Origin of the sequence: Bradyrhizobium sp. U87765 SZCCT0048 (genome assembly GCF_018131225.1) — a bacterium.
GTDB lineage: Bacteria > Pseudomonadota > Alphaproteobacteria > Rhizobiales > Xanthobacteraceae > Bradyrhizobium_A.
Window position 1 is genome coordinate 170,653 of the sequence record NZ_JAFCMM010000005.1, and the last position, 57,671, is coordinate 228,323.

The following is a 57,671-nucleotide window of genomic DNA, read 5'->3' on the forward strand; positions in this document are numbered from 1 at the left end:
TTCGGCCGGCCGGACAGGATCATGCAACTGCCGAGTTCGGCATGTGCCAGCGCAAGGCTGGGGTTGAGGTCGATCGCACGTCGCAGCATGTCCTCGGCGGTGTCGGAGCGGCGCAGCCACATCTCCGCCATGCCAGCCAGCATGTGGCCGCGACCGTCGTTGCAGTCGGCGAGGATGGCGCGCTGGGCCAGCCGCCGCATCTCCTGGATCTTGCTGGCGGACTGCCGTCCGGTCCAAATCGTCCAGGACAGATAGAAGGTGTTCTGGATCAGCGCCTCGGATGATTCCGGATCCAGCACCAGCGCCTCGGCGAACAGCCGCCGCGCCTTTTCGGCGTCGTCGCGGGAGAAGCGGTTGAGATGCCAGCGGCCGCGCCAGATCAGGTCGTTGACGTCGAGGTTGTCGCGCCGGCCATTGCGGGCGCGCATCTGCTCGGCGTAGTCGATGCGGTTGTCGAGCGCGGCGACCAGTTCGGCGACCACCAGCTCGATGTGTTCGAAGCCGCATGGCGAGGGCAGGCCGAGCCGCTGCGACCACAGGGTGAGGTTGCTGGTGGTGTCGGTCAGGCTGATGTGCAGCATGAACTTGTCGCCGAAGCGCCGCAGCCGGCCATCGAGCAGGTAGCGGGCGTCGAGCTGGCGGCTGATGCCCTTGCGGTCGTCCTGTCCGGCGAAGCTGAAGCTCGAGCCGCGGGCGATCACCGGCAGCCAGCGCAGGCACGACAGACGGTCGATCAGGTCCTCGCTGATGCCTTCGGAGATGTAGTCGTTGGCGGCATCGCCGGTGAGATTCTCGAACGACAGCACGGCGAGAGCGGGTCGGTCCTTGAAGCTGCGCAGCGGATCGGCCGGCGCCGCGCCGGGATTGGCGCCGTTCCTGGCGGCGGGAGCCGAGGGCGGCGGCGCCTTGGGCGGGGCCTTGAGCGCCGAGAGGCTTTCGCGCGGCGCAGCGCTCGCGCGGACGCGGGACAGTCGGCGCCGGATCACGTCGGCGCGGTCGTGGCGCTGTTCGCGCAGCCACTCCTCGAAGCCGGCCTCGCCGGAAATGTCCAGCCCTTCCAGGAAATCGCCGTCCGCGCTGTCACGGCGCGGGGAGCGGATGTCGATGTCGATCCGCTCGACGTCCAGGCGGATGACGTCGCGCTCGCAGATCAGCACGACGTCGTCGGCCTGGTTGAGCAGCTTTCGCAGGTTGAGCAGCTCGCGCCGCAGGCTGCCCTGGGCCTCATGGGTCTGCCGGCTGCCCCACAGCCTGTCCTGCAGCCAGGCCCGGGTGCGTTCGCCGTCGCGAGCGGTTGCCAGCATGGCCACCAGCGCCATGCCTTTCTTGCTGGAAACGTGAACCCGCTCGCCGCCGGGAGCGGAAAGCCGGAACGGCCCCAACAGGCTCAGCTGGTACTGCGAACGCGACATACCCCTTAGGTCCCCAGAGCCTTGCCGAGGTTAACATTTTTCACGATTTTATCACGCTTTTTCAACCGGCCAGCCGCCGCCGCCTCACGATCCGCGCACGCGATTGCGGTAGAACATTCCCGCTGAGGTAAGGCACTCGCCGGACGAATAACGGCGGGATGTCCGAAGGAGGCGGGGTTCTGGGGGAGTTGATCTGACAGGACCGTGGCATCCCTCCGGACGGTGCCAATGAGGGGCGGCCGGATCGCGACGGCCCAAATCGATTTCATCACCAAACAATTTTTAAAACCGCGGGCGTCCCGGTGTACCGGGGCGCCCGTCGGTTTTGTGATGCAGGCGTCGCGTCGGGCCCGCAGTCCCGCGCGCGCGATACCGGATTCGTCCGACACAGCCCGTCCCCCGCCGATCGATCGCGCTACGGATACCGTAGCTCGACGGGGTGGTCCAGAGCCGCACACGCGGTCGTGTCCGCATCGCGTCGTCAGCAGAAATGCGCCCCCTGGGTTTCGACATGGACGGCGTAGAGCGACTGGCTGGCCGCCATGAACAGGCGATTGCGCTTGGGGCCGCCGAAACAGACATTGGCGCAGATTTCCGGCAGGCGGATCTGGCCGATGCGCGATCCGTCCGGCGCAAAGACGTGGACGCCGTCATAGCCGTCGCCGACCCAGCCCATCCCGGCCCAGACATTGCCGTCGACATCTACTCGAATACCGTCGGCGAAGCCTGATTTACCGTCGAGCGTGGTGTCGGCGAACACGCGCGGGTTGGACAGCTTGGCGTCGTCGAGATCGTACTGCCAGATGATGTTCCTGGCATTGGGGTAGTGGGATGTGCCGGTGTCGCAGACATAGACTTTCCGGTAGTCATGGCTGAAGGCGAGGCCGTTGGGCTTGAACGGCTCGTCCGCGACCTTGGCGACCTCGCCGGATTGCGCGTCGATGCGGTATACAGCCTCCTTCTGATAGGGCTGCGGCGAACCGGTGGTCGCCATCTGCCCCTCGTAGCGGCCGAGCGCGCCGTAACCGGGATCGGTGAACCAGATCGACCTGTCGTTGGGATGCACGATCACGTCGTTCGGCCCGTTCAGCTGCTTGCCGTTCGCCTGCTCGGCGAGCACCGTCGGCGAACCATCGTGCTCGAAGCGCACGAGACGGGTGCGTTCGCAGGTCAGCTGCCGTCCTTCGGTGTCGAAGGTGTTGCCGTTGCTTTCGTTGGACGGCAGGCGGAAACGATCGGACACATGACGGTCGTCATCGAGATAACGAAGCTGCCGGTTGTTGGGAATGTCGCTCCACACGAGATAACGTCCCTGCGCGTGCCAGGCGGGGCCTTCCGCCCATAGACAGCCGGTGTACAGCCGCTGAATCGCGGCATTGCCGACCTTCGCCTTGAAGCGCTTGGCGTCGATCACCACGATGTCCGGATCGGGATAGCGTTGCGGCTCGCCGAGGCGGCCATAGTCGCGGGCGTGTGCGGCCGAGGCGACGATGGATGCGGTGGCGAGGGCGCCGATGCCGCGCAGCATGGTGCGGCGGTCGGGGCCACGCGGCGAATCGTCGTTCGCAGTTCGGGGCGGTGTCGAGGGAGCAGGCCGTGGCAACATGGGTGCGTCCTCCATTGCTCTGGCGGTGGGTTGGGGCCGTCCAGATTGTTTTGCCGGCGAGCCTTGTCCGCGATCGTGATGTTTTGTTGACGGCGCCGGCACCGTCCTGCGGTGAGATGGATCCGCATGAGATTTTTTCGGGGGCCCGCCGCGCTTTTGGCAGTTGCGTTCCCCGCATGGATGGAACAGGGTCCCGCCGCGTGCGCAGCGTGGCGCGCGCCCGCAAGCCGGTCGCCATGCCGCGCGCCCCGGGCAGTTTCATTTCCGGAACATCGTGACGTCTGATCCCCTCCCGGCAACGCCGCGCGCGACGCGCTGGCGCCGAGCCCTCGAAACGCTCGCACCGGCGCTGCCCGGCGCGACGCTGCGCGACCGGCTGATCGCCTGCGCCGGCGCGCTGCTGGCGGTGGGTCTCACCGGCGCGATCTGCACGTTCGGCTTCGGCCATGGCGGCGGCGCGCCGCTGCTCGTCGCCTCGGTCGGTGCGTCGGCCGTGCTGTTGTTCGCGGTGCCGGCGAGTCCGCTGGCGCAGCCGTGGGCGATCATTGGCGGCAACACGTTGTCGGCTTTTGTCGGCATCGTGGTGGCGCGGCTGATCGGCGATCCGCTGCTGGCGGCGGCGGTCGCCGCCGCGTTCGCCATCGCGGCGATGTCGCTGGCGCGCTGCCTGCATCCGCCGGGCGGTGCCGTGGCGCTCACGGCGGTGTTCGGCGGCCCGGCGGTGGCGAGCGCCGGGTGGCTGTTTCCGCTGGTGCCGGTCGCACTCAATTGTGCGGTGCTGGTCGCGCTGGGCTGGCTGTTCCATCGCTTCACCCGCCACGCCTATCCGCATCGCGCGTCCGCCGTCGTGCATCTCCATGGCATCGCCGACAGGCCGACGACGCTTCGCAGCGGCTTTCGCTCCGAGGACATCGATGGCGCGCTCAACGACTTCGGCGAGGCCTTCGATATCGATCGCGCCGATCTCGACCGTCTGCTGCGCCGGGTCGAGCAGCGCGCGCTGGAACGACGCCATGGTGCGCTGGTGTGCGCCGACATCATGTCGCGCGACGTCGTTGTCGTCGGCGAGAGCGCCGGGCCGGCCGCGGCGCGCGCCCTGCTGATCGATCACGGCATGCGATCGCTGCCGGTGCTCGATCGCGACGAACGGGTGGTCGGCATCGTCGGCCTGCGCGAGCTGTCCCGTCCCGGTGCCCGCATCAGCGACCTGATGGCGCCGGCACGGACCACGCAGCCCCAAACGCCGGCGTTGCGTTTGCTCGCGCCGCTGACCGATGGCCGCACCCATGCGGTGATTGTCGTCGACGAGGAGCGGCGGGCGATCGGCGTCGTCACCCAGACCGATCTTCTCGCTGCCATGGCACGCGCCGGCCTCCAGGCCGCGGTGGCGTAGCGCCCTAGTCTTCGACCGGCAGCTGTCCGCTGTTCTTGTAGGTCTTGATGGCGAAGTTGGAGCGCACGTCCTTGACGTGCGGCACCTTGAGCAGCTTCTCGAACAGGAAGCGCTGATAGGCCTCCTGGTCGGCGACCACGACCTCGAGGAGAAAGTCCATGTCGCCGGACACCAGCTGGCAGGACAGCACTTCCGGCCACGCGCCGATCGAGGCGACGAAGGCGCTGCCCTCGATGTCCTGCGGCCGGTCGTACTTGACGCCGACGAACACGGTGGTGCCGAGATCGAGCGCCTTGCGGTCGAGCTCGACCCGCCAGCCGCGGATCACGCCCTCGTCCTCCAGCCGCTTGACCCGGCGCAGGCACGGCGGCGGGGACAGCCCGATCTTCTCGGCCAGTGCGACGTTGGTGATGCGGGCGTCCTTCTGCAACTCGGCGATGATCCGGCGATCGAACTGGTCGAGAACGATTTTGGCCATGGCTCTCCCGGACGCCGACGCAAAGGGAAGGGTAAGCGATTAAAGGGTGTTTCCGGCGTTGTAAATCGCGCCGCTCGTTGCCGCCGTGGCCGTTGCGGGCGTCGCTGGCGCCCGCCGGAGAGGCGAGGCTGCCGCCCCGGAGCCGTTTCGGTCAGCCTTTGTTAGCCATGACATGGAACTCGGGCGCTGCGGTGCGCCATGGCGGCGCCGGCCCGGCGCGGGCAGCCGGCCGGTTCATGTTTCCTCAAAGAATACCGGCGACGGTACGGGTGCCGGTGGGAGGCTCGGGAGAACCGGCGCTCGGGGTGACAATGCGAACGCCATCACGCGTGGACGTTTCGAAGCTGCTTGCCGGTGATCTCGCCGCCTTCGGCGGACCGCAGGCCGACGAGGACGCCGCCGGCGCCATTCGCGCCGAACAGGTTGCGCTGGTGCTGCGCCATGCGCCCGGCATCATGCTGGCCAATGCCGGCAACGCGCTGGTACTGGTGCTGGCGCTGTGGACCACGCCGCTGCGCTGGCCGGCGGCGCTGTGGAGCTCGGCGGTGATCGGCACCGTGCTGCTGACCCTGCTCAAGGGCCGCGGCAGCTGGCGCATCACCAAGCCGACGTCGGTGTCGCGCCGCACCATTCATCGCCTGGTGCGCAACGCTTTCATTCTCGGCTGCGTCTGGGCGCTGCTGCCGCTGTATTTCTTCGCCGGCGCCGGTCAGGGCGGCCAGCTCGTCATCACCTGCCTGTGCGCCGGCATGCTCGCCGGCGGCGCGCTCGCCTTCGCCACCATTCCGGTCGCCGCGGTCGGCTTCATCGGCCCGATCTTTCTTGGCGCCGTCGTCAGCCTGGGGCGGATCGGTGACTTCATCTCTCTGCTGATGGTCGCGCTGATCCTGCTCTATGTCGGGGTGCTGCTGCGCGGCGTGTTCGCCTACGCGTTCGAATTTTCCGCCAGCCTCGTCCGCCAGATCGAGACGGCGAAGGCGGTGCGCCAGGATCCGTTGACGCGGCTGCCCAATCGGTTCGCCTTCAACGAGCGGCTCGATGCCTGCCTTGCGCGGTTGCTGCCGGGCGGCGCTGAGTTCGCGATCCTTCTTCTCGACCTCGACCGCTTCAAGCAGATCAATGACCAGTACGGCCATCCGGTCGGCGACGGCTTCCTCGTCGAGGTGGCGGCGCGGCTGCGGCGCTGCACCGGCGAGGGCGATTTCGCCGCGCGCATCGGCGGCGACGAGTTCGCGCTGATCGCGACCGGCCTGACCAAGCCGGAAGATGCGCTCGCCATCGCCGAGCGCATCGTCGCCGCCTTCGCCGATCCCTTCCGCATCGACGAGCGCGAGATCGCCGGCGCCACCAGCATCGGCATCGTACTGGCGCCGCGCGACGGCACGACCGCCAACGATCTGTTCAAGCATGTCGACATGGCGCTGTACCGCGCCAAGCGCGCCGGCAGCGGCACCATCGAGTTCTTCGCGCCGGGCGACGACATCGCCGCCCGCGAGCGCCGCGCGCTGGTGCGCGATCTCGAGCAGGCGGTGGCGCGGGGCGAGCTGGCGCTGGTCTATCAGCCTTTCCTCGATCTGCGAACCGGGCGCATCGCCGGTGTCGAGGCGCTGGCGCGCTGGCATCATCCCGTGCGCGGCCTCGTCTCGCCGGCGGAGTTCATTCCGATCGCCGAGGAGACCGGCCTCATCCACGGCATCGGCGACTGGGTGATCCGCGAGGCGTGCACGACGCTGGCGCGTTGGCCGCAGGACATCCGCGTTGCCGTCAATGTCTCGGCGGTGCAGCTGCAGAACACCGGCATCCTGCAGACTGCGGTGCGTGCGCTGGCGGATGCCGGCGTGGCGCCGCATCGCCTCGAGATCGAGATGACGGAATCGATGCTGCTGTCGAAGTCGGGCGCGGCGCCCTCGGTGCTCGATGCGCTGCTCGCCCTCGGCGTTACGCTGGCGCTCGACGATTTCGGCACCGGCTTCTCCTCGCTGACCTACCTGCGCAAGCTGCCGTTCAGCCGCATCAAGATCGATCAGTCGTTCATTCGCGACATGCTGACCCGGCCGGATTGCGCCGCCATCGTCCGTTCGGTGATTGGTCTTGCGCAGGATCTGCGCATCGGCGTGGTCGCCGAGGGCGTCGAGACCACGCCGCAGCTCGACGCGCTGCGCGACGCCGGATGCGACGAGGTGCAGGGCTACCTGATCGGCCGGCCGATGCCGGCGGCCGAGGTGTCGGCGCTGCTCACCGCCGATCGGCCGAAGACCGGGCACGCCGCCTGAAGCATTGAAATTCCTGCACGCGCCTCTCGCAGCGTGCACCGGGCTGCCTATATTTCCTTTATAAGTGACGTCTGGGAGCTGCGGCTGATTCGGCCTCCCGATCGGCTGCTCCAAACGACCGCTCCCGGCAAAGGAGGTGCGTCGTGCGTGATCTCGCCAGCCTCGAGGCGCGGTTCGGCGCCACGAACTATGCCCCGCTGCCGGTCACCCTCGTGCGGGGTGACGGCGTCTATCTCTTCGATGCGCAGGGCCGTCGCTATCTCGACATGATGGGCGCCTATTCGGCGGTGTCGTTCGGCCATTGCCATCCCCGCCTGATCGCGGCGCTGACGGCGCAGGCCAGTCGCCTCGACACCATCTCGCGCGCCTATTTCAGCGATCGCCTCGGTCCGTTCCTGGCGCGCGCCTGCGAACTGACTGGCATGGATGCGGCGCTGCCGATGAACAGCGGCGCGGAGGCGGTCGAGACCGCGCTCAAGGCGGCGCGCAAGTGGGCCTACAAGGTCAAGGGCGTGCCGGCCGATCGCGCCGAGATCATCGTCGCCGACGGCAATTTCCACGGCCGCACCATTGCCATTGTCGGCTTCTCCACCGTGCCGCAGTACCGCGACGGCTTCGGTCCGTTCCCGGCCGGCTTCCGCCATGTGCCGTTCGGCGACGCCGCCGCGCTTGCCGCGGCGATCACGCCGGAGACCGCGGCGTTCCTGGTCGAGCCGGTGCAGGGCGAGGGCGGCATCAACGTGCCGCCGGACGGCTACCTCGCCGAAGTCGCCGCAATCTGCCGCGCCGGCAATGTCTTGCTGATCTGCGACGAGGTGCAGAGCGGCCTCGGCCGCACCGGGCGGTTGCTCGCCTGCCAGCACGACGGCGTCACGCCGGACGGCCTGATCCTCGGCAAGGCGCTCGGCGGCGGCCTGCTGCCGGTGTCGCTGTTCCTCGGCCGCGGCGCGGTGATGGACGTGTTCAGGCCGGGCGATCACGGCAGCACCTTCGGCGGCAACCCGATCGCCGCCGCGGTCGGCCTCGCCGCGCTCGATCTGCTGGTCGAGGAGCGGCTGGTGGAGCGCTCGGCGGAGAGAGGCGCGCATCTGATGCGACGGCTGCAGGCGATCAACAATCCGCTGATCGTCGAGGTGCGCGGCCGCGGCCTGTTCGTCGGCGTCGAACTGCGCCGCGACGTCGCCGCCGCCGATGTCGTGCATGGTCTCCTCGACGCCGGCGTGCTGACCAAGGACACCCACCGCAACACCATCCGCCTCGCGCCGCCGCTGATCATCGACGAACGACAGATCGACTGGGCGGTTGACCGTCTCGCCGAGGTGCTCGACGCCGCGGTGCCGCTGGCTGCGGACACCTCACGCGAGGCGGCGCCGGCGAAGTGATGGCAGGCTTGGTGCAGTGATGATGGTCGGCGTCAGGCTTCAATCCGTCATCCTGAGATGCGAGCCAACGGGTCCGCGCAAAGCGCGGCCCGATGACAGGCTCTGCGAGCCTCGAAGGATGCACGGCCGCTGAGCTGCCGCTCGGGCCGTCGCCCTTCGAGGGCCATGCTTTGCATGGCCACCTCAGGGTGACGGATTTGTGCTTCGATCCAAGCCCATCCACACCCCCGAGCCAATCCGCCTTCAATGCATCAGGCGTCCACCCGCGATGTCGAGGGTCGAGCCGGTGATCCATGCGGCGCTGCTCGAGGCGAGGAACAGCGCCGCGCCGGCGACGTCGGCGGGTGTGCCCAGCCGATTCAGCGGATGCAGCGCGGCGATGGTGGCGCGCTGCTCCGCCGGCATGTGGCGCGCGGTGCGTTCGGTGAGGATCGCCGACGGCGACACGCAGTTCACCCGGACGTCGAACGGGCCGACCTCCTGCGCCAGATGGCGCGTCAGCATGATCACGCCGGCTTTCGCCGACGCATAAGCCGAGGACGCCGCCGACGCGGCGCGGCCGGCGGTCGACGCCATGGTGACGATCGCGCCGGAGCGCCGCTCGCGCATCGCCGGCAGGAAGGTCTTCAGTGTCAGGAAGGTCGCGGTGAGATTGTGGTCGAGGGCCGAGCGCCAGTCGTCCTCGCGCGTCTCGTGCACCGGCGCGGGCCGGGCGGTGCCGCCGCCTGCGAATGCCATGAGGACGTCGACTGCGCCGAAGCGCGCCGTGATCGTGGCGCGGGCGTGGTCGAGCGCGGCGGCATCGGTGCAGTCGGCCGCGACCGCCATCACCTCCGCGCCGCCTTTCGCCATGTCGTCGGTGATGCGCGCCAGCGCCGCAGTGTCACGGCCGCCGACCGCCACACGCGCACCGTTCGCGGCGAGCCAGCGGCAGGTCTCGGCGCCGATGCCGCCGGAACCTCCGGTGACGAACGCCACCTTGCCGGCGAGATCGGGATAGATCGGGAACCGCAGCATCTGAACACTCCACGCAACTGACATTGAACCTGCATAAAATTAGATATACATATCGTATAGTCAATTTGAGGAGTCAATCGCCTGGCATCGCGGACCTATCGCAGCCCGCAACGCACCGAGGCCGCGGCGCGGACTCGTGCGCGCCTCGTCGACGCCGCGACCGCTCTGCTCGCGGCGGCGGACAGCGGCCCGGTGTCGCTCGATGCCGTGGCGAAAGCCGCCGGCGTGACGCGGCTCACCGTCTACAATCAGTTCGGCTCGCGTCGGGCGCTGCTGGAAGCGGTGTTCGACGATCTCGCGCAACGCGGCGGGCTGGGGCAGTTGGCGGAAGCGATGGCGGACGGCAATCCGCGCGCCGGGCTCGACCGGCTGATTACGATTTTCTGTGCGTTCTGGGATTTTCGCCGTGCGGCGATGGCGCGGCTGGAAGCGGAGGCGATCGCCGATCCCGAACTCGCGGACAGCCTCGCGGCGCGCAACGCGCGGCGGCGGCAGGCGCTCGCCGTGCTGGTCGGCCGCATCGCCGGCCGCAGCGGCGCCCGCGCGGCGCGCGATCTCGTCGACGTGCTGTTTGCCCTCACCGGGCATGCCTTCTTCGCCGCGTTGACCGCGGACGGCCGTTCGACGGCGGCGGCATGCGCGCTGATCCAGTCGCTGGCGAGCGACGCGGTGGCGCGCGTCGCGCCGCCGCAGCGCTGACGCCGCGCCTCAGCCGATGTCGAAGGTGACGCCCTGGGCGAGCGGCAGGTCGCGGCCGTAGTTCACCGTGCTGGTCTGGCGGCGCATGTACGCCTTCCAGGCGTCGGAACCGGCCTCGCGACCGCCGCCGGTGTCCTTTTCGCCGCCGAATGCGCCGCCGATTTCCGCGCCCGACGGGCCGATGTTGACATTGGCGATGCCGCAGTCCGACCCCGCGGCGGCGACGAAGGCTTCGGCCTCGCGCAGGTCGCTGGTGAAGATCGACGACGACAGGCCCTGGCGCACCGCGTTGTGCAGCCGCACGGCTTCGCCGAGATCGTCGTAGGGCATGACATAGAGGATCGGCGCGAAGGTCTCGTCGAGCACGGGGCCGGTCTGCTGCGGCATCTCGACGAGGGCCGGCGTCACGTAATAGGCTTCCGCGCCGAGGTCACCGGCGACGCGCGCACCGCCGGTCACCGTGCCGCCACTCTGGCGTGCGCGCGCCAGCGCGCCCTGCATGCGGCTGAAGGCGTCGCCATCGATCAGCGGACCGATCAGCACCCGTGCATTGTCGAGCGGATTGCCGATCGGCAGGCCGGCATAGACGCGCTTCAGCTTGTCGAGCAGTGCGGTGTGGACGCCGCGATGCACGAACAGCCGCCGCAACGTGGTGCAGCGCTGCCCTGCGGTGCCGACAGCGGCGAAGGTGATGGCGCGCAGCGCGAGGTCGAGATCCGCCGACGGGCAGACGATCGCCGCGTTGTTGCCGCCGAGCTCGAGGATGGCGCGGCCGAAGCGCTGCGCGAGGCGCGGGCCGACGACACGGCCCATCGCCGTCGAGCCGGTCGCCGACACCAGCGGCACGCGGGCATCGTCGACAAGGCGCTCGCCGACCTCGCGGCCGCCGGTCAGCACCGCCGACAGTCCCTTCGGCGCGTCGCCGAATTGCTTCAGCGCGCGATCGACCAGCGCCTGCACCGCGAGCGCGGTCAGCGGCGTCTTCTCCGATGGCTTCCAGATCACGGGGTCGCCGCACACCAGCGCCAGCGCCGCGTTCCACGCCCACACCGCGACAGGAAAGTTGAAGGCGGTGATGATGCCGACCGGGCCGAGCGGGTGCCACTGCTCCATCATGCGATGGTTGGGCCGCTCGCTGGCGATGGTGAGGCCGTGGAGCTGGCGCGACAGCCCGACGGCGAAGTCGCAGATGTCGATCATCTCCTGCACTTCGCCCTGGCCCTCGGAGGCGATCTTGCCCGCCTCGATGGTGACGAGTGCACCGAGATCGCTCTTGGCCGCGCGCAGCTCCGCGCCGATCAGGCGCACCAGCTCGCCGCGCCGCGGCGCCGGCACCTCGCGCCAGGCGTGGAACGCCTGTTCCGCGGCGGCGATGGCGACGTCGACTTCGGTCGCGGTGGCGTCGGCGACATGGCCGATCACCGCGCCGGTCAGCGGCGAGTGCACGGCGCGGCCGGCGCCGCTGATGCGGTCGGCGGGAACGCCGAAATTCTGCAGGATGGACGTGACACGCGCGGCAAGGGTCATGGCGAAGCCCGGCAATGGGGGACGTGATCGGCGCAGTCTATCACGATGCGGCGCTCGCCGCTGCAAAGGCTTGCCGGCCACGGCGCGGCAATGGGATAAAGCGGGCTGGAGAGGAAACAGGACAGATTCATGACAAAGATGTTTGATCTTTCGGGCCGCGTCGCCGTGGTCACCGGCGGCAACGGCGGTATCGGGCTCGGCATCGCCGAGGCGCTGGTGGCCCATGGCTGTGCGGTGTCGATCTGGGGCCGCAACGCCGAGAAGAACACAGCTGCGCTGGCGCGGCTGCGCAAGCTCGGCGACAAGGTGCAGGCGCAGGTCTGCGACGTGTCGGATCGCGATGCCGCGATCGCCGCCACCGACGCGACCCTCAATGCGTTCGGCCGCATCGATGGCTGTTTCGCCAACGCCGGCATCGGCGGCGGTGGCCGCACCGCGTTCGCCGATCGCACCGCCGACGACTGGCGGCGGATGTTCGCGGTCAATCTCGACGGCGTGTTCCACGCTTTCCAGCCGGTGGTGCGCCACATGATCGCGCGCGCGGGGCAGGGCGATGGGTTCGGCCGCCTGGTCGCGACCTCCAGCATGGCGTCGCTGTTCGGCACCGCGCGCAACGAGCACTACGCCGCCTCCAAGGCGGCGATCAATTCGCTGATCCAGGCGCTCGCCGTCGAGCACGCGCGCTTCGGCATCACCGCCAACGCCATCCTGCCGGGCTGGATCGACACCGAAATGACGGGTGGCCTGCAGGCCAACGACAGGTTCATGGCCAACGTCATGCCGCGGATTCCGGTGCGCCGCTTCGGCACGCCGGAGGATTTCGCAGGGATCGCCGTCTACCTGATGAGCCGCGCGTCGGCCTATCACACCGCGGATACGATCGTGATCGACGGCGGCTACAGCGTGTTCTGATCGCGGTATCGGCGTGTTGTCGTCTGCACGGCGCCGTCTCGCAGGAGACGGCGCCGTTTGTCTTTCCGCCGCTGCGCTCCCTTGACGGGTATGAAAAATCGGCGCATCAATCCGCCCCTGAAAAATGGCGCCGCCATTCCGAGGACCACATGAGCACGCTTCGCTCGCAGAAAAACGCACGGATCCAACGTCGCCGGCTCGCGCCGGTCGGCGCGCCGTCATGCGCGTATCGGGCGAAAGCGCTGACTGCATCCGGAACGCGCTCCCTCGTGTACTCCGGCATATCACCTCGAAAATAGCGGGCAGGCGGGCATAGCTCTCTGCCATTCGGCGGAGGGGCTCATGGCCCGCAATCGTTTCACCCGGCCATCCGGTTTTTCAATATCCAGCACCGTCGCGTCGTCGTCAGGCGACGTTGGATCGCGTGTGCGCAGCGATATGCGCCGCAACCCCCTTTCATCTGTCCCGGTTCGCGCGGCGCGCTGGCTCGTGGCCGGAGGATTTTCCCATTCGTATTTTGCAGGAGGAGATTGTCATGCGTCCTGATCCCCATATGGAGCGAGCGCGCGAACTGTGCATCGCCGCCGGCGTCGATCCCGACTCGCGGGTCGGCGAGGGCCGTGGCATGCCGGCGTGGTGCCTGTACCGTGATGCGGCGCAGAAGGAGAAGATGGCGCGCGAACTCGACGCGATCGCCGAAGGCATTGCGACCCATCGGCCGCAGGATGCCCGGTTCCAGAGCGCGCCGCTCAAGGTGTTCGGAACGCACGATGCCGCCACGCTCGCGCAGATGCGCAACTGCATGGCGATCGGCAACGTGGTTGGCGGCGTGGTGTGCGCCGATGGTCATCTCGGCTACGCCCAGCCCGTCGGCGGCGTCATCGCCTACGAGAAGCAGATCAGCATCTCCGGCGTCGGCTTCGATATCGGCTGCGGCAATATGGCCGTGCGCCTCGACACGACGTTCGCGGCGATCGAGGACCGCATCGGGGAGATCGTGCACGACATCGCGCGGGTCATCTCGTTCGGCATCGGCCGCTCCAACAGCGAGCGCGTCGAGCACGACCTGTTCGACGACGGCGACGCGTGGAAGGCATCCGACATGGAGGCCTACCGGTCGAAGGCGCTGACGCAGCTCGGCACCGTCGGATCGGGCAACCATTATGTCGACCTCATGCGCGACGAGGCCGGCCATGTCTGGATCGGCGTGCACTTCGGCAGCCGTGGCCTTGGCCACACCAGCGCGACGCATTACCTCAAGGCGGCCGGCGGCAAGGACGGCATGAACGTGCGGCCCGCGGTGATCGACGAAGACAGCGAGCTTGGCCGGCGCTACATCGCCGCGATGGAGCTCGCGGGCCGCTATTCGTATGCCGGCCGCGAGTGGGTGGTGGAGCGCGTCCGCCGGATCATCGGCGGCGCGGTCACCGACATGGTGCACAACCACCATAACTATGCGTGGCGCGAGACCCATGGCGGCGTCGACCTCTGGGTGGTGCGCAAGGGCGCGACGCCGGCCTTTCCCGGCCAGCGCGGCTTCGTCGGTGGCTCGATGGGCGACGACGCCGTCATCATCGAGGGTGTCGACAGCGCGGACGCGCGGGCGTCGTTCTACTCGACGGTGCACGGCGCCGGCCGGTTGTTCGGCCGCAAGGAGGCCAAGCGGCGCTTCACCCGCGAGGCCATGGACGGTTGGTTGCGCGAGCGCGGCGTCACGCTGATCGGCGCCGATCTCGACGAAAGCCCGATGGCGTACCGCCGCCTGCCGGAGGTGATCGCCGAGCATGCCGGCACCGTGCGCGTGCTGCACACGCTGCGGCCGTTCGCGGTGGTGATGGCCGGCGAGGGCGAGTTCGATCCGTTCAAGGATTGAACAGGGAATGCGCGCTGTTTCGGGTTTGGAGCGGCGCGCGTTCTTCAGCCTCGCTCTTCATCGTGAGGAGCCTGCGCAGCAGGCGTCTCGAAGGATGAGGCCCGCTGCACGCGTGCGCTTCACGGCCTCATGGTTCGAGACGCGCGGCTGCGCCGCGCTCCTCACCATGAGGAGGACGTTCGTGCCAATGAGGGAAGAGGAGCTACTGCCAGCGTGCGCCGAGGCCTTCGGTCAGGGCGCGGCACGTCGCCTGAAGCTTGCCGAGGATCGCGGCGTCGTCGTCGCGGTTGAAGGCCGGCGTCGCCATCACCGTGACCACCAGCGCGGCGCGGCCCTGGATGTCGAGGATTGGCACCGCGGTGGCGCGCAGGCCGGGGATGAGCAGTTCGTCCACCGACGCCGACATGGTGCGGCGGACGTTGTCGCGGACCGCGGCGACGTCGATGTCGGGCGCGCGGGGATCGTCGGCCTTCGCTTGTGCCACCGCTCCGATGCGTTCTTCCTCGCCCATGAAGGCGAGGAAGGCGTGGCCGGTGGCGGAGCCGAGCAGCGGCAGCACCGAGCCGACCGCGAGCGAGGTGATCACCGGCGTGCGCCCGGCGTGCCAGCGCACGATGGTCGGGCCAAGCGGGCCGCGCGCCGCCACCAGCGTCGAGCGGCCGGTCTCGCGGGTGAACTCGGCGATGGCGGGATCGGCCTGCGCGAACACATCCGTGCGCGCCAGCGCCGCAAGGCCGATCTGGATCGCCTGGGCGCCGAGATCGTAGCGGCCGGATGCTTCATCCTGGCGCGCCATGCCGGATGCGATGAGGCTGGCGAGATAGCGATGCGCCTGCGAGGCGGAGAGATCGGCGCGCTTGGCTACGGCGCCGAGCGTCGCGGCCTGCGGTTCGGCGGCGAGCGCCGCGAGCACGCGCAGGCCGATCTCGACCGACTGGATGCCGCGCCGCGCCGCCGGCGCGTCGTCGCCTTCGGCTCCCGCGGTGTCGTCGGCAGCGGTTTCGGCGAGGTCTTTCGTCTTCGGTGGGCGCATGGTCGGGCTTTCGGAAACAGGCTGAGTTCTGACTTGCTTCCTTGTCATTCCGGACGCCGCGCAGCGGCGATCCGGAATCTCGAGGTTGCGGCAAGGCTCTTCGTCGAGATTCCAGGTTCGTCGCTGCGCGACGCCCCGGAATGACGGTACGACACCTTCTCTAGCTTTCCTTTGGCGTGCCGTCTTCCGCCGTCAGCATTGCCCAGAACTGCGGATCGACCGCCGCACCCTTGAGGCCGCCCTCGGCGTCGATCAGCGCCCAGGCGCGCACCTCGTGGCCGGTGCCGACGAGGCGGCCGCCGGTGCTGAAGCGGTAGTCCACCTTGAACCGCCGCTCGCGCTCCAGCGCCACCGTGACCTCGATATCGAGCACATCGTCGTAGCGCGCCGGCGACTTGAAGTCGGCATGGGCCTGCACGATCGGCGTCACCGCGCCGAAGCGCTTGCGCACCTCGCGCTGGCTCAGGCCGCGCGCCCGCAACAGCCGCTGGAAGCTGCTGTCCAGCCAATAGAAGTAGTTGGGGTAGAAGACGATTCCGGCTTCGTCGCAGTCGCCCCATTCGATCGTCAGGCTGGTCTTGAACATCGGCTTGCCTCGTGGTGTATTTTTGTATATTGAGGAATGAATTTCACAATGTCAAAAATTTGGGGAGGCGCACATGCGCATGGCGGTGCTGGGCGGAGGGCCGGGAGGCCTCTATGCCGCCTATCTCTGGAAGAGCCGGCACCCCGGCGACGAGGTCGTGCTGTTCGAGCAGAACCCGACCGGGGTCACCTGGGGCTTCGGCGTCGTGTTCTCCGACCAGGCGCTCGATTTCCTGCGCGCCGACGATCCCGAAACGGTCGACGCCATCGCCCCTCGCATGGAGCGCTGGTCCAACATCACCCTGACGCTGCGCGGCGAGAGCCTTCAGATCGACGGCGTTGGCTTTTCCGCCATCGGCCGGCTGGAACTGCTCACGCTGCTGCAGCAGCGCGCGGCAGCAGCCGGCGTCATGATGCGTCACCAGCACACGGTGCAGTCGCTCGACGAACTCGCAGGCTTCGATCTCATCGTCGCCGCTGATGGCCTCAACTCGCTGGTGCGCCGCGGCTTCGAAGGCGATTTCGGCACGTCGCTGTCTTACTCGGCCAACAAGTTCGCCTGGTACGGCACCACGAAACGGTTCGAGACGCTGTCGCAGACTTTCATTGCCACGGATCGCGGCCATTTCAACGCCCATCACTACCGCTACTCGCCGACCATGAGCACGTTCCTGGTGGAATGCGACCGCGCCACCTGGGACGCTTACGGATTCGCCGACAAGACTGTGGAGGAATCGCAGGCGATTTGCGAGCAGGTCTTTGCGACCGTGCTCGACGGCCAGCCGCTGGTGTCGAACCGCTCGATCTGGCGCAATTTTCCATGGATCTGGAACGAGCGTTGGTCGTTCCGCAACATCGTGCTGATCGGCGACGCGCTGCACTCGGCGCATTTCTCGATCGGTTCGGGCACGCGCCTTGCGATCGAGGACGCCATTGCGCTGATGAAGGCGCTGGAGGCGGCGGACGGCGATCTGCCGGCGGGCCTGTCGCAATATCAGGCCGCGCGCAAGCCGATCGTGCACAAGCTGGTCACCGCCGCGCGCGCCAGCGCCGACTGGTACGACCGCTTCCCCGAGCACATGGCGCTGCCGCTGGCGGATTTCGGCCACAGCTACATCACGCGCTCCGGCCGCATCGACGATGCGCGGCTGCGGGCGATGGCACCGCAGTTCATGGCGCGTTACGACGCCGCGCATGGTGCGGCGCGCCAGGCAGGAGACAATCGATGACCAGTTCGCCCACGCTCATCGCCGACCAGGTGCCGGCGGACAGCGCCGGTGTCCGTGAGATCGGTTTCGAGATGCCGGAGCGCTACAACGCCAGCCGCATCATCTTTGACAATCTCGCCGCCGGCCGCGGCGACGCGCTGGCGCTGACTGGCCCTGCCGGCACGCGCACCTACGCCGAATTGTGCGCGGACGCAGCGCGCTGGGGCCATGGCTTTGCGTCGCTTGGGCTCGCCCGCGGCGACCGCATCCTGATGTTCCTCGACGATACCCCGGCTTATCCCGCGGCGTTCTTCGGCGCGGTGCGCGCCGGCTTCGTGCCGCTGCTCATCAACACGCTGACGCCGCCGGACCTGCTGCAGTTCTATCTCGCCGATTCCGGCGCCCGTGTCGCCGTGGCGGATGCCGAGTTCACCGCGCGCTTCGATGCCGTCGCCTGTGCCGACACGCAGCTCGCGACACTCGTCGTCGTCAACGGCGCGCCGGCCGGCCATGCGGTCGGCCGCACCCTGCACGCCGACGGCTGGCTTCAGGGCTTTGCGACCGAGCTTGCGGAAGCCGACACCCATCGCAACGAGATGGCGTTCTGGATGTACTCGTCCGGCTCGACCGGGCGGCCGAAGGGCATCGTCCATCTCCAGCACGACATGGCCTACACCGATGCGGCGTTCGGGCGGCCGGTGCTTGAGTTGAAGCCCGGCGACATCTGCTTCTCGGTGCCGAAGATGTTCTTCGCCTATGGCTTCGGCAACTCCGTTACGTTTCCGTTTGCCGCCGGCGCGGCGACGCTGCTGCTGCCGGGCCAGCCGAAACCCGAAGCGATCTTTGCCGCGCTCGGTCGCTTCCGCCCGACCGTGTTCTTCGGCCTGCCGACGCTCTACACCGCACTGACCAAGGCGGATGGCGCGCGCGACGCGGACTTCTCGTCGCTGCGGCTTGCGCTGTCGGCCGCGGAGGTGCTCTCCGCCGAGGTATTCAATGCCTGGAAGGCGCTGAGCGGGCTGGAGATCGTCGAGGGGCTGGGATCGACCGAGGTGCTGCACATCTATCTGTCCAACCGCGTCACCGCGAAGAAGCTGGGTTCGGCCGGTTTGCGCGTGCCCGGCTACGAGGTGATGCTGCGCGACAAGTATGGCCGCGAGGTCAGTGATGGCGAAGAAGGCATCTTGTGGGTGCGCGGCGATTCCAACACGCCGCTGTACTGGAACCGGCCGGACAAGACCGCCGAGACCATCCGCGATGGCGGTTGGATCTACACCGGCGACCGCTTCGTGCGCGATGCCGAGGGCTTTCATTTCTTTCGCGGTCGCGCCGACGATCTCATCAAGATCTCGGGACAGTGGGTCTATCCGCTGGAGGTCGAGCTGTGCCTCGCCGAGCATCCGGCGGTGCGCGAATGCGCGGTGCTGGCGCTGGAATTGCCTGACCGTCGCATGACGCTCAAGGCCATCGTCGTGCTCAACGACCGCGACGCCGAGCCGGAGGCGGCAACGCGCCTGCTGCAGGACTACGTCAAGGACAAGCTCTTGCCCTACAAGTACCCGCGGCAGGTGGTCTTCGTCGACGAGCTGCCGAAGACCGGCACGGGCAAGATCGACCGGCAGCGGCTGTTGACGCTGTAGCGGCGCTCAAGACGTACGACAGCACAGCCGCATATCTCCGGGTCATTCCGGGCCGTCGCGCAGCGACGGACCCGCAAGCTCGGCCGCCAATCTTGCTGAACCGTCGAGATTCCGGATCGCTGCTTTGCGGCGTCCGGAATGACGTTGTGGGGAGCGTTTCCTGATATTCTGCGTCATCACCGGGCCGGCGCGGAGCGCCGCGACCCGGTGATCCAGCTTCACGAGGCTCGTGCGGGATAGAGAGAAGCTGGATTGCCGGGTCAAGCCCGGCAATGACGCGATGGGTGTGGTGGGCTTTGCGAAAGCGCGCAACCTTTCTCCTCATCCTGAGGAGCCCGCGCAGCGGGCGTCTCGAAGGATGAGGCCCGCGCGGTCATGGCAACGTTCGCGCCGCCTCCGCCTCATGGTTCGAGACGCGGCTCTGCGGGCCGCTCCTCACCATGAGGGAAGAGGAGGATCGTGGAGGGGGCGGGAGAACGAAGGCATGTCCCCGGCGCAACCGCGTCGCCGATCCGGCTATGGTTTCATCCGGCGCGAGCGACTAGGTTGGGCACGATCGTTCGCTCTCCGATGGTGATGTGCCGCATGTCCTCCGATCTGAAATCCTCCAATTCCGTGTCCGCGAACCCGAAACAGTGGCAGGTCGGTCTGGTCGGCTACGGCGAGGTCGGCCGTATTCTTGCTGAGGATCTCCACAAGGAAGGCATTGCCGTCAGCGCCTACGATATCAAGCTCGAGGGCGTGGCCGGCGATCCGCTGCGCGCCCATGCGCGCGAGCATGGCGTGCGGCTCGCGGGCTCGCATGAAGAACTGGCGGCGGGATCGGATCTCGTGATCTCGGCGGTGACCGCGAGCCAGACCGGGCGGGTCGCGGACGCCTGTGCCGGGGCGATCCGGGCTGGCGCCTGGTTCCTCGACTTCAATTCCGCCTCGCCCGGCGCCAAGCAGCGCGCTGCGGCACGGATAGACGGCGCCGGCGGCCGCTATGTTGAGGGTGCGGTGATGACCTCGGTGCCGCCCTATCGCATCCGCGTGCCGCTGCTGCTCGGTGGTCCCGGCGCGGCGGAGCTGGCGCCGCTGCTGGTTGCGCTCGGCTTCGATGCCAGGGTGTCCAGCGACACGCTCGGCGTGGCGTCGGCGGTGAAGATGTGCCGCAGCGTCATGATCAAGGGGCTGGAGGCGATGGTGATCGAGAGCTTCACCACGGCGCGTGCCTATGGCGTCGAGGATGCGGTGCTGGCCTCGCTCAAGGAAACGTTTCCCGGCATCGACTGGGAGAAGCAGGGCGCCTATTTCTTCCAGCGCGTCATCGAGCATGGCCGCCGCCGCAGCGAAGAGGTGCGCGAGGTCGCCGAGACCGTGCGTGAAGCCGGTCTTAACCCGTGGTCGGCGGCGGGCACCGCCGAGCGCCAGGGCTGGGTCGCCGATCTCGCCGACGCCGGCGTGTTCGGCACGCGCGGGGAGACAGGTTTTGCTCGCAGCGCCGACTGGCGCACCGAGGCGGATCGGATTCTCGCGACGCTGAAGAAGGGGTGAGAGGCGGAGGCGCAGCACGTCATATTCCGCGTCATCACCGGGCTTGACCCGGTGATCCAACTTCGGGGGCTTGGCCGTGTTGTGAGAAAGCTGGATTGCCGGGTCGAGCCGGCAATGACGCAGTGGGTGGGATCCGTGGCCCGGGTCAGCGAAGCGACACCCGGGACCGGCGCTGCGAAAGGTGGCGCCCCGGATATCGCCGCGCTCATCCCCGCGACAGCCGCGCTCGCTGCAGTTCGGGATACGGCGATCGCGCGCGCTACCCCATCACCTCGATGCCGAACGCCCGCAGCACGGTGTCCTGCTGGTCCCGGCTGATGCACAGGCCGGCGTAGGAGCGCGGCGCGCCGAAATCGAAGGCGTCGAAGGTGGCGCGCGACAGCACGGCGCGGTCGAGAGACGCCTCGGTAAAATCGATGTTGTTGATCGCCGAGCCGACGAACGAGCATGCCGTGAGGTTGGAGCGCGCGAAGCTGGCGTCGCGCAGGTCGCAGTTTTCGAACTTGCTCTCCGACAGGTCCTTGCCGGCGAAGACGGCATATTGCAGGCGGCAGTCGAGGAAGGCGACGCCGCCCATGATCAGGCGGTTGCTGACCTTGCGGTGGACGTCGGCATCGAAGGCTAGGCCCATGGCGGCGCAGGCCTTGAACGTCGCCATGTAGGCGACGGATCGCGTGACCTTGTTGAGGCCGAGGCTGCAGCTCTCGAACACGGCCTCCGACAGGTTGCACAGCTCCCAGGCGCAGGCGCCGGATTCGGAGCTGTCGCTGAAGCGGCAGTCGATGAAGCGCGTTTCCTTGAAACTGCATTTGGCGAACCGGCAACTGGCGAAGCGACTGCCGCGGAGGGTGGATTCGTCGAACACGCAGTCGATGAATTCGCAGTGTTCGAACTGCAATTCATGGAGTGTGAAGGCAACGATATCCGCCTTTTCGAATCGCAGGCCGACGATCGGATCGGTGCGCTGGAAGTAGCTTTCCAGCGGCTGCGGGGCGATCTCGATATCGGGAATGTCGCGTGCCATCGATTGTTGCCTCTGGAGCCGGAGGCGGCATGTTCTGGATCGAGCCGGCCAAGTCAAGATGGCCAAGTCAAGGTGCATCAAGTCAAGACAGATCTAGTCGAGACAGGCCAGGACGGATCAATGGCACCAACTTACCGCTTCGCCGGATCGATCGCCTCGATGCGCGCGATGTGGGCGGCGAGGTCTTCTGGGGTGTAGCGCACCCGCACGCGCTTGTCGGAGGCGGGCTGCTTGTCGAGGCAGACGCCCGGCCGCCATTCGTGCGAGGGACGGATCGGACGGGGGGCGAAACCGCCGCCGCAGTTCGGGCAGACGTTGTGCAGCTTGTCGCGGGCACAGTCGGCGCAGAAGGTGCACTCGTAGGAGCAGATCACGGCCTGTGCCGAATGCGGCGGCAGGTCCTTGTCGCAGAGTTCGCAGTTCGGTCGCAGCTGCAGGGCCATGCGCCAGCTCCGTCTGATCGGTCCGGGCGGACTGTCGCAGACCGGCGGTGCGTCGCCAAGGGGCGAAAAGGGCGAAATTCCCTCGTTTGGCGCCATCGTTGGCGAGGCGCTGGCGCGGGCGGCGTGACAGAGGCCGCCGCCCGCGCCGTGGCCGGACTTACTCGGCGAGGCGGACGACCGCTGGCGCACCGCGGGACTCGCGCGCCAGCACCATCAGCAGCACCAGGAACGCGGCCTCGATCGCCGCGAACACCACGAACGCCTCCTTGAAGGCGCCGCTCGACGCGGCGATGACCGCGCCCATCAGCCAGGGCGAGACGAAGCTGGAGAGGATGCCGAACACCTCGGCATAGCCGATCGCGGCCGGCGCCAGCGCGTCCGAGTACTTCTCGCTCATCAGCGCGAAGATCGCGCCGCCGCCGAGCACCGCGGTGCCGCTCAGCGCCGCGCACAGCACCAGCGTCGAGAACGCCAGCGGCGTCACCACGCTCCACAGGAACAGGATGGCGGTGCCGAGCGCAAGAAGCGCACTGAGCTTGATCATGAACAGCTTGCCGAGGCGGTCGGCCATGTAGCCGCCGATCACCAGGAACACGACCTGCGACAGCCCCATCACCGTGCCGATGATGGCGCCGGCGTCGGGCGGCATGTGCTGCACGGCGATGTAGGCCGGCACCACCCAGGTCGCGGTGCCGGCGATGGCGAAGGTGCAGGCGGCGATGCCGAGGCCGCCGACCGCGATCCACTTGGAGCGGAAGATCTCGCCGAGCGGCAGCGCCGCCGGCGGCGGTGTGCTGTCCCAGCGGAAGCCGGCGACGCCGATCTCCTCGGGGCCGTTGCGCACCACGAGGGCGTCGAGCGCGGCGACGATCAGCGTGCCGACCGCCAGCACCGCGAAGAACACCCGCCAGCTCGTCGCCAGCGTCAGCGGGATGCCGAGCGCGAAGTCGAGGGTGATGGCGAGGCTGTAGGCGGCGAGGATCATGCCGACCACGGCGCCGCGCCGGCTCTGCGGAAACCAGCCGAAGATCAGCTTCATGTTGCCGATGAAGATGCCGGCGTCGAAGACGCCGATGACAAGGCGCAGCAGCACCAGCTCGACATAGCCCTGCACGAACACCTGCAGCACCATGCCGATGCCGGTGCCGGCGAGGCCGATCAGCAGCATGCGGCGCGCCGACATGGTGCGGCTGACCGGCGACCACACCACCATGCCGATGCCGTAGGTCAGGGCGAAGATGCCCTGGGCGAGGCCGGCCTGCGCCGGGTCGAGGTTCAGCGTCTGCGAGATGAACGGCAGCACCGCCGCGAAAGCGTACCAGTCGGCGGCGAGGAAGATCTCGCAGAGGATCGCGAGCACCAGCATCCAGCGCTGCCAGGTGATGATGCGGCGGCGGTCGGCGTCGGCAACGGTCGTCCAGGTGGCGTGCGGCGCGGTGGCCGCGGTGGCGGTGATGGTCATGCGCGTCCTCGTCGATGTCGGGGTGGGCTTCGCGGCGGGCGACGGTGGCGTCAGGCCGGCGGCGGCAGGAAGTTCACGTCATGCTCGGCGGCGATGCGGACCACCTCGACCGGATCCGGCACGTTGTGGATGCGTTCGAACAGGCCCTTGAGCGAGCGCGTCGGCGCCACCCAGAACAGGCTGGTCGCGGTCGCGCCCGACTTGTTGAAGATGCCGTGCGCCAGTCCCTTGGGCATGCGCACGAGGTCGCCGGTGTTGGCCACGAAATTCCTGCCGTCGAGCCACAGGTCGTAGCGGCCGCTCAGCACGTAGATGAACTCGTCCTGGGTGGGATGAATGTGCGGCGGCACGAAGGTGCCGTCGGGAAACACCGCGTGCCAGGCCATCGAGTCCTCGGACTCCTGCTTGAGCGTGTAGGTCTGGCCGAGAATGTTCCAGACGATGTCGCCGAAGCCGGCGTCGGCCGGCGTGACGCCTGCGGGCATGGTGATCATGAGCGTATCCTGTTGTGGTGTGAGGGAAGGGGAAAGGTCAGGTCGCGAGAAAGTCGGTGACGCGGCCGGCGGCGGCGGGCGTTTCCTCGAACACGAGGTGGCCCGTGTTCGGCACCAGCGCGAGTTCGCCGCGCGGCAGGCCGGCGATCCAGGCCTTGCCCTGCGCGGTCGGGCGCAGGCGGTCGTTCGCGCCCCACAGCACCAGCGTCGGCATGGTCAGGCGGTGCAGCCAGTACGTGAGCTTCGGGTTGCCCTGCGGGTTGTCGCGGACGAGTTTGGCATAGCCCATCACCTCGCGGCCGAGGCGGGCGTCGAAGGCCTCGTCCGGCGCCTTGGGGAAGTAGTGCAGCGCCGCCGCGGGATCGTGCGCGAGATAGCCCGGCAGCTCCGGCGGCGTGATGTCGAGCAGGCCCGGCGCCGGCGCTTCGTCGACGACGAGGCCGGCGGGCGCGACGAGAGCGAGGCGGCGCACGCGCTGTGGCTGGCGGATCGCGATCTCCGCGGCGAGCCAGCCGCCGAGCGAGAAGCCGGCGAGATCGAACGTGCCGAGGGCGAGCTGGTCGAACAGGTCGAGATAATGCAGCACGTAGTCGTCGATGGTCGTGAGCGCGGGCGCGTCGTCGGAATCGCCGAAGCCGGGATGATAGGGAATGATCACCGTGTGGCGCGCCGCCCAGGCGCGCGCCATTTCGAAGCCGGTGAAGGTGCCGGTGCCGTGCAGGAACACGATCACCGGTCCGCTGCCGATGCTGTGCACCACGGTGGTGACGCCGTTGATGTCGTGGTTGGAGCGGGTGAAGCCGGTCATGTCCGGACCGGACGGCGCGCGTTTGGGCTGCATGGTGGTGAATCCCCCTTGTGTCGTTGGATGCGAGACGGAAATGCGCGCGGACGCCTCAGGCGGCGTCCGCGCAGTCGCGGTTGAGATGGGCGGCGAACTGGTCGACGGCGTCGGCGAGGCGCGCGGCGATCATCGGCGGCAGCGTGCCGTCGGCGATCTCGGCTGAGCCGGCATAGACCGCCGTCGACACCGTGCAGGCCTCGAAGAAGCCGAACAGCGGCCGCAACTGATGCTCGACCACCAGCGAGTGGCGCAGGCCGCCGCCGACCGCGGTCAGCAGCACCGGGCGGTTCTTGAGCGCGCCCGGCCCGATCAGGTCGAACACGTGCTTGAACAGCCCGGGGTAGGAGCCCTGGAACACCGGGCATCCGATCACGAGGCCATCGGCCGCTTCGATCGCCTCGATCACGCCGCGCGCGGCGTGGTCGAGGCCGTCGCGGGTGAAGGCGGCAAGGCCAGCGCCGGCGTCGACGAGGTCGAGGACGCGGACGGGCAGACCATGGCGGGCGGCGAGCTCGTGGCTTGCGGCCTCGACCAGCGCCCGTGCTTTCGCCGGGCGCCAGCTCGTGCCGCAGAAGCCGACGAGGCGGGGCGTTGGCATGGCGTGCTCCTGCTGTGCGGCCGACGGTCGCGTCAGCCGTTGATGCCGAACACGGTCCATTGCGCGTCCTTGGCGGGGAGGCCGAGCAGCGCGCGGCCGCACTCCTCGACGATCTGGTCGGCCATCAGGATGTGCTGGGTGCCGGCATGGATGTCGCGGTACGTGCGCTGCATCGCGGTGTTGTGCAGCGAGGCGCCGCGCGAGGCGCGATGCGCGAACGTGCCGACCTCGGAGATGACGTCGTGGATGTGGCGCAGCGCCAGCTTGATCACAGTCACCTGGTCGAGCGTGGGCTGCTCGCCGCGCGCACAGCTCGCCGAGACGTCGCGCCAGGTCTCGTAGACCAGCGCCCGCGCCGCGCGGAAGCGCGCTTCGGCCTGGGCGAACTGGAACTTGAAGCTGGCGCTGTCGCGGGAGAAGCCGAACGGATCGCGGCGCTGCACGATGACCTTGACGAGCTCGTCGAGCATCCGCCGGCCGACGCCGATCGCCCAGCTCGAATGCGCCCAGGCGCTGTAGCCGGCGAGGCCGAGCGCACCCTGCGGGCCGCCGCGGCGCGGCGCGCCGATGTCGAAGTCGTAGGTCATCGCGGTCGGCACGAACAGCTCTTCGCCGTCGGCGATGGTGTAGTCGAAGCTGCCGGTGGCGCGCAGGCCGAGCACGTCCCAGTTGCCGAGCAGCTTGATGGTCGACCGCGGATGGTGGGTGACGATGATCTTGGGCTGGCCGTTCGGGCCCATCACCATGTCCTTGCCGCCGGCGTCGGTGAGGAAGCAGCCGGAGTGGATCCACTCGGCATGCTGGATGCCGCTGCCATAGGCCCAGTTGCCGCGGATCATGTAGCCGCCCTCGACCGGGCGGGCGAAGCCGCGCGGCACGCCGTTGCCGGCGATGGTGATGTCGGGGCCGTTGGCGAACACCTGGCGCACGCCCTCGTCGGCGATGTAGATCGCCATGGTGGTGCCTTCCATGTTGCCGCCGATGACGCACCAGCCGGCGGAGGCGTGGGCGTAGGACAGCCGCTCGATCACCGTCATGGCGTCGAACGGCGACAGCTCGGCGCCACCGACGTCCCTGGGGAACAGCATGGTGTAGAGGCCGGCCTTGCGCATCGCCGCGACCGCGTCGTCGGTGAGATGGCCGAGCGCTTCGGCCTCCGCTGCCTTCGCCTCGATCAGCGGCAGCAGCGCGTCGAGCCGGGCATGATACTCAGCTGCGGTCGGCGTCGCCGCGTCGCGCTCGCCCGTCCGCGGGGCGCGTTGTACGGATGCGTTCATGGTCGGTCTCCCTTGTGTTGATCGGCGCTGCACCAGCGATGCGGTGCGGCGGCCGCGAGGCGCGATCCGGTCGGGGCGATTGCCGTCGGCGCGTGCGGAGGCCGTCACGCGCCCATGACAGGACGCGCGGCGCGCGAGCCGCTTCGTGTTTCGACGGACTGTCCCCCGCGATGGCGCAAGCGATCCCTGCGACGGGATCGCGCTGGCGCGACCATCGTTCGTTTCAAGCCTTTCCCGAGCATGAGGCTAGGAGCGCGGGCGCCCCGCCAGCAATCCCCCACCATGGGGGGTATCGGGTGCGGTTGCGCGTGCACTGCCGCAAAGCTGGGCCGTTCGCGCGGTGCGATGCTGCTTCTTTTCGCTTGACCAATGCGCAGGCAGCGGAGAGCTTGGGCGCCACGAGAGCGAAGGCGGCGCCGCCGCACTTCGCCGCATTCGGGAGCGAAATGAGAACGTTGCGGGGGACGTGTGCCAGGCATCCATTTGCATGACTTGCCGGAGCGGCGGCTGGCCGACCGGCTGATGTCGATCGCCGAGAGCCGCAGCGTCGCCAGTCTCGGCGAGGCCTGCTGCGCGGCGGTCGGCGAACTCACGGGATCGCCGACGGTCGGGCTCTATCTGCTCGAGGGCGACGAGCCGGAGCTCGCCTACAGCCGCCATGTCGCCGACGACTTCCTCGACAACTACAAGGCCGGTTTCTGGAAGACCGATCCGGTGCTCGACACCATCATGACGCGCGGCCGCGCCGCCGATGGCGCCTCGGTGATCGGCGCGCATCACTGGGCGGGCAGCGAGTCCTGCCAGATGCTGCGCCACTGGGGCTTCAGCTACAACATGGGCGGGCCGCTGGTCTGCGACAGCCGTATCGTCGGGGTTCTGTTCACCGCGACGCGCGACGTGCACTCGCCCTACACCGCGTTGTTGCGCGAGCGCATGGACATCCTCTGCCGTGCCGGCTCGCTGGCGCTGGCCAACATGATGAATGCCGGCCTTGGGCCGGCACGCATCATGCTCGGCGTCATGCCGCCGCAACCACCGATCAAGCTGCCGCCGCGCTCGGCGGATGTCGCGCAGCGCGTCTGCCGCGGCCAGACCAACAAGGAGATCGCACGCGACATGGGCATCTCCGACCAGACGGTCAAGGAGCATGTCGCCAACCTCTGCAAGCGCTTCGGTGCCCACAACCGCACCGAGCTGGTCGCCTGCCTGATGAGCGGCATGTCGCGGCAATAACTGGCGGCATTTGCGCACGCCGCGATGCCGGACGATGACTGATCCGAACGCGACGTATCATCCGTCATCCTGAGGTGCGCGCGCTTGCGCGCCTCGAAGGATGAACGGCCCTGACGCAACCGCTCAGGCCGTCGCCCTTCGAGGCTCGCTTTGCTCGCTCCTCAGGGTGACGGATTAAATGTACCGGACGCGCCTCACCCCAGCCAGCTGAGCAGCCTGAACCAGGCGTAATCGAGCGGCACCAGCACGATGAAGGTGATCAGGGCCATCACGAGGCACAGCCGCAGGCCGTCGCGCGGCGGCGCCTTGCCCATCTCCATCGCCACCACCAGCGGCGAGGCTTGATAAGGCATCAGCGGCGTGCCGTAGCCGATGACCTGCACCATCAGCACCGAGGCCAGCGGCAGGCCGGCGCTGTCGGCCAGCGTCTTCGCCAGCGGCGTGAACAGCGCCGGCACGCCGTTCGCCGTGATGACGAAGTTGAGGATGACGGTCAGCGCGACGAGGGCGGCGAAGCTCAGGGACGGCCGTGCCGGATCGAGCGGCAGCAGCGGCAGCACCGCGCGGCCGATGGCATCACCGAGGCCCGAGCGCGACACCACGGCGGCGAGGCCGAGAATCCCCGCGACATAGATGCAGGTGCGGATGTTGGTGGCGGCGGCGAACTCCTCGCCGCTGAGAAAGCCGATGCGCGGCAGCAGGCACAGGCAGGCGGCGCCGAGGCCGATCCAGGCCGGCGAAATGCCATGCCAGGTGTCGGTGACCCACAGCGCGAGCGTTGCAGTCAGCAGCACCGCGAGGCGGATTTCGGCGGCGCTCAGCGGCGTTGCCGGCTCTGCGGTGGCACCGCCGCGAAGCGTCGCCGGGAACATCAGCCAGATACAGGCAGCGAGCACGACGCCCTTGAGGACGCCGAGGATCGGGGTGTGCAGCGTGAGGTAGGGCAGGTAGCCGAAGTGCAGGCCGTAGGCGCTCTCGGCGGCGCCGGTCATCACGAGGTTGGGCACGTTCGCCGGCAGGATACTGACCGACAGCATGAAGGTGCCGAAGCCGACCGCGAGCACGAGGCCGATGCGGCCGCGGCTGCCAGGGGCGAGACCGGCGCGGTCGGCGACCGCCATCACCACCGGCATCAGCAGCGCGATGCGCCCCATGTTGGAGGGCATCACCAGCGCAAGCGCATAGGTCAGCAGCACCACGCCGCCGACCATGCGCGGCCACGACTGCGACAGGTGGGCGGTGAGCAGCCGCGCCGCGCGGTCGGCGAGGCCGACCTTGCGGATCGCCGCGCCCAGCACGAAGCCGCTCAGCACCAGCCAGAATGCGGACGACAGGAAGCCGGCGAACACCGCGTCGGCCGGCGCGACATGCAGCACCATGGCTACGGTGAAAAACAGCAGGGACGTCAGGTATTCCGGCAGCCATGCGGTCGCCCACAGGACGATGGTGGCCGTGACCAGCAGGGCGGGGAGGGCCAGTGGGCCAGACAAAAAGGCGGCGATCTGGTCCATGGGCGTCTCTCGGATCAGGATGGGCACGGCTCCCTCGCACGATTCGATGCCGCGCGCGAGGGCTGCGGGCCTGCCCGGGCCGATGCCGACGTGGGGCGACGACGTGGGGCGATGCCGGGCAGGCCGGCGCCGGGCGCGGTGGTATCTTGAGGCCGTCCGGTGCGATCGCGCGGGGCGGCCGCCGTCCGGCGTTCGTCGCGGCGGCCGCAGTGCTGTGCTAGCCTGTGCGGGCTGTTGCCACGCGTGGATTTCAAAAAGAGGTCATGATGGCAGTCGTCTATGTCGAAGCGCGGCCGAAGGGCCGCCCCGAGGGAAGCCCGATCACGGATTACGTTGTCGAAGAACATGCGGACAAGGTGCTGGCGACGTTCAAGACCCAGCATGAGGCGATCGCGTGGGCGAAGAGCAACGGACACGTGCCCCATGTGGCGCGCGTCCGGCATCTGAACGACCGCAAGCAGGCGGATCACTGGCGCAAGGCCTGATGCCGGAGATGGCCACGGGCGTCCTGCCGGTCAGGATGCCCGCGGCCGCCGGCGTGCGCGCCGCGGCGTCTTCCGGCGTCACCAGCGCGCAGATGCCGCATATTTCGTCGGCCGCAATTGACCGAAGCCGATATCGCCTGCCGCTGTCGCGGCGCCGCTTGACTAAGCCTGGCGCTTGCCAAATGCTCGGCAAAAAACAGGCCGGGCGCGATCATGCCATCAGGCGGGCCGCCGGCCGTCGCGGAGGGAAGCCGATGGGCGAGCGGACACTGCTGGACGTGGTGAGCGGGCATGCGCAGGCGCGGGGCGATGCCATCGCCTTCACCTTCGAGGGGCGGGAGACGAGCTATGGCGCGTTCGAGCGCCATGCCAACAAGGTGGCCCATGCGCTGACGGCGGCGGGGCTCGGCAAGGGCGACCGCATCGCCTATGTCGGCAAGAACAGCGACCACTACTTCGAGCTGCTGATCGGCGCCATGAAGGTCGGCGTCGTGATGGTGCCGGTCAACTGGCGGCTCGCACCGCCGGAGATGGTGTACATCATCGACAATGCCGACGCGAAGATGCTGTTCGTCGGCCGCGAGTTCGTCGAGGCGGCGCAGGCCTTCGCGCCGAGGCTGACGTCGGCACCGGCCATCGTGGCGATGGAGGGGGCGACGGCGGACTGGCCGGCCTACGAGGCCTGGCGCGACGCGCACAGCGATGCGCCGCCGGCGTTCCGCGCCACGCTCGCCGACGTCGCGCTGCAGCTCTACACCTCCGGCACCACCGGGCATCCGAAGGGCGCGATGCTCAGCCACAGCAACCTCATCGACCTGCGCGACAACCGCCATGGCGAAATCCCGGCCTGGAACGTGTGGACGTCCGAGGACGTATCGCTGGTGGCGATGCCGGTGTTTCATATCGGCGGCACCGGCTGGGGCATCTTCGGGCTGTACTATGGCGCCAAGGGCGTTGTGGCGCGCGAGTTCGATCCTTCGAAAGTGCTGGATTATTTTGTCAATGAGCGCATCTCCAAGCTGTTCATGGTGCCGGCGGCGATGCAGTTCGTGGTGCGCCATCCCCGCGCCCGCACGATCGACTACTCGCGGCTGAAATACCTGCTGTATGGCGCGTCGCCGATCCCGGCCGATCTGCTGAAGGAGTGCATCGAGGTGTTCGGCTGCGGCTTCGTGCAGATGTACGGCATGACCGAGACGACCGGCACCATCGTGGTGCTGCCGCCGGAGGATCACACCCTCGACGGCTCGCCGCGGCTGCGCTCCGCCGGCAAGGCGATGCCGGGGGTTGAGATCGCGATCCTCGACGCTGACGGCAAGCCGCTGCCGGTCGGTGAGGTCGGCGAGATCGCGACGCGCTCGGCCGCCAACATGGTCGGCTACTGGAAGCTGCCGGAGGCGACCGCGCGGACCCTGAGCAAGGACAACTGGCTGCGCACCGGCGATGCCGGCTACATGGATGCCGACGGCTACGTCTATGTCCACGACCGCATCAAGGATATGATCATCTCCGGCGCGGAGAACATCTATCCGGCGGAGGTCGAGAACGCGATCTTCGGCCATCCCGCGGTGGCGGAGGTCGCCGTCATCGGCGTGCCCGACGACAAATGGGGCGAAGCGGTCAAGGCGGTGGTGGTGCGCAAGCCCGGCGCCGAGGTGACGGCCGAGGAGATCATCGCCCACGCCCGCCAGAACATCGCCGGCTACAAGGTGCCCAAGAGCGTCGATTTCATCGCCGCGCTGCCGCGCAACGGCACCGGCAAGATCCTGCGCCGCGAGCTGCGCGATCCGTTCTGGGCCGGGCGTGAGCGGCAGGTGAACTGACGCCGGCGTTGCACGGAATTGTTGTTGAGAAGCGCCACGCACTCCGCGTCATCACCGGGCCTGACCCGGTGATCCAGCTTGGGATGCGCGTCGTGTCGTGAGCAAGCTGGATTGCCGGGTCTTCGCCCGGCAATGACACAGCGGGTGTGATGGGGTCGCACTCACACGCAGGCCAATTCCTTCCAGGATGACACAGAGTCCGGGTGAGCGAAGCGACACCCGGGGATGGTGCGGCGGTGCATGAACCCCGGATATCGCTGCGCTCATCCGCGTTACGGTCCTGCGGTATCGCTTCGCGAATGCGGGTCTGATGTGCCTCCCGTCCGTCACCCAGAGGCGGTCCCGCGTAGCGGGACCCTCGAAGGACGACGGCCCAGGCGAAGCGTCGTGCGCGCGGGTACGTTTCGGCCGCGCATCCTTCGAGGCTCGCTGCGCTCGCACCTCAGGATCACGGGGAGAGGCGCGTCGCTTCGCGAATGCGGGTCTGATGCGACGTTTCATCCGTTACCCTGAGGCGGCCCCGCGGCGCGGGACCTTCGAAGGGCGACGGCGTGGGCAATGCGACTGGCGGCGCGCACGGGCTGGCGCGCGCGCCTCGTTAACGCCCGTCGCCGCCGGGCATCGCCGGCGCTCCGTGAAACCCCTGAGCCGCCCGGTCGTAGCTGGTCGAATGTGCCCGACTTTCCGCGATCGCGTTAACAGAGATGTAACGCGATTCCGACAATCCGCCGCATATTCTCTTAATGCGGCAGAGTCAAAAATACCGGGCTTTTTAGGCAAAACCTCGCTTTTGCCTCGTTCCCAGCGCGTGGTCCGGCAAGGGCTGCGCACGTAACGCTCGGTTGGCGGTATGTCGGACTACAGGCTCGTATCGACGGATATCGGTTGGATCGTCTATGCCGGCGAGGAACCGCTGCTGCTGATCTCCGAGGAAAGCCTGGCGCTGCAGATCGTCAGCGACGCCGATGCGTTGCTGCAAGTGCATCAGGCGCGCGTGACGCTGGAGAGCCTCGGGCCGCCGGTGCCGAGCCCGAACCTGCAGGCGGAGGCGCCGCTCACAGCGCCATCGCAAAACGGCGAAAGCCGGCCGCGCCGGTCACGGCCGCGAAATCCGGATGACGCTTCTCCTCGGCAAAGCTGAAGCCGGCGCGCGCATAGCTGCGCTCGGCGGCGTCGTTGCCGATGTAGAACGTGATCTGGGCGCGGGGAAAGCCGAGGTCGCGCCCCTGCGCCAGCGCATGGTCGAGCAGGCGGGCGGCGAGGCCGAGTCCGCGATGCGAGGGCCGCGTCGCGACATGTTCGATCATCCATGCGCTCTCGTCGCTGTCCATCCAGCATTGCCGCACATAGGCGCCGCGCTGCGCCACCGCGGCCTGCATCTGGTCGGTGAAGCCGGCCGCGGTCATCGTGTCCTGCACCGCCTGGCGCGCGTTGGCCATGCTGCCGGCGACCGGCAGCGCGCACAGCGCCGCGGCGGCGACGCCGTCGTGCTCGGCGACCCAGAAATGCGACAGACGCCACCACGAGCGCACGTCTGCGGTCGTGAGGCGGCGCACGAAAGCGAGGCATTGCGCCGCGTCGAGATCAAGCGCGATATCGAAATAGCCGCGCGGCTGCTGGCCGCGCTGGGCGGCGAGAATGGTATCGGCCACGAGGTCGATGTCCGACGGGCCTGCCGCCCGGATCAACATCGTAGCCATACTCGCCTCCCTCACTGGCCCGCGGGCTGCCAGCTGCCATATTTGGGATGATCGCTGGCGATCGGCAGCGCGATCGGCGCGCCGGTCTCGGCGCTGTGATAGAGCGCCGTGATCAACTCCAGCGAACGCCGGGCGTCGGCGATCGTCACCGGCGGTGGGCTGCCGCTTTCGAGCGCGGCATGGTAGGCGTTCATCAGGCCCTCGAAACGCGAGGCGACGAACGTCCAGTTGGCGAGCGCCGCGTCGATGCGCGCCTTCGCCTCGGGTGAGGCCGGCAGGATCTGCCAGGGGTCGTCGCCCGGCGCGTAAGGCGATTGCGAGCTCTCGAAAGTGACGTGCTCGAAGCTCAGGCGCAGCCGGCTGATCTCGTTGGCCGATCCCAGCGTGACCGCGAGCGCGGCGAGCGCGCCGCTCTGCATCTGCAGGCTGGCGACGGCACAATCCTCGACCTCGATGGTGTTGACCAGCGTCGCGGTGCGAGCGAACACCGAGGCGATGTCGCCCATCAGATAGGTGAGGATGTCGTGGACGTGGATGGCATGGGTCAAAAGCGCGCCGCCAAGCTCGGTCGCGCGCTTGCCGCGCCAGGGCACGGCATAATAGTCGGGACCACGACGCCATGCGGTCTCGACGCTGGCAAGATAAGGCTTACCGGCAAGGCCGCTGGCGATGATGTGCCGGGCCTTCTGCAGGCCGTTGCCATAACGGTACTGGAAGATCGGCATGAGCGTGCCGCGCGCGGCCGCCTGCGCCGCGGCGAGACGATCGACCTCGGCGAGCGAGCCGACCAGCGGCTTTTCGCAGAGGACATGCTTGCCGGCGGCGAGCGCCTGCAGCGCCTGCGGCAGATGCAGCGTCGGCGGGGTGGCGATGTCGACGATGTCGATGTCGTCCATCGCCAGCACCTCGTCGAACGAGATGGTGCGGCGCGGCACCTTGAACTCGTCGCCGACGGCTGCAAGACGCTCCTCATTGAGATCGCACAGCGCGCGAACCTCGAACTTGTCGGCAAGGCGGGCGTAGCCTTCCTCGATATGGGCACGGCCAATCCCGCATCCGATCACCGCGACTGTCCAGCGTTTGGGCATGGGGTTTTTTCTTTCTTGTTGTCGGTCTGATTTCAGCGAGGGGACTTGCGGCGGGCGCTGCCGCTTCTCCTCATGGTGAGGAGCGCGGCATAGCCGCGCGTCTCGAACCATGAGGCCCGGAGAGACGTGGTGGCCTCATCCTTCGAGACGGCGCGCTGCGCCTCCTCAGGATGAGGGGAGAGGGCGAGCCAGCCGCGTGATCGCACCCAGCCGCGTTCGGTGTCACACCTTCCCGTCACGCCTTCCCCTCCGCCCTGGCCTGCGCCGTCAGCGCGAGCTCCATGGCCTTGAAGCAGCGGGCCTGCGGCATGGCGGTCTCGGTGCGGTTCTGCACATCCTCAATGAGCTGGCGGCCATAGGGCAGCTCGACCGCGCTGCAGTCGATGCGCTGCACGCCCTTGCGGTCGGTCAGGAACAGGTGGTCGATGCCGGGCTGGCCGGCGACATCGATGTACTTGCGCAGCTCGATGGTGCCCTCGGTGCCGAGAATGGTGAGGCGGCCATCGCCCCAGGTCGGCAGGCCGTCGGGGGTGAACCAGTCGACACGGATGTAGCCGGTGACGTCGCCGGTGCGCAGCAGCATCTCGCCGAAGTCCTGCAGTTCCGGCGTTTCGGGATTGGCGCGGTTGGCGACGGTCGCCGCCACCACCTCGGCATCGAGGGCATCGGCGAAGAACAGGAACTGCTCGCACTGGTGCGAGGCGATGTCGGTGAGCACGCCGCCGGTGCGCTCGCGGCTGTAGAACCACGCCGGCCGCGGCAGGTTCTTAAGCTTGTGGGGCCCGAGCCCCGTGGTGTTGATGACCTTGCCGACGGCGCCGGCCCTGACCAGTTCGCCGGCCTTCACAGTGCAGCGGGTCTCGAAATGCTCGGAGTAACACACCGAGTAGATGCGCTTCGTCTCGGCCTGCACCCGGCGGACCTCGGCGAGCTGCGCCAGCGAGGTCATGCCGGGCTTGTCGCTCATGTAGTCCTTGCCATGGCGTATCACCTCGATGCCGAGCGGGGCGCGGTCGGCTGGAATGCCGGAGGAGACGATCAGCTGGATGGTGGGGTCTTCCAGCAACTGACGGCGATCGGCGATCCGCGGCGCCTGCGGATAGCGCTCGGCGAAGGGTTTTGCGAGATCGTCCTCCGGCGCATGGAAGCCGACGAACTCGGCGCCCGCACGCACCAGGCAGTCGACCTGGCCGAAAATGTGGGCGTGGTTGATGCCGATGGCGGCGAAGCGGATGGTCATGTTGGTTCTGTCCTGCGGCAGCTTTTGTCGTTCGTGATTACGTCAATCGTGGTCGATGCTTATCCGCTGATAGGGCGTCATGGCCGGGACAAGCCCGGCCATGACGCATCATATGATGCAGGCGTCTGACGAAACCATGACGCTTGCGAGCGATGGCCTGCCTCATCGTTGAACATCACTCACCCCTTCAGCCCCGTGGTGGCGATGCCGTTGATCAGCAGGCGCTGGAACGCGAGGAAGAAGGCGAACACCGGCAGCAGCGTCAGGGTCGACATCGCGAACAGCGCGCCCCAGTCCGATTTGCCGGTGGAATCGACGAAGCTGCGCAGGCCCAGCTGCACCGTGTAGCCGTTCATGTCGTTGAGATAGACGAGGGGGCCGAAGAAATCGTCCCAGGTCCAGATGAAGGTGAAGATCGCGGCGGTGGCCAGCGCCGGCAGCGCCAGCGGCAGGATCACCATCCAGTAGATCCGCCACGGGCCGCAGCCGTCGATCATCGCGGCTTCGTCCAGCTCGCGCGGGATCGAGCGGAAGAACTGCACCAGCAGGAAGATGAAGAAGGCATCGGCGGCGAGGAACTTCGGGACAATCAGCGGCAGGAAGGTGCCGACCCAGTCGAGGTTGAGGAACAGAACGTATTGCGGGATCAGCGTGACGTGATACGGCAGCATCAAGGTGCCGAGCATCAGCGCGAACCAGATCTTCTGCCCCCGGAACTTGAGGCGGGCAAAGGCATAGGCGGTGAGCGAACACGACAGCACGTTGCCGACGACGCAGCTCAGCGACACGATCAGCGAGTTGATGAAGAACTGGCCGAACGACACCTGCAGGCCGGACCATCCGCGGCGGTAGGCGTCAAGGCTGAAGCTCGAGGGCCACAGCGAGGCGCTGGCGAAGATCTCGCTGTCCGGCTTGAACGAGCTCGCCAGCATCCACAGCAGCGGATAGAGCATCGCCAGCGAGGCGGCGCACAGCACCACGTGATAGACGAGGCTGCGCCCGGCGCCGCGCGGCGCGCCCTGCGCCGGATCGTCGAGGTCGTGTTGGCGCGGGATGGGGACGTCAGCCATCGTAGTGCACCCAGTAGCGCGAGGACAGGAACGCGAGCGCGGTGAAGGCGGCGATGATCACCACCAGGATCCAGGCCAGCGCCGAGGCGTAGCCCATGCGGAAGTAGGCGAACGCCTCCTGGTAGAGATAGAGCGTATAGAACAGCGTCGAGTCGATGGGGCCTCCGCTGCCGCCGCTGATGATGAACGCCGGGGTGAACGCCTTGAACGCCTCGATCGTCTGCACCACGGCGTTGAAGAACACCACCGGAGTGAGCAGCGGCAGGGTGATGCGCCAGAACTGCTGGCGGCGGCTGGCGCCGTCGATCTCGGCGGCCTCATAGACGTCGCGCGGGATCTGGCGCAGCCCGGCGAGAAAGATGATCATCGGCGAGCCGAACTGCCAGATGCTGAGCGCCACCAGCGTGTACAGCGAGTAGTCGGGATCGGAGATCCAGCTCGGGCCGGTGATGCCGAACACGCCGAGAAACTGGTTGAGCAGGCCGTCGCCGGCGAACAGCTGCCGCCATAGCACGGCGATGGCGACGCTCGCGCCGATCAGCGAGGGCAGGTAGAACAGCGCGCGGTACAGCGGCAGGCCGCGGATGCCTTTATTGAGGACCACGGCGACCAGCAGCGCGAAGGCGAGCTTCAGCGGCACCGCCAGCACGACATAAAGAAACGTGACATGCATCGCGGCGACGAATTTCGGATCGTTGGTGGCGATGCGGACGTAGTTCGCCGCGCCAATCCATTTCGGCGTTCCCAGCAGGTCGAAGTCGGTGAAAGAGAGATAGAGCGAGATCAAGGCTGGCCCGAGGGTGAGGCCGAAGAAGCCGAGCAGCCAGGGGGTGAGGAAGAGATATCCGGCCGCGCTGCCGCGCCAGTCGGCGCCCTCTGACGCCTCTCTGGCGATGGGCCGCGGCGCGGTGTCAGTCAGCGTGCTGGTCATCCGGCGTCACCATGTCCAATCGAGGCATCATGCTGTGCGTTCCGTTGTGAGCCGTCATCCTGAGGTGCGAGCGCAGCGAGCCTCGAAGGATGAACGGCCCGTGCGGGAGGCCCTGGCCGTCGCCCTTCGAGGGCCTCGCTTCGCACGTAAGTCGGGTTTACCCGACTTACGTCTTTAAGAAGAACGCAATTCGGCAAAGCCGAATTGCTATGCTCAGGGTGACGGGTTGGGTGCTTCGGCTGCCGTTGTTCCTCCAGCCTCACCCCAGCGCTGCCTCCAGCCTCACCCGCGCGCGAGCACGGCGGCGCTGTCGGTGACGAACTGCCTGGCGCCGTCGGCGGGCGTCAATTTGCCGAAGCCGATCTGCTCGTTGACGCGCTGCAGGATGGTCTGGATCTCGCCGGCGCCGCGTGGTGGCGGCGGCGGCAGCGGGCCGACCTTGTCGGTGATGAGCGTGATGTAGTCGGCCATGGCGCGGCCGAGGTCGTCGAGGGTCGGCGCCACCGCCTTGCGCAGGGCGTCCGAGGGCGGCACGCCGCGCTCGACGCCGAGCAGCTTGCCGGCCTCGATATCGCTGACAAAGTAGCTGACGAGCTTCGCCGCCGCCTCCTGCTGCTTCGACTGCGCCGACACGCTCCACATCATCGCCGGCTTGAGGTACTGGCCGGGTTTCGCCGTCTTGCCGCCGTCGGGATAGGTCGACAGTCCCAGCTTGCTCTTGTTGAGCGCCTGGAAGCCGACGAGCTGGTTGGAGTGGGCGAACGCCATCGCCGCCTTGCCGAGCGTGAGCAGGCTGGAATCGATCTCGCCGCGGTCGAGGGCCTGGACGTCTGGGGCGGCGCAGCCGCCGCGCTTGCGCAGGTCCTGCCAGAACGAGAACCATTCGGTCATGTCGGCGGCGTCGTAGCCGAGCTTGCCCTCGGGCGTGTACAGCGACTTGCCGCGCTGGGCGAGCCAGACCTCGAGGCCGGGTTCCTCGCGGCCGCCATCGGCGATGCCGGTGAAGCGGTCGCGCCTGGCGGCCTTGCTGATCTCGACCGCGAGGTCGCCGATCTCCGCCCAGGTCATGTCCCAGGTCGGCTCCTTGAGGCCAAGCTTCTGGATCAGGTCCTTGTCATAGACCATGGCAGTGGAGTTCAGCCCGAGGCTGACGCCATAGATCTTGCCGTCGACCTTGCCGCTGTCGATCGCCGGCTTGCTGAAGTCGCCGAGGTTGAGGGAGGCGGGTACATAGCCGTCGAGCGGCGCCAGCGCGCCGCGGCGCGCGTACTCGAAGATGTAGCGATAGTCCATCTGGATGACGTCGGCGGCGTTGCGGCCGGCGGTCTGGGTGGCGAGGCGGGGCCAGTAGTCGGTCCAGCCCAGGGATTCGCCGGTGATGGTCACGCCGGGATGGGCCTGCTGGTAGAGCTTGTTGACCTTGTCGGTGCGTTCCGCCCGCTCCTTGGAGCCCCACCAGAACATCCGTAGCCGCTGCTCGCCCTGGGCGAAGCCGGAGCGGCTGCCGAGGGTGGTCAGCGCGGCGCTGCCGAGTGCGGCAGACAAGCCGGCGCCGAGCACCGATCGACGCGAAAGCGGGCCACCGCCGAAGGCGTTGGTCATGGCGTCATCTCCCTGTCATTGGCTGGGACCCATGCGGGCCCCGTCCGGCTTCGAGCCGGATCTTCGCTGACAGGTTGCGCAACTTGCCGGCCTTTGACAAGGGCCGGCGGCAGGGATCAGGGAGAGTTCAGGCAGGGATCAACCGGCGTGATGGCCGGGATCGACCGGGCGCAGCCACGGCCGCATGGCGGGGCGAGCGCCGCCGCGGGTGGTGTTGAGCAGGTTGCACACGGTGCGGGCGTGGGACTCGGCGAGGCCATACAGGCTGTTCGCGCCGAACGAGGCAAAGTCGTCGCGTTCGCAGTCCCACACCACCCATGAATCGGTGGGGTCGCGAAACATCTCGAAACGCGTGCCGCCTGCCATCGTCATCAGCCTCCCGTCGCTATCTTATGTGTAGCGAGCGGACCATAGCCGACGGCGCCGATTTGTCATCTGCTGAAATTTGAAAGAGCTGGGGAATAAAGCGCGCGTGCGCGTGGTCGTTGTATATCCGACACGCATGACGCGTGGCGCCGGCCGGCGGCGCCACGCGGTCGGGGTCGAGGCGGCGCGGGCCCGCTCGCGGCGTCAGCGTACGGTTCGCGACATAGCGCGGCCATCGAGGCCGAGCGCTAGCACGGCGCCGATCACCGACAGCAGGGTGATCTGCACGAGGCCGGCCTGGCTCCAGCCGGCGAGGCTGGCGATGAAGCCGATGAGATAGCCGGCGATGGCCGCTGCGCCATAGAGGCTGGTGACGAACACGCCGGAGGCGCGTCCCGCCAGCGCACCATCGACCGCCTTCACATGGGAGCCGGCGAGGTTGACGTAGATGGTGCCGCTGACGATGAAGCCCCACAGGAACGACAGCGCGGCGTGCGCGGCAAAGCTCTGGGCAACCGCGAACAGCAGGAAGCCGAGCGCCGCGGCGCCGAGGAAGGCGAGGCCGAAGACGGCGCGCGGCGAGAAGCGGTCGCCGAACCAGCCGCCGATCAGCGAGCACAGCACGCCGAGGCCATAGATGCTCATGATGGCGCCGGTGTCGGCGGGGGCGACATGGAGCTGCTCGCGCAGGAAGGTCGGATACATGCCGAGATAGCCGTAGATGATCAGGCCACCGATCAGGCTGAGCAGCGTCAGGATCACGGTGTTGCGGTTGAACAGCGTGGTGGCGCCGCCGACCACCTGCGTGCCGTGGGCGCGGCGCTGCACCTCGGTGATCGCCGGACGCACCGCCACGGCGATCACGCCCATGGCGACGAAGCCGATGATGCCGAACGCCACGATCGGGCCGTGCCAGGAGCCGTGGAAGCTGAGCACGATGCCGGCGAGCAGCGGCCCGACGATGGCGCCGACGCCGAACGAGGCATTGATGGCGCCGACCGCGACGCCGCGATAGCGCGTGAACGATGTCGTGGCGATGGCGATGAGAGCTGTGAGTTGCATCGCCTCGCCAATGCCGGTGGCGGCGCGGTAGATCAGCATGTCGGCGAAGCCGGTGGCGAACGCGGTCAGCACGGTGCCGGCGGAGAAGATCGCGATGCCGATCTGCAGCACGGCCTTGCGCGAGGTGCGCGCCAGCAGGTAGCCGGTCGGCCAGCCGGCGACAGCCATGCCGAGCGTGAAGATGGTGGAGAGGAGCCCGGTGTCGGCGAGCGAGAAGCCGTATTCCTTGCGCACGTCCGCGGCGAGCAGCGGGAAGATCTGCCGGTCCATGGCGTTGATGACGTAGGAGGCGAGCAGCAGGCCGAACATCGCGAGCATTGCGACGCCGGGCGAGGCATCGTCGCGCGCATGCGGAATGGCGTCCGTATCGGTGGTCATGGCAATCCTCCCGATCCCTTGCGTCGATGGCGGGGATCGCTTGTTGTTGATGTTGATGAGGCGCCGCGGCGGTCCGGCCGCCGCGGCTGCAAGCGTCAGGCGGTGGGGCCGGCCGCCTTGTACCAGTCGTGGATCTGCTCGCCGGTGCGGAAGATCACGCCCGGCTTGCCGGCGATGTACTGCAGCGCCTCGCGGAAGTAGCGCAGACGGTGCGGCGCGCCCATGATGTAGGGATGCACCACCAGCGCCATGACGCGCGCCGAGGTTGCCGCGTCGGCATAGAGCTGCTCGAACTGGTCGATGGCGCGGTCGCGATACTCCGACGCCTTGTGATGCTGGATCAGCATCATCGCGACGTCGTTGCACTCCTGGGTGTAGGGCACGTTGACGATCGGTCCGCCGCGCGTTTTCAGCACCACGGGCTGGTCGTCCAGCACCCAGTCGCAGACATAGTCGTAGCCTTCTTCGACCAGGATGTCCGGCGTCTCCCAGGTCTCCGTGAGGCCGGGGCCGAGCCAGCCGCGCGGGCGGCGGCCGACATAGTCGGCGATGGCCTTCGTCGTCCTGGCGATGTCCTCGCGCTCGTTCTCGACCTTCTGCATGTTCTTCTGGGTGAAGCCGTGGCCGATGAACTCCCAGTCGCGCTCGCGCGCGGCGCGGGCGATGGGCTCGTAAGTCCCGATCGCCGAGCCGTTGATGGCGAGCACGGCCTTGATCTTCAGCGTGTCCAGCACCTCCAGCATGCGCCAGAAGCCGACGCGGTTGCCGTACTCGTGCCAGGCCCAGTTGGGAATGTCCGGGCTCGGTGAGCCGCCGGCCGGCGGCGTCAGCACGGTGCGCGGCATCGGCTGGCGCGCGTCCCACTCCTCCACATTGACGATCACCCACACCGCGAGGCGGGCGCCGTCCGGCAGCGTCAGCTTCGGCCGCTCGCTGATCGGGGAATACGACAGGCGTTCGGTGGGCAGCATGCTCAGGCCTCCTTCTCACCGACGGTGAAGTTGATCTCGCCGAGGCCGTCGATGGCGCCGACCATGCGGTCTCCGGGCACCAGCGGGCCGACGCCGGCGGGCGTGCCGGTGAAGATCAGGTCGCCGCTGCCCAGCGTATAGTGCTGCGACAGGTTGGCGACGATTTCAGCGACATTCCAGATCATGTGGCCGATGTCGCCGCGCTGGCGCACCGTGCCGTTGACCGCGAGGGTGATCGCGCCGGCCGTGATGTGGCCGACCGCGCTCGCCGGATAGATCGGGCCGCACGGCGCGGAGTGATCGAACGACTTGCCGATTTCCCAGGGCTGGCCGGAGGCGCGGGCGTCGCGCTGGCGATCGCGGCGGGTCATGTCGAGGCCGACCGCATAGCCGGCGACATGGTCGAGCGCCTGGGCCAGCGGGATGCGCGCGCCGCCACGGCCGATGGCGACGACCAGTTCGATCTCGTGCTGGTAGTCTTCGGTAAGCGGCGGGTAGGGCAGCGTCGCGCCATCCTGCATGATGCTGTCGGCGGGCTTCTGGAAGAAGAACGGCGGATCGCGCTCGTCGCCTTCCTTCATTTCGCGGATGTGGTCGACGTAGTTGCGGCCGACGCAATAGACGCGGCGCACGCCGAAGAAGGTGTCCGTGCCGGCGATCGGCAGGGCGATGGTCGAGATCTCGTGCGTGATGCGGGATGCGAGCATCCGGCTGTCCTCCCTTGAGCCAAAGAGCTGCTGGCTGGGTGTGCCAGCTCATGGGCCCATAAAATGAGTACACTTGATCGTTGTCAATGATAAAATGTGTACACTTTTGCCGCAATCGGCGGCGCTGATCGCCCGACGAGGCGGCAAAGCCCTGAATTCCGCCGGATTTCCTGCCCATTCGACAGGCCATTCGAATCGAAATATGTACACACTTGTTCAGGAAGCCCGCATGAGCGAGACCGTCATCAGCCCCGCCAGCTCCCCGCGCAGCGCGTCGACCCAGTCGCGCCTGCTTGCCGAGCGGCTGCGCCAGGCGCTGCTCGACGGTGCGTTTCCCGCCGGCAGCCGGCTCAACGAGGTGCATCTCGCCCGCACCCTCGAAGTGTCGCGCACGCCGCTGCGCGCCGCGCTGCAGACGCTCGCCGGCGAGGGGCTGCTGCACCACACGCCGAACCGCGGCTTCACGGTGCCCGAGCAGTCGCTGTCGGCGATCGTCGATGCCTACGAGATGCGCGCGCTCGCCGAAGGGCTTGCCGCGCGCCTCGCCGCCGAGCGAGGTCTCTCCGACGCACTGCGCCAGCGCATGGAGGACGCGCTTGCGGATGGCGACCGCGCGCTCGCGCCGGAGACCGCCGATGATGCGCGGCGCGGCCTTTATGCCGAGGCCAACGCCGCCTTCCATGCGGTGATCCACGAGGCGGCGCAGTCGCAACTCGTGCGCGACGTGCTGCGCATCTGCCAGCGCGTGCCCCAGACCTCCGCCCACAACATCGTGGCGTTCGATCTCGACGACGTGCGCCAGCGCCATGCCGCGCACCGCCAGATCTATGAAGCGATCATCTGCCGCGAGCCGCGCGAGGCCGAACGGCTGATGCGCCAGCACGTGCTCGCGGTGAAGCTGTCGATGGCGCGCTGGTTCGGCCAGCAGCGCGCGGGCGATGCGAACTAGGGCTGTTGCTCGTCAACGTTCGTCGATGGCGGGGCGCCCCGACACCGTGTCGTCGGGTGGGGATGACGACACGCGTGCCGTCAACGACCTGCCTTCATTCGCTTCACGTCAATCAGGCCATCGCAGAGCCTTGGTGAGCCCGCATCCCGGCAGACCTGCAAAGCAGCGAACCCCTGAGGCCGTCAAATCACTCTTGGAGCAGCCAGGGCTGGATCGAGGACGCGCGTGACGCGATGAACCTTGATCCCGCTGTCGATGCCGGCGTTCGCCATGTAGTGGGCGATGACGTTTTCGTCTTCGACAACGACGAGGCCGAACAGCTTGCGGTCATCCGTCGCGTAGGTGCACAGCCAGTGCATCTTTCCGGCGGTGGCCGTAATGGCATCCAGCGCGATGCGCGCATGGCGGCTCGCCTGGGCGTCGTCGAGAGGATCGAAGCCCGGTGGCATGTCCCGTTCCAGCAGCAGCTTGATCATCGACCGCTCCCTGTACGACGCGTGGAGCGGCAAGTGTAGTCACAGCGTGACCAAATACAAAGAGCGTCGGGATCGTCGTGGTTGTGCTGTGCCGCATTGACAGCGGCGGCGTTGTCGTCGCTATCTGCGGCTCCACGCAGGAGAGGCGCTCGGCGCGCATGGACGGGGATCGCCGCAAACGAAGTGACGGGCGCATGACGGCGTGGGCGCTGTTGCGTTCGCGGGCATGGCGCGCGGCACTCGTCGCGCTGCTTCTGGCGACAATGCCGCTCGCAGCCGTGGCGCAGACCGCGCCGGCGCCAGCGGTGATCGACTACGACATTCCCGCCGAGGATCTCGCCCGCGCCCTCAACGCCTATGCGGCGGCGAGCGGTTTGCAGGTGCTGTATGAGAGTGCCCTGGCCGCAGGCCGCCGCTCGGCTGCCGTGAAAGGGCGGATGACGCCGGAGGCCGCGCTGGCGCAGTTGCTTGCCGGCAGCGGACTGGTCGGGCGCCGCACCGATACCGACGCCATCACGCTGTTCGCCGAACGGCGCGAGGCGGCGACGCCCGCTGCGCCGCCGCCGGATCCGCGTTTTCTCGGCGCGTTGCAGGGGGCTGTGCTCGGCGCACTGTGCGGCGCTGAGGAGACGCGCCCGGGCGCCTATCGTGCCGCGCTGCAGCTGTGGATCACGCCGGCCGGCGCGATTGCGCGCGCGGCGCTGCTGAGTTCGACCGGCGACGTGCGGCGTGACGCGGCGTTGCAGCGCCTGCTGCCGGGAACGGTGGTCGGTGCGCCGCCGCAGGGCCTCGGCCAGCCTGTCACTCTTGTCATCGGCCCGCGCGCGGGCGGCGCGCGGCCGGAGTGCGGGTAGGCGGATGCCGGTGTAGTCGATCTGTTACATTTGCCCGTTACAAGCCCTTCACAATTCCGGCCCGCGTGGTGCGCCCGGCGACAGGCGTCGCGCGGCGGCCGGATGGTGGGCGGCCGTTCGAAACGCAGTCACTCCGATGGGACCAACGAGCTGGGCGGCGCTGCGTGACCTCATCAGCGAGCGCTACGACGAGCTGAAGGCGCGGCTGACGCGCCGCCTCGGCTCCGAAGAGCTTGCCCGCGAAAGCCTCAACGAGACCTGGCTGCGGCTCAACCGGCCGAACGACGCCGGCACGGTCGACAGCCCGACCGGCTATGTCATGCGCATGGCGGTCAATGTCGCGACCGATCATCGCCGGGCCGAGAGCCGCCGTGCCCGCCGCGCCGACGTCACCGCCGCGCTCGAGATTGCCGATCCCGCGCCCGATCCGGCGCGCGAGGTCGAGGCGCGCCAGCAGCTCGACGCCCTGCGCCGGGCGCTTGCGGCGCTGCCGCCGCGGACCCGCGACATCCTGATCGCGGCGCGGCTGGAAGGGCGGCCGCAGCAGGAGATCGCTGACCGTTACGGCATCTCGCCGCGCATGGTGCGCATCGAGCTGCGGCGCGCGCTCGATTATTGCGAGGCCGAGCTTGAAGAAAATGCGACAGAGGGGTTCCTGTTGGGGGCCTCTGAAACGTCTATAGAGAAGGCGCCTGGTGATCGGACTTCCGATTCCCGGCGCGCCGGTCCGTCCGCTGGGGACGGAGACGCGTGAGATGGCCCCGATCATGACCATGGACGAACAGCACGGATCGGCAGGCCCGGCGCGCGAAGCGCCGGACGACGCCGTGCGCCGCGAGGCCAAGGACTGGGTGGTGCATCTGGCGACGGGAAGCGTGACGACCGCCGACCTGCAGGCCCTCGCGCAGTGGCGCGCGCGCAGCGCCGCCCACGACAGGGCCTATGCGCAGGCGTGCCGGCTGTGGGGCCAGATCGAGGCGCCGCTGCGCGCGCTCGCGCCGGCGACAGCGGCACCGCGGGTGTCGCGACCGGCGCGTGCGGTGCTCGGCCGTCGCGCCTTCCTCGGCGGGGCGCTCGCGGCATCGGCCGCGGCTGTCGCCGGCGTCGCGCTGGTGCGTCCGCCGCTGGAGATGTGGCCCTCGCTCGATGCGCTCGCGGCCGACTATCACACCGGCACCGGCGAGCAGCGCCGCGTCGCGGTCGCGGATGCCGCCGCGATCGAGATGAACACCCGTACCAGCCTCAATGTCGGCGGCGCCGACACGGTCGAGCTGATCAGCGGCGAGGCGGCGGTGTCGGCCTATGCGCGGCCGGTGGTGGTGCGCGCCGCTGCCGGGCGCATCTCGGCGAGCGAGGCGCAGTTCACCGTGCGCTGCAACGGCGCGCAGGTGCGCGTCACCGGTCTCGCCGGGCAGGTCGAGGTGACGTGCGCGGCGCGGCGCGCCGTCATCGGCGCCGGCCAGCAGATCGTCTACGCAGGCGGCGATCTCAGCCAGATCGCGGCGGTCAATCCGGAGATCGTCGCCGGCTGGCGCGACGGCCTGCTGATCTTCCAGGACGAGCCACTGGCGCGGGTGATCGAGGAGGTCAACCGCTATCGTCCCGGGCGCATCGTGCTGATGAACACCGCGCTCGGCGAACGGCGGATCACCGCGCGCTTCAAGTTGGCACGGCTCGATGCGGTGCTGACCCAGTTTCGCGAGGCGTTCGGCGCCCGCGTCACGCCGCTCGGCGGCGGATTCGTGGTGCTGACCTGACCGCCAGCGCTGCTGTCCTTGCGACAGTTTGACGACATCCAGCGAAAAAAGAATCCGCGATTTTCATTTCCGCTCGGTCGGAGCCCGGTCGTCCATGGACGGTCGGGGCATGCCCGACGCCCGGAGCGGTCGCGGCCATCCGGGCTTTCGCCGATCGAGAGAGTTCGTGATGTCCCGCCGCACCTGCCTGTCCGCCATGTCCCTGCGCCGCGCCGGCCTGCTGGCGGGCACCAGCCTTCTGGCGCTGCTCGTGGCGGGCATCGATCATGCGCCGGCCGCGCAACTCGGCGGCGGCGTCGGCGTGCCGCCGACGGCATATACGATGGATGCGGCGGGCATGGCGGCGCAGCAGGCGGCGGCCGCGGCCCAGCAGAGCCAGAGCGCGATGCAGCGCTCGATCCAGGCGATCCAGGCGATGCAGGGCGCCCAGGCGGCGGCGCGCGTCGCAGCCACCGCGGCGCAGCGCTCCACCACGCTGCCGCAGATCGCAGTGCCCAACGGCCTTGGCGCCGGTGGCCTGCAGGCCGCGCCCGGTGGCACGTGGACCGGCGCCGGCGCGCCGGTGCAGGGCACGAGCGGCAGCAGCACGACCGTGACCATCAACCAGACCCAGGCGCAGGCGATCCTGACCTGGCAGAGCTTCAATGTCGGTGCGCAGACCACGGTCAACTTCAACCAGCAGTCCTCGACATGGACGGCGCTGAACCGCGTCATCGGCAATAACGGGCCGAGCGTCATCCTTGGCCAGATCAATGCGCCGGGGCAGGTGCTGGTGATCAACCAGAACGGCATCATCTTCGGCGGCGCCAGCCAGATCAATGTCGGCTCGCTAATCGCGTCCACCGCCGGTATCACCGACCAGCAGTTCCTCAGCCGCGGTATCTACTCGGCGCAGAACGGCAACACCTACCTGCCGAGCTTCACCGCGGCGGGCGGCGGCATTGTCGTCGAGAGCGGCGCACTGATCACCACCAATCCGCCGGCCGATGCGACCACGGGCGGCGGCTTTGTCGCGCTGCTCGGAAACTCTGTCAGTAATGCCGGCACCATCACCACGCCGCGCGGACAGGCGTTGCTTGCCGGCGGTGACGATTTTATCCTGCGTCCGGGCTACGGCACCAACACCAACCAGTTTTCGACGACCAACGGCAACGAGGTTGCCCCGGTGCTCTATGCCGGCAGTGCGGGTGGCGTTGTCACCAACAGTGGCATGATCTTCGCGCAGCAGGGCGACATCACGCTGGCCGGCCGTACCCTGACACAGGACGGCGTGCTGCTGTCGACGACCTCGGTCAACCAGCGTGGCACCATTCATCTGCTGAACTCCGCAAGCGACGCCGCCGGCAGCGTCACACTGACCGGCAACAGCACGACGCTGGTCACGCCCGAGCTGTCGTCGACGGAAACCGCGCTCAACTCGCGGCGCGACGCGCTGATCGCGGCGTCGGGCGCCAACGCGCTCGCCGCCGGCCAGTTCGACAATCTCTCGATCCTCGCCGATCGCCGGGACCAGTCGCGGATCGAGATCGTCAGCGGCGGTCTTGTCGATTTCCGCGGCGGCTCGCAGACCATGGCGCAGGGCGGCCAGATCGCCGTGTCCGCCGGCAAGCGCGTTTTCACCGAGAACGGCGCCACCCTCGATGTCTCCGGCGTGCTGGGTGTCGTGCTGCCGATGAGCGCCAACGCCATCCAGGTCAACATCCAGGGCAACGAGTTGCGCGACTCGCCGCAGAACCGCGACAGCGGCGCGCTGTTCAGCCAGAACGTCTGGATCGACGCGCGCAGCCTGACTCTGGTGCCCGCCGGCACCGGCGGCTACGCCAGCGACCGTTATTATACGTCCGGCGGCCTGCTCGAGGTTTCCGGCTATGTCGGCAACACCACCCATACCATCGGCGAGTGGAGCGCGGTCGGCGGCAGCATCACCCTCGCGGCGCCGGAGGTCGTGGCGCAGCAGGGCTCGACCTTCAACATCTCCGGCGGTTCGGTGAGCTATCAGGGCGGCTTCATGCAGCAGAGCTACGTGCTCGGCAGCGACGGCCGCGTCTACAATGTCAACACCGCGCCATCGAACCTGACCTACAGCGCGGTGGTCACCGGCTTCGTGGTGCAGCACAAGCAGGGCGGCAAGCTCGATCCCGCACTGACGGAGATCTATGCCAGTCCGTTGGGTATCGGCCGCAGCATCTGGCAGGACGGCTACACCGTCGGCCGCGATGCCGGCCAGTTGATCCTGTCGGCGCCGACCGCGGTGTTCGAGGGCACGATCCTCGCCGACGTCATCCGCAGCCAGCGCCAGATCGGCGCGCGCCCGGCCGGCGTCACCGACGGCTACAAGCTGACGCAGACGACGGCCCCGCTTGCCGGCACGCTGGCGCTCGGCCAGTACAACGGCTTCGGCCTTGTCGGCGCCTACAATACCGACGTCAAGTTCGGCGCAGTGGCGCCGATCACCAGCGGTCTCAATACGAGCGACGTGCTGCCGACACAGCGCCAGAACACCGCCTGGTTCGACGTTGCGCCGATCAACGACAATCTCGGTGGCCTCAATGTCGCGACCACCAACAGGATTACCGTCGACCAGGCGCTGTCGCTGACGCCGGGTGGCCAGATCACCTTCGCCGCGCCGTCGATCGCGCTCAACGCCGACGTCACGGCTCGCGGCGGCAGCGTCACGCTCGGCAACCTGATGCACGGTGTGCTGGGGGCTGGCCAGGCGGTTCAATGGTGGGCGTTGACCAGCGGCAGTGCCGTGCCGTCGGTGACGCTCGCTTCCGGCGCCACCATCGACCTGCGCGGGCTGTGGGTCGATGCGGCCGCCGATCCCAGCGACAGCGGTGATCTCGCTTTCACCAACGGCGGCAGCCTCACCGTGTCGACCACCGGCAGCATCGCGCTGGCGAAGGGCAGCCTTGTCGACGTGTCGTCGGGAGGTGGCGCTCTGCCAAACGGCCAGCTCCAGGGCGGCAGCGGCGGCAGTGTCAGCCTGATCACCAACGACTATTCCCATCTCGGCAGCGCCGACTATTTCGCGATCAACCGCACCGCACCGCTGGTGCTCGACGGCAGCTTGCGCGCCTATGGCTTCAACGGCGGCGGCAGCCTGACGCTCGCGGCGGGGCAGCAGGTCGTCATCGGCAGCGGTGTCGCGCCGTCACCCGGCACGCTGGTGATCGATCCTGTGTTGTTCGCCTCCGGCTTCACCCAGTACAGCGTCACTGGGCAGAGCGTCGTCGTCACCAGCGGCACCCAGGTCGCACCGATTGTCCCGACCTATCGCTTCAACAGCGTCGCGGCCCTGCTGCCGAGCGGCAGCGACCCGGCAGCGGCCGCCGATGTCGTCGCCCAGCCGCAATTCATGGCGGACATGCTTCATGCCCGCCTGATCCAGCGCCCCGGTGCCAGCCTGACGCTGGCGAGCCTGTCGGACTTCACCCTGCAGGCGGGCGCATCCATCACGGTCGATCCCGGCAGCAGCGTCACGATCCTCGCCAACGGCCAGACCACCCTCGACGGCCGCATCACCGCGCGCAGCGGTCAGATCACCCTCAACAGCCTGATCGACCTGCCGGGACAGGCGCAGGTCGCCGGTGGTAACGGCACCTTCGGCCTGACGCGTTCGATCTGGATCGGCAGCGATGCCGTGCTCGACGCGTCCGGCTATGCGCAGGCGGCGCAGGATGCGCAGGGACGCAATTTCGGCGTCGTGAAGGACGGCGGCAATATCGTCATCCGCGGCACCGCCGTGAACGATCAGGCGACCGACGCGTTCATCGTCATCCGCCCGGGGGCCGTGGTCGATGCCTCCGGCACCTCGGCGTGGATCGATCTCGCCGCGGGGCAGTCACCGCGCATGGCGTCGCAGCCGACGCTGGTGGCGAGCAATGGCGGTGCGATCACGCTCGCCTCCAACAGCGGCATGTACCTCGACGGCGACATCCGCGCCGCGGCGGGCGGCGCCGGCGCGTCCGGCGGCAGTCTCAGTCTCGATCTGGTCAGCCGATCCTACACGGTAGGGACGCCGAACTCGAAGGCGCCCGATGGCATGGCCTCCATTCCAGCCGCGCTGCAGACGCTGCGCAACATCACCATCGTCCAGCATCGCCAGCCGAGCGGGCTCGCGGGGACGCTGCTGCCCGGCGGCAGCGATCCGGCCCTGCAATTCGGAACCGCTGTCCTCAGCGCCGACCAGGTGGCGGCCGGCGGTTTCGGCTCGCTGTCGCTGCGCGCCAGTGATCTCTTTGTGTTCCAGGGCGACGTGGCGCTGTCGCTTGCGCGCAGCCTCGCCTTCTCCGGGGGCATTTTCACGGTCGCCGGTGCGACACCGAACATCAATATCAAGCTTGCGGCTCCCTACGTGAGTTTCAATGGCTGGGTCGAGCGGCAGGCAGGCGCGCAGGCCTATACCCCGAGCCTCAACAACACGCTCCAGGTCGGATTGCAGCGCAACGGCAGCCAGCTGTCCGTGTCGGCCGATCTGATCGACATCGCCGGCGAGCTGCGCTTCAGTGGAACGCACGGTTCGCAGGGCAGTGGTTATCTTGACGCCAACACAGCCGCGCCGTCCCCTGTGTTCGATGCCATGGGTTTCGGCAGCGTCGCCATGCAGAGCGCCGGAGACATCCGCTTTGCGACCAGCAGGGTCTGGGTCGGGGGGAATGTAGCGCTCGGGGCGGCGCAGCTCTATCCGCTCAGCGGCGCTCTGGCCGTCGTGAACGCGGGCATTGTGGGGAGCCTCGGATCGACGCCCATCTCGTTCGACCCGACGGCATCGTTGGTCATTCGCGGCAACGGCACCGTGCCGGCGCTGCCGGCCTCCGTGTTCGGACAGCTGGCCTTGATCGCGCCGACCATCGATCAGGGCGGCATCGTGCGCGCGCCGCTCGGCATCGTCTCCTTCAACGGCATCTCGGGCGGGAACGCGGCCACCCCCAAAGCATCGACCGTCATCCTGCGCAGCGGCAGCATCACGTCAGCGAGTGCCAATGGACTCGTGATGCCATTCGGCGGCACCACCGACGGCATCACCTACCAGGGCGCCAGCGGCACGCTGAACGACGTCAGTTCGACGTTCGTGCTGTTCCAGTCCAACAACATGTTGCCGACCGGCGTCGCGATCACCGCGACATCGCTGGTCGGCGAGCCCGGGTCGGTTCTCGATCTGTCGGGTGGTGGCAATCTCGCCGGCGCCGGCTTCATCTCCGGTCGCGGTGGTTCGGTCGACGTGCTGAAGACAGCGCTGGTCAACGCCAACCCGGCGAATACGTACTCCGCCGCCGGCAACAAGGTCTATGCGCTGTTGCCGGGCTATGCCTCGGCCTACGCGCCGTCGATCGCCAGCAATGGCGCCGGCGATCCAGCGATCGGCCAGCAGGTGGCCATCGGCAATGGCGTACCCGGCCTTGCCGCGGGCACCTACACCCTGCTGCCGTCCAGCTACACGCTGCTGCCCGGCGCCTTCCGCGTCGAGGTCGGCAGCACCACCACGGCGCCGATCGGCACCATTGGGCTTCCGAACGGCTCCTATGTCACGACCGGCATCCTCGGTATCGCCAACACAGGCATCCGCAATGCCTTGCCGACCCAGTTGTTGCTGACTTCCGGCGCGACGGTGCGGCACTATTCGCAGTACAACGAGACGAGCTACAGCGACTTCGCCCGCAGCCAGGCCGCGCTGCTCAGCCAGGTGCGGCTGCGCCTGCCCGAGGACGGCAAGGTACTGCAACTCAATCTCGGCAGCGGCAGCAACGGTCCGGCCCTGAGCTTTGCCGGCACGGCGCTGTTCGGCGGTGTCGGTGACGGCATCTCGGGCAGCCTGACGGTGACGTCGTCGGCGCCGAGCGTCACGCTCGACATCGTCGGCCCCGGGGCGACGCCGGTGGCGGGGCACACCACGGTGGCTGCGGCGGATCTCGACGCGTTCAATGCCGGCGCGCTGTTCATCGGCGGCGCTGCGACCTACTATGTCGACCTTGGCAGCGGCACCGGCAACCGCGTCGCGTTCTCCGGCTACGGCACCGTGAACATCCTCGACGGCGCGGTGCTCCGGGCGGCGCAGGTCTATGCCATCGGCGACAGCGTCAACGTCTCGGGCGGCGCCGTCATCGATACGCGTGGCATGGCCGGCACGGTTGCCGACTCGCGCCTCGGCTATCTCTACGGCAACGTGACCAGCGAGGCGTCGGTGACCTCAGGCTCCGCGGTCCTCGCGGTGGCCAACGGCTGGCTCAACTTCCTGCCGGTGGTCGGCAACGCCTCGATTTCGATCGCAAGCGGCGCGTCGCTGCTCACCGACGGCAGCGTCGTGCTCGCCACGCCGGGCGCGTTGACGATGAACAATGTCAATTTCGGCGCACGCTACCTCACGGTGACGCAGAGCCAGATCAACATCGGCGATGCCAATTCGCTCGCGGCCGCCCAGGCGGCGGGCGTGCTGCAGCCGGGCTGGACGCTGAGCCAGGAGGCGCTCAATACATTGCTGCGTCCATCCACGACGCCGGGCGCGCCGGTGCTCGAGCAACTGACTCTCACGGCCGGCAATGCGCTGAGCGTTTTCGGCAATGTTTCGCTCGACGCCAGTGGTCGCGGCGGGCAGCCGTTGAGTCTCGTGCTGAACACGCCGGCGATCTATGGCCTTGGCGGCGTCGGCGACGTCACCTCAATCCGCGCCGACAGTTTCGTCTGGAACGGCATCCGCACCGGCAACGGTGGCTCGGGTCTGAGCGGTGCTCCTTACGGCAGCAAGGCGCCTGGCGCGGTGCTGCCGGGCGGGGCCGGTACCGGCGCCGGGCAGCTTGCGATCTACGCCAACCAGATCCTGTTTGGCTACGACGCCAACAGCCGACCGACCGACGGCGCGTCCCTCGACCGTATCGCGCTCGGCTTCTCGACCGTGACCTTCAACGCCGCGACGCAGATCACTGCCAACAGCACGGGGACCCTGTCGGTCGCCCGGTCGCAGGGAACGGGCGGGACGCTGACCGGCGGCAATCTCGTGCTGACGACGCCGCTGCTCACCGCAGCAAGCGGCGCGTCGATCAGCTACAAGGCCGGCGGTGCCGTGCAGGTTGCGGCGCCGGCGGGTATGGCGGGGGCGGCGACGGCTGGTGTCAACGACCTCGGCGGCACCATCGCGCTGTCGGGCGACAGCGTGCTGCTGGACACGGCCGTGGCGTTGCCGAGCGGCAAGCTGACGCTCGCTGCCACCCATGACGTGATCCTCGGCGACCGCGCGCATGTCGATCTCGCTGGCCGCAGCATCGTCTTCAACGACGTCACCAAGTACAGCTGGGGCGGCGACCTGGTGATGACCAGCGCGGCGGGCAACATCGTGCAGAGCGGCGCCTCGGTCATCGACGTCTCCGCCGCCAACAACGACGCTGGCTCGATCACGGCGGCCGCCACCGGCGCGGGGCAGGGCGTCGTCGCTTTGAACGGCACGCTCAACGGCGCGGCCAGCGGCGGCTATCTCGGCGGCAGCTTCACCGTCGCGGCGCAGAGCCTCGGCGATTTCGCCGCGCTCAACCGCAAGCTCACGGCCGCCGGCTTCCTCAAGTCGCGCAGCTTCGACCTCAAGCAGGGCGATCTCGTCGTCGGCAACGAGGTAGTGGCTCATGCGGTCACCATCGCCGTGGATGCCGGCAGCCTGACCGTCAACGGCACCATCAACGCCAGCGGCGTCACGCCGGGCAGCATCCGTTTGTCGGCGCGTGACACGCTGGAGCTCAGCTCGTCCGCCGTACTCGACGCCCATGGCACGCAACTGCATGTCGACAGCTACGGCCAGCCGATCGCGGCGTCGAATCGTGCGATGGTGGAGCTGACCACGAGCCAGGGCGTGTTGAAGCTCGACAATGGCTCGACCATCGACGTTCGCGTGACGGATCCGAACAATTCCACCAGTTACGGCCAGATCGCCCTCAATGTTCCGCGCACCGGCGAGACCAGCGGCACCGTCAACATCCAGGCAGGTCAGACGCTGAACATTCGCGGCGCGCAGAGCGTGGCGCTGAATGCCTATTGGACCTACCAGCCGGCGGGCGCCAACGGCACCGTGGTGCAGGACAATGGCGGCGCCACGCCGGTGTCGCCGACCGACGCGATCGGCCTCAAACAGATCGACACACAAAGCCAGGCTTTCATCACCGCTGTCTACAACGGCAATGTCGCGGCAGGGCAGCTCAACGCTGCGCTTCAGACCAGCCTCGGCGGCCTCACGCAGGTGACGGATGGCCGCGGCAACAGCGCGTTCCATTTACGGCCCGGTGTCGAGATCAGCGCCAGCGGCACGCTGTCGACCTCCGGCGATCTCGATCTCGCCGGTTATCGCTATGGGCCGAACGCGAACCGCGATCGCTCCTCGCCGACCTTCGGCGCCGGCGAGCCGGGCGCGCTGGTGCTGCGTGCCGCGGGCAATCTCAAGATCAATGGCAGCATCAACGACGGCTTTGCGACGCCGCCAGCGTCTCCGGATGCGCTGACGGTGCTTGCCTCGGGCACGCTGACGTCGGCCTATACGGTCATGAGCGGCGGTGTGGTTATCGCGGCAGGCGCGTCCATTCCACGGAACGCAACAATCAACATGCCATTGACCATTGAGGAGGATACCAGAATCGTCTTCAGCGCCGCGACGAGCCCGCTGAATGCGAGTGCCCTGCCTGTCGACATCACTTTGATAAATACTTTCAATTTGCCGGTCGCGGCTCGCAGCCGCATTGTTTACGGCACGATCTATGCCGCCGACGGCAGCGTGCTCGTGTCGTCCGGCCAGACATTCGCTCAGGCCGGTCTGACCGGCATTCCGGCAGGTGCCAGAATTGCCGCCAAAACCTATTTCTCGGCGTATTTGACAGGCGTCATCACAATCAAGAGTGTCGTTATTCCGGCCGGGAAGCCTCTTACCGTTTTCAACGGCTACACGTTCGCACAGAATACGGTGCTGCCGGTTGGAACCGTGGTGCCCGCGGATACGACGGGCGTGTCGATTACCGGGCCTGGCAATCGGCAGGTATGGGCGATATCGGCCATGCTGGCGCCGGGGTCCCAATCGTGGTCGATGCGGCTGGTCGGCGGCGCCGATCTCGCGAGCGCGGACACGCGCGCGCTGCAGGCCGCTTCCAGCCTTGCGGGCATCGGCAATGTCGTGCTCAACGATCCCTTCAATGTGAATTTGGCGGGCTCGGGAAATCCAAGCGCCGGCGTCAGCGTCGTGCGCACCGGAACGGGGAGCCTCGAGATTCTCGCCGGCGGCAGCTACCAGCAGATGTCGCCCTATGGCGTCTACACCGCTGGCAGTGCGATCGCCGATCCGGCCTATGAGGCGCCGCGCGCGCGCCTGCCCAACGGCAGTTATCTCGGCCAGGCCAACGCCGCCTATGAGACGACGGTCAATCCACAGCGGCTCAACTACACCGATGGCGGCGGTGATGTGCTGGTCATGGCGCAAGGCGATATCGCCGGGACACTCGCGCCCGGTGGGGCGTCACCCGGCAACTGGTTGTGGCGCCAGGGCGGTGATGCGCTCGGCCAGGGAACAGCCTGGGGCATCAATTTCGGCAGCTACGTCGCCGACGTTCCGTCGAATGGCGGCGCGCCCACGCTGGGCTTTGCGGTCTTCTCCGGCATCGGCGCGCTCGGGGGCGGTAACGTCACGCTGATCGCCGGCCGGGACATTGGCGGCGCCAATGCCGGCATCGTCGCAGCCGTCGGCAGCACGGGCCGGGTGGCCAACGGCGTGCCGATGGTGACTGGCGGCGGCACGCTGAGCGTGATGGCGGGGCGCAACATCGGCGCCGGCGGCAATGCGTTTATCGACCTGCGTGGTGACACCACGGTGCTTGCCGGCAATTTCGGCACGTCAGTAGTGACGAATTTCGGCTACGACGGCTATAACGACCCGCGCCTGCTCAATCCGCTGGTGCCCTATGGTGTTGCCGTGAGGTTCGGCGGTCCTACTGTGGCGGGCGGCTCTTTCGTGCCCGGCGACGGTACGGTCGCCGTGCGGACGCGCGGCAGTCTCGTCATGGAGACCATCGACGACGCCGGTCGCGCCTCCCAGCGCCAGAACACCGACGCGGGCGGACAGCAAGGCTCGACCTGGTTCACGCTGTGGACCGACCGCACGGCAGTGGACCTGTTCGCCGCCGGCGGCGACCTGACGCCGCTGTCCCCGAACCAGGGATTTGGCGGCGTCGGGATGACCACCACGACTGTGCTGCCGGCGATCCTGGATGCCACTGCGGCGCGTGGCAATATCTATCTGGCTCCGGCGACAGGCGGCTCCAGCTTCATGATGCCGTCGCCGCTCGGCGAGCTCACGTTGCTGGCGGCCGGTATGGTGGTCGAGGCTCCCAACGCGATCTCGTCGTTCGGTCCGCTGTCGACGTCGCTTTCCAGCATGGCGACGCCGGCCAATCCGGCCTGGCTGCGGTTCGCGGCAAACAACTACAATCTCTCGAACGTGTCCGCGACCAACATATGGAGCCTGAGCAGCACCCTTCCGGACGGGATGCTGGGCGTCAATCTTGCCACTGACAGTGGCAGCATGCCGCTGTTCGCGTTCGGTCCCAACACCGTGACCGACACCAGTGCGGCGAGCGCTGGCGCGATCTCCCGCATCTATGCGATGGGCGGAGACATCCTGAACCTCAACTACGGCGAGGTCTACACCATCGGGTCGCAGGCCACCGGGGTCACCAGCTACTATCGCGCGGCGAAGCCGGTGCAGATTCTCGCTTCGGGCGACATCGTCAA

General features: G+C 68.2%; 45 protein-coding genes (2 of these 45 only partly in view). 18 read left to right on the forward strand and 27 right to left on the reverse strand.

The features are described from left to right. Both JQ639_RS27505 and JQ639_RS27510 read right to left on the reverse strand, forming a co-directional pair. A protein-coding gene (locus JQ639_RS27505) for an AfsR/SARP family transcriptional regulator (RefSeq protein ID WP_211962445.1) crosses the window boundary here: on the reverse strand, positions 1-1,412 show its 5' portion. 388 nt of this gene lie to the left of the window's left edge; only the first 1,412 of its 1,800 coding nucleotides appear in the window; it begins with the start codon at positions 1,410-1,412; its stop codon lies beyond the left edge, outside the window. Between the two features lie 481 nt (positions 1,413-1,893). Beyond that, complete coding sequence (locus JQ639_RS27510) at positions 1,894-2,940, reverse strand: SMP-30/gluconolactonase/LRE family protein (RefSeq protein WP_249122900.1); 1,047 nt, start codon at positions 2,938-2,940, stop codon at positions 1,894-1,896. 352 nt (positions 2,941-3,292) lie between these two features. Between JQ639_RS27510 and JQ639_RS27515 the strand changes: the two genes are divergently transcribed. Then, complete coding sequence (locus JQ639_RS27515) at positions 3,293-4,411, forward strand: HPP family protein (RefSeq protein ID WP_211962447.1); 1,119 nt, start codon at positions 3,293-3,295, stop codon at positions 4,409-4,411. A 4-nt stretch (positions 4,412-4,415) separates the two neighbouring features. Here JQ639_RS27515 and JQ639_RS27520 read toward each other — a convergent pair whose 3' ends face one another. Then, the gene (locus JQ639_RS27520) at positions 4,416-4,889 is read right to left on the reverse strand and encodes an Lrp/AsnC family transcriptional regulator (RefSeq protein WP_211962448.1); all 474 of its coding nucleotides are present in this window, start codon (positions 4,887-4,889) and stop codon (positions 4,416-4,418) included. 311 nt (positions 4,890-5,200) lie between these two features. On the opposite strand from JQ639_RS27520, the gene JQ639_RS27525 reads away from it, so the two are divergent. Both JQ639_RS27525 and rocD read left to right on the forward strand, forming a co-directional pair. Continuing rightward, a complete protein-coding gene (locus JQ639_RS27525) occupies positions 5,201-7,162 on the forward strand; it encodes a putative bifunctional diguanylate cyclase/phosphodiesterase (protein WP_211962449.1) in 1,962 nt (653 codons plus the stop codon). Positions 7,163-7,305: 143 nt separating this feature from the next. After that, positions 7,306-8,544 carry an ornithine--oxo-acid transaminase gene (gene rocD, locus JQ639_RS27530; RefSeq protein ID WP_211962450.1) on the forward strand — a complete coding sequence of 413 codons (1,239 nt, stop codon included), beginning with the start codon at positions 7,306-7,308 and terminating at the stop codon, positions 8,542-8,544. 243 nt (positions 8,545-8,787) lie between these two features. Here the strand turns inward: rocD and JQ639_RS27535 are convergent, their stop codons facing one another. Then, complete coding sequence (locus tag JQ639_RS27535; RefSeq protein WP_211962451.1) at positions 8,788-9,561, reverse strand: SDR family NAD(P)-dependent oxidoreductase; 774 nt, start codon at positions 9,559-9,561, stop codon at positions 8,788-8,790. Between the two features lie 81 nt (positions 9,562-9,642). Here JQ639_RS27535 and JQ639_RS27540 point away from each other — a divergent pair, with 81 nt between their 5' ends. Next, on the forward strand, positions 9,643-10,260 hold the full coding sequence (locus tag JQ639_RS27540; RefSeq protein WP_211964862.1) for a TetR/AcrR family transcriptional regulator: 618 nt from the start codon (positions 9,643-9,645) through the stop codon (positions 10,258-10,260). A 9-nt stretch (positions 10,261-10,269) separates the two neighbouring features. Here the strand turns inward: JQ639_RS27540 and amaB are convergent, their stop codons facing one another. After that, positions 10,270-11,787 (reverse strand): L-piperidine-6-carboxylate dehydrogenase, encoded by a 1,518-nt coding sequence (gene amaB / locus JQ639_RS27545; protein WP_211962452.1) that lies wholly within the window; start codon positions 11,785-11,787, stop codon positions 10,270-10,272. Positions 11,788-11,916: 129 nt separating this feature from the next. On the opposite strand from amaB, the gene JQ639_RS27550 reads away from it, so the two are divergent. Both JQ639_RS27550 and JQ639_RS27555 read left to right on the forward strand, forming a co-directional pair. Then, positions 11,917-12,699, forward strand: coding sequence for an SDR family NAD(P)-dependent oxidoreductase (locus JQ639_RS27550; protein WP_211962454.1), 783 nt, complete (start codon positions 11,917-11,919; stop codon positions 12,697-12,699). 535 nt (positions 12,700-13,234) lie between these two features. Next, on the forward strand, positions 13,235-14,572 hold the full coding sequence (locus JQ639_RS27555; RefSeq protein ID WP_211962456.1) for an RtcB family protein: 1,338 nt from the start codon (positions 13,235-13,237) through the stop codon (positions 14,570-14,572). A 202-nt stretch (positions 14,573-14,774) separates the two neighbouring features. Here JQ639_RS27555 and JQ639_RS27560 read toward each other — a convergent pair whose 3' ends face one another. Then, entirely contained in the window at positions 14,775-15,605 is an 831-nt protein-coding gene (locus JQ639_RS27560) for an IclR family transcriptional regulator (protein WP_211962458.1), read from the reverse strand. Between the two features lie 160 nt (positions 15,606-15,765). Continuing rightward, on the reverse strand, positions 15,766-16,191 hold the full coding sequence (locus JQ639_RS27565) for an acyl-CoA thioesterase (RefSeq protein WP_211962460.1): 426 nt from the start codon (positions 16,189-16,191) through the stop codon (positions 15,766-15,768). Between the two features lie 73 nt (positions 16,192-16,264). On the opposite strand from JQ639_RS27565, the gene JQ639_RS27570 reads away from it, so the two are divergent. Together JQ639_RS27570 and JQ639_RS27575 are read left to right on the forward strand one after the other, a co-directional pair. Further along, on the forward strand, positions 16,265-17,419 hold the full coding sequence (locus JQ639_RS27570) for an FAD-dependent monooxygenase (RefSeq protein ID WP_211962462.1): 1,155 nt from the start codon (positions 16,265-16,267) through the stop codon (positions 17,417-17,419). After that, positions 17,416-19,038 carry a benzoate-CoA ligase family protein gene (locus JQ639_RS27575; RefSeq protein WP_211962464.1) on the forward strand — a complete coding sequence of 541 codons (1,623 nt, stop codon included), beginning with the start codon at positions 17,416-17,418 and terminating at the stop codon, positions 19,036-19,038. Before JQ639_RS27570 ends, JQ639_RS27575 begins: the two co-directional genes overlap by 4 nt. Before the next feature lie 42 nt (positions 19,039-19,080). Here the strand turns inward: JQ639_RS27575 and JQ639_RS27580 are convergent, their stop codons facing one another. Beyond that, positions 19,081-19,350: a hypothetical protein gene (locus tag JQ639_RS27580; RefSeq protein ID WP_211962466.1), complete on the reverse strand. Its 270-nt coding sequence runs from the start codon at positions 19,348-19,350 to the stop codon at positions 19,081-19,083. Between the two features lie 273 nt (positions 19,351-19,623). On the opposite strand from JQ639_RS27580, the gene JQ639_RS27585 reads away from it, so the two are divergent. Continuing rightward, positions 19,624-20,574, forward strand: coding sequence for a DUF1932 domain-containing protein (locus tag JQ639_RS27585; RefSeq protein ID WP_249122816.1), 951 nt, complete (start codon positions 19,624-19,626; stop codon positions 20,572-20,574). Positions 20,575-20,833: 259 nt separating this feature from the next. Here the strand turns inward: JQ639_RS27585 and JQ639_RS27590 are convergent, their stop codons facing one another. Continuing rightward, complete coding sequence (locus JQ639_RS27590) at positions 20,834-21,598, reverse strand: pentapeptide repeat-containing protein (protein ID WP_211962468.1); 765 nt, start codon at positions 21,596-21,598, stop codon at positions 20,834-20,836. Positions 21,599-21,729: 131 nt separating this feature from the next. Beyond that, a complete protein-coding gene (locus JQ639_RS27595) occupies positions 21,730-22,041 on the reverse strand; it encodes a DUF1272 domain-containing protein (protein WP_211962469.1) in 312 nt (103 codons plus the stop codon). On the opposite strand from JQ639_RS27595, the gene JQ639_RS35570 reads away from it, so the two are divergent. After that, entirely contained in the window at positions 22,040-22,168 is a 129-nt protein-coding gene (locus tag JQ639_RS35570) for a hypothetical protein (protein WP_256442910.1), read from the forward strand. The genes JQ639_RS27595 and JQ639_RS35570 overlap by 2 nt on opposite strands. Before the next feature lie 30 nt (positions 22,169-22,198). Here JQ639_RS35570 and JQ639_RS27600 read toward each other — a convergent pair whose 3' ends face one another. From JQ639_RS27600 to JQ639_RS27620, 5 genes are read right to left on the reverse strand one after another with little or no spacing between them, the layout of a single operon-like run. Then, positions 22,199-23,503, reverse strand: a complete 1,305-nt coding sequence (locus JQ639_RS27600) for an MFS transporter (protein WP_249122817.1) — start codon at positions 23,501-23,503, stop codon at positions 22,199-22,201. A gap of 50 nt (positions 23,504-23,553) precedes the next feature. After that, positions 23,554-23,997, reverse strand: coding sequence for a cupin domain-containing protein (locus JQ639_RS27605; protein ID WP_211962470.1), 444 nt, complete (start codon positions 23,995-23,997; stop codon positions 23,554-23,556). Between the two features lie 37 nt (positions 23,998-24,034). Continuing rightward, positions 24,035-24,838 (reverse strand): alpha/beta fold hydrolase, encoded by an 804-nt coding sequence (locus JQ639_RS27610; protein ID WP_211962471.1) that lies wholly within the window; start codon positions 24,836-24,838, stop codon positions 24,035-24,037. Between the two features lie 55 nt (positions 24,839-24,893). Further along, positions 24,894-25,439 carry an NAD(P)H-dependent oxidoreductase gene (locus JQ639_RS27615; RefSeq protein ID WP_211962472.1) on the reverse strand — a complete coding sequence of 182 codons (546 nt, stop codon included), beginning with the start codon at positions 25,437-25,439 and terminating at the stop codon, positions 24,894-24,896. A 32-nt stretch (positions 25,440-25,471) separates the two neighbouring features. After that, a complete protein-coding gene (locus JQ639_RS27620; protein WP_211962473.1) occupies positions 25,472-26,716 on the reverse strand; it encodes an acyl-CoA dehydrogenase family protein in 1,245 nt (414 codons plus the stop codon). 522 nt (positions 26,717-27,238) lie between these two features. On the opposite strand from JQ639_RS27620, the gene JQ639_RS27625 reads away from it, so the two are divergent. Beyond that, positions 27,239-27,949 carry a helix-turn-helix domain-containing protein gene (locus JQ639_RS27625; protein WP_211962474.1) on the forward strand — a complete coding sequence of 237 codons (711 nt, stop codon included), beginning with the start codon at positions 27,239-27,241 and terminating at the stop codon, positions 27,947-27,949. A 194-nt stretch (positions 27,950-28,143) separates the two neighbouring features. On the opposite strand, the gene JQ639_RS27630 is transcribed toward JQ639_RS27625, so the two are convergent. After that, positions 28,144-29,460, reverse strand: coding sequence for an SLC13 family permease (locus tag JQ639_RS27630; RefSeq protein WP_211962475.1), 1,317 nt, complete (start codon positions 29,458-29,460; stop codon positions 28,144-28,146). A gap of 266 nt (positions 29,461-29,726) precedes the next feature. Here JQ639_RS27630 and JQ639_RS27635 point away from each other — a divergent pair, with 266 nt between their 5' ends. Both JQ639_RS27635 and JQ639_RS27640 read left to right on the forward strand, forming a co-directional pair. After that, entirely contained in the window at positions 29,727-29,945 is a 219-nt protein-coding gene (locus JQ639_RS27635) for a hypothetical protein (protein ID WP_211962477.1), read from the forward strand. Positions 29,946-30,199: 254 nt separating this feature from the next. Next, positions 30,200-31,768, forward strand: coding sequence for a fatty acid--CoA ligase (locus JQ639_RS27640; RefSeq protein WP_211962478.1), 1,569 nt, complete (start codon positions 30,200-30,202; stop codon positions 31,766-31,768). Positions 31,769-32,823: 1,055 nt separating this feature from the next. Here JQ639_RS27640 and JQ639_RS27645 read toward each other — a convergent pair. The 10 genes from JQ639_RS27645 to JQ639_RS27690 form a co-directional block, all read right to left on the reverse strand. After that, a complete protein-coding gene (locus JQ639_RS27645) occupies positions 32,824-33,468 on the reverse strand; it encodes a GNAT family N-acetyltransferase (RefSeq protein WP_249122818.1) in 645 nt (214 codons plus the stop codon). Positions 33,469-33,479: 11 nt separating this feature from the next. Then, entirely contained in the window at positions 33,480-34,556 is a 1,077-nt protein-coding gene (locus tag JQ639_RS27650; protein ID WP_211962479.1) for a Gfo/Idh/MocA family protein, read from the reverse strand. Positions 34,557-34,791: 235 nt separating this feature from the next. After that, positions 34,792-35,796: a Gfo/Idh/MocA family protein gene (locus JQ639_RS27655; protein WP_211962480.1), complete on the reverse strand. Its 1,005-nt coding sequence runs from the start codon at positions 35,794-35,796 to the stop codon at positions 34,792-34,794. A 179-nt stretch (positions 35,797-35,975) separates the two neighbouring features. Next, the gene (locus JQ639_RS27660) at positions 35,976-36,749 is read right to left on the reverse strand and encodes a carbohydrate ABC transporter permease (protein ID WP_249122904.1); all 774 of its coding nucleotides are present in this window, start codon (positions 36,747-36,749) and stop codon (positions 35,976-35,978) included. Between the two features lie 109 nt (positions 36,750-36,858). Next, a complete protein-coding gene (locus tag JQ639_RS27665) occupies positions 36,859-37,797 on the reverse strand; it encodes a carbohydrate ABC transporter permease (protein WP_211962482.1) in 939 nt (312 codons plus the stop codon). A gap of 282 nt (positions 37,798-38,079) precedes the next feature. Then, positions 38,080-39,399, reverse strand: coding sequence for an ABC transporter substrate-binding protein (locus tag JQ639_RS27670; protein WP_211962484.1), 1,320 nt, complete (start codon positions 39,397-39,399; stop codon positions 38,080-38,082). A 138-nt stretch (positions 39,400-39,537) separates the two neighbouring features. Further along, positions 39,538-39,771: a hypothetical protein gene (locus JQ639_RS27675; protein ID WP_211962486.1), complete on the reverse strand. Its 234-nt coding sequence runs from the start codon at positions 39,769-39,771 to the stop codon at positions 39,538-39,540. 198 nt (positions 39,772-39,969) lie between these two features. Beyond that, positions 39,970-41,205 carry an MFS transporter gene (locus JQ639_RS27680; RefSeq protein ID WP_211962488.1) on the reverse strand — a complete coding sequence of 412 codons (1,236 nt, stop codon included), beginning with the start codon at positions 41,203-41,205 and terminating at the stop codon, positions 39,970-39,972. Between the two features lie 95 nt (positions 41,206-41,300). Further along, positions 41,301-42,176 (reverse strand): polysaccharide deacetylase family protein, encoded by an 876-nt coding sequence (locus JQ639_RS27685; RefSeq protein ID WP_211962490.1) that lies wholly within the window; start codon positions 42,174-42,176, stop codon positions 41,301-41,303. Positions 42,177-42,178: 2 nt separating this feature from the next. After that, on the reverse strand, positions 42,179-42,883 hold the full coding sequence (locus tag JQ639_RS27690) for a fumarylacetoacetate hydrolase family protein (RefSeq protein WP_211962492.1): 705 nt from the start codon (positions 42,881-42,883) through the stop codon (positions 42,179-42,181). A 229-nt stretch (positions 42,884-43,112) separates the two neighbouring features. Between JQ639_RS27690 and JQ639_RS27695 the strand changes: the two genes are divergently transcribed. Beyond that, entirely contained in the window at positions 43,113-43,832 is a 720-nt protein-coding gene (locus JQ639_RS27695) for a GntR family transcriptional regulator (protein ID WP_211962494.1), read from the forward strand. A gap of 182 nt (positions 43,833-44,014) precedes the next feature. On the opposite strand, the gene JQ639_RS27700 is transcribed toward JQ639_RS27695, so the two are convergent. Further along, entirely contained in the window at positions 44,015-44,308 is a 294-nt protein-coding gene (locus JQ639_RS27700) for a hypothetical protein (protein WP_211962496.1), read from the reverse strand. A gap of 194 nt (positions 44,309-44,502) precedes the next feature. On the opposite strand from JQ639_RS27700, the gene JQ639_RS27705 reads away from it, so the two are divergent. The 4 genes from JQ639_RS27705 to JQ639_RS27720 all read left to right on the forward strand — a co-directional run. Beyond that, positions 44,503-45,162 carry an STN domain-containing protein gene (locus JQ639_RS27705; RefSeq protein WP_211962498.1) on the forward strand — a complete coding sequence of 220 codons (660 nt, stop codon included), beginning with the start codon at positions 44,503-44,505 and terminating at the stop codon, positions 45,160-45,162. 136 nt (positions 45,163-45,298) lie between these two features. Next, positions 45,299-45,916, forward strand: coding sequence for an RNA polymerase sigma factor (locus JQ639_RS27710; protein WP_211962501.1), 618 nt, complete (start codon positions 45,299-45,301; stop codon positions 45,914-45,916). A gap of 1 nt (position 45,917) precedes the next feature. Then, positions 45,918-46,919 carry a FecR family protein gene (locus JQ639_RS27715; RefSeq protein ID WP_211962502.1) on the forward strand — a complete coding sequence of 334 codons (1,002 nt, stop codon included), beginning with the start codon at positions 45,918-45,920 and terminating at the stop codon, positions 46,917-46,919. Between the two features lie 169 nt (positions 46,920-47,088). Beyond that, on the forward strand, positions 47,089-57,671 hold the 5' portion of the coding sequence (locus JQ639_RS27720; protein WP_211962503.1) for a filamentous hemagglutinin family protein. It continues 1,525 nt past the right edge of the window; only the first 10,583 of its 12,108 coding nucleotides appear in the window; it begins with the start codon at positions 47,089-47,091; its stop codon lies off the right edge, out of view.

Excerpts from the sequence above, each read along its gene's own strand:
- JQ639_RS27525 (WP_211962449.1), top strand. The coding sequence starts at position 5,201 with ATGCGAACGCCATCACGCGTGGACGTTTCGAAGCTGCTTGCCGGTGAT.
- JQ639_RS27655 (WP_211962480.1), bottom strand. The coding sequence starts at position 35,796 with ATGACCATCCGCTTCGCCGCCATCGGCATCAACCACGCCCACATTTTC.
- JQ639_RS27585 (WP_249122816.1), top strand. The coding sequence starts at position 19,624 with ATGTCCTCCGATCTGAAATCCTCCAATTCCGTGTCCGCGAACCCGAAA.
- JQ639_RS27670 (WP_211962484.1), bottom strand. The coding sequence starts at position 39,399 with ATGACCAACGCCTTCGGCGGTGGCCCGCTTTCGCGTCGATCGGTGCTC.
- JQ639_RS27705 (WP_211962498.1), top strand. The coding sequence starts at position 44,503 with ATGACGGCGTGGGCGCTGTTGCGTTCGCGGGCATGGCGCGCGGCACTC.
- JQ639_RS27675 (WP_211962486.1), bottom strand. The coding sequence starts at position 39,771 with ATGACGATGGCAGGCGGCACGCGTTTCGAGATGTTTCGCGACCCCACC.
- JQ639_RS27710 (WP_211962501.1), top strand. The coding sequence starts at position 45,299 with ATGGGACCAACGAGCTGGGCGGCGCTGCGTGACCTCATCAGCGAGCGC.
- JQ639_RS27615 (WP_211962472.1), bottom strand. The coding sequence starts at position 25,439 with ATGCCAACGCCCCGCCTCGTCGGCTTCTGCGGCACGAGCTGGCGCCCG.
- JQ639_RS27665 (WP_211962482.1), bottom strand. The coding sequence starts at position 37,797 with ATGACCAGCACGCTGACTGACACCGCGCCGCGGCCCATCGCCAGAGAG.
- JQ639_RS27685 (WP_211962490.1), bottom strand. The coding sequence starts at position 42,176 with ATGCTGCCCACCGAACGCCTGTCGTATTCCCCGATCAGCGAGCGGCCG.
- JQ639_RS27650 (WP_211962479.1), bottom strand. The coding sequence starts at position 34,556 with ATGCCCAAACGCTGGACAGTCGCGGTGATCGGATGCGGGATTGGCCGT.
- JQ639_RS27600 (WP_249122817.1), bottom strand. The coding sequence starts at position 23,503 with ATGACCATCACCGCCACCGCGGCCACCGCGCCGCACGCCACCTGGACG.
- JQ639_RS27680 (WP_211962488.1), bottom strand. The coding sequence starts at position 41,205 with ATGACCACCGATACGGACGCCATTCCGCATGCGCGCGACGATGCCTCG.
- JQ639_RS27700 (WP_211962496.1), bottom strand. The coding sequence starts at position 44,308 with ATGATCAAGCTGCTGCTGGAACGGGACATGCCACCGGGCTTCGATCCT.
- JQ639_RS27550 (WP_211962454.1), top strand. The coding sequence starts at position 11,917 with ATGACAAAGATGTTTGATCTTTCGGGCCGCGTCGCCGTGGTCACCGGC.
- JQ639_RS27610 (WP_211962471.1), bottom strand. The coding sequence starts at position 24,838 with ATGCAGCCCAAACGCGCGCCGTCCGGTCCGGACATGACCGGCTTCACC.
- JQ639_RS27645 (WP_249122818.1), bottom strand. The coding sequence starts at position 33,468 with ATGGCTACGATGTTGATCCGGGCGGCAGGCCCGTCGGACATCGACCTC.
- JQ639_RS27660 (WP_249122904.1), bottom strand. The coding sequence starts at position 36,749 with ATGCTCTATCCGCTGCTGTGGATGCTGGCGAGCTCGTTCAAGCCGGAC.
- JQ639_RS27695 (WP_211962494.1), top strand. The coding sequence starts at position 43,113 with ATGAGCGAGACCGTCATCAGCCCCGCCAGCTCCCCGCGCAGCGCGTCG.
- JQ639_RS27565 (WP_211962460.1), bottom strand. The coding sequence starts at position 16,191 with ATGTTCAAGACCAGCCTGACGATCGAATGGGGCGACTGCGACGAAGCC.
- JQ639_RS27520 (WP_211962448.1), bottom strand. The coding sequence starts at position 4,889 with ATGGCCAAAATCGTTCTCGACCAGTTCGATCGCCGGATCATCGCCGAG.
- JQ639_RS27630 (WP_211962475.1), bottom strand. The coding sequence starts at position 29,460 with ATGGACCAGATCGCCGCCTTTTTGTCTGGCCCACTGGCCCTCCCCGCC.
- JQ639_RS27635 (WP_211962477.1), top strand. The coding sequence starts at position 29,727 with ATGGCAGTCGTCTATGTCGAAGCGCGGCCGAAGGGCCGCCCCGAGGGA.
- JQ639_RS27555 (WP_211962456.1), top strand. The coding sequence starts at position 13,235 with ATGCGTCCTGATCCCCATATGGAGCGAGCGCGCGAACTGTGCATCGCC.
- JQ639_RS27715 (WP_211962502.1), top strand. The coding sequence starts at position 45,918 with ATGGCCCCGATCATGACCATGGACGAACAGCACGGATCGGCAGGCCCG.
- JQ639_RS27575 (WP_211962464.1), top strand. The coding sequence starts at position 17,416 with ATGACCAGTTCGCCCACGCTCATCGCCGACCAGGTGCCGGCGGACAGC.
- JQ639_RS27570 (WP_211962462.1), top strand. The coding sequence starts at position 16,265 with ATGCGCATGGCGGTGCTGGGCGGAGGGCCGGGAGGCCTCTATGCCGCC.
- JQ639_RS27640 (WP_211962478.1), top strand. The coding sequence starts at position 30,200 with ATGGGCGAGCGGACACTGCTGGACGTGGTGAGCGGGCATGCGCAGGCG.
- JQ639_RS27605 (WP_211962470.1), bottom strand. The coding sequence starts at position 23,997 with ATGATCACCATGCCCGCAGGCGTCACGCCGGCCGACGCCGGCTTCGGC.
- JQ639_RS27690 (WP_211962492.1), bottom strand. The coding sequence starts at position 42,883 with ATGCTCGCATCCCGCATCACGCACGAGATCTCGACCATCGCCCTGCCG.
- JQ639_RS35570 (WP_256442910.1), top strand. The coding sequence starts at position 22,040 with ATGCGCCAGCTCCGTCTGATCGGTCCGGGCGGACTGTCGCAGACCGGC.
- JQ639_RS27560 (WP_211962458.1), bottom strand. The coding sequence starts at position 15,605 with ATGCGCCCACCGAAGACGAAAGACCTCGCCGAAACCGCTGCCGACGAC.
- JQ639_RS27620 (WP_211962473.1), bottom strand. The coding sequence starts at position 26,716 with ATGAACGCATCCGTACAACGCGCCCCGCGGACGGGCGAGCGCGACGCG.
- JQ639_RS27510 (WP_249122900.1), bottom strand. The coding sequence starts at position 2,940 with ATGCTGCGCGGCATCGGCGCCCTCGCCACCGCATCCATCGTCGCCTCG.
- amaB (WP_211962452.1), bottom strand. The coding sequence starts at position 11,787 with ATGACCCTTGCCGCGCGTGTCACGTCCATCCTGCAGAATTTCGGCGTT.
- JQ639_RS27590 (WP_211962468.1), bottom strand. The coding sequence starts at position 21,598 with ATGGCACGCGACATTCCCGATATCGAGATCGCCCCGCAGCCGCTGGAA.
- JQ639_RS27535 (WP_211962451.1), bottom strand. The coding sequence starts at position 9,561 with ATGCTGCGGTTCCCGATCTATCCCGATCTCGCCGGCAAGGTGGCGTTC.
- JQ639_RS27595 (WP_211962469.1), bottom strand. The coding sequence starts at position 22,041 with ATGGCCCTGCAGCTGCGACCGAACTGCGAACTCTGCGACAAGGACCTG.
- JQ639_RS27625 (WP_211962474.1), top strand. The coding sequence starts at position 27,239 with ATGTCGATCGCCGAGAGCCGCAGCGTCGCCAGTCTCGGCGAGGCCTGC.